This window comes from Anaerophaga thermohalophila DSM 12881, assembly GCF_000191885.1.
GTDB classification, from domain to species: domain Bacteria; phylum Bacteroidota; class Bacteroidia; order Bacteroidales; family Marinilabiliaceae; genus Anaerophaga; species Anaerophaga thermohalophila.
Genome location: NZ_AEWI01000003.1, coordinates 1 through 48,031, shown reverse-complemented (window position 1 = coordinate 48,031; position 48,031 = coordinate 1). Strand labels below are relative to the sequence as shown.

Here is a 48,031-nt window from a genome sequence, read left to right as displayed (position 1 = left end):
ATGAAACGAGCATGGCAAGGTTTGTCACAAAAGAACATGTATAATTAACCTCTAATCATCAAAGAAACCAAAAACAGTGAACAGATTCTTCGTCGTTACCTCCTCAGAATGACATTAGACAGTCTGTCATTCTGAGCGGAGCGAAGAATCTTATATTAATTAAAGCATAATAAATTGTATCATTCCAATAACTTAGACTAATTTTATACGGATAAAAATGTTAGGATTGTTAGGATTGTTAGCTAATGTAATAAAACTTATAATATTCTAACAACTAACACATTAACAATATTAACAACTTTAACAATTCTAACAACCGTAACAATTTATTAAATGTAAGATGAAACAAGCATGGCAACGTTTTCCACAACAGAACATGTATAAGTTCTTGCATGCGAGTTCCATCCGACCTTAATAAATAAATTTTATACGGATGAAATAAAGTTGAATATATATGCATAAAAGCGTTTGTTGATTATCGTGCTTTCTCACCGTGTCCCCATTTTATTATCTTTGTTTTAACATTCAATTTAATCTCAATGGTCAAGGCGATGCTCATAGCCGGTTTTGGTGGATTTATCGGTACCATCTTACGGTTTTTTATTTCACGATACATTCAGGTTTTCTTTGTTTCCACTTTTCCCTGGGGAACTTTACTGGTGAATATTGCAGGTAGTTTTCTGATCGGTGTATTTTTTGGTATTTCGGGAAAGGGTCAGTTTATGACGGCCGAATGGCGATTGTTTTTAACTGTTGGACTGTGTGGCGGATTTACTACTTTCTCGTCTTTCTCCAACGATGCTCTGTTGCTTTTAGAAAACAATGAATTTTTTCGATTTGCAACGTATACAGGATTAAGTTTTTTGTTTGGTCTTATCGCAGTATTTCTTGGGCGGATGCTTATTAAAATGATTTGATATGAAGGCAGTTACAAAATCATCCATGCTTCGGATTTATATTAGCTCAACGGATAAGGACGGGCATCAGCCATTGTTCGAGTCGATTGTTTTCAAAGCCCGTGAAGCAGGAATTTCAGGGGCTACAGCTATCAGAGGCGCTTTGGGGTTTGGCGCCAGTTCGGTCATTCATTCATACAAATTCTGGGAGGTTGCAGAAAAAGTGCCGATGGTGGTGGAAATCATTGACAGTGATGATAAAATAGACGCCTTTTATGAAAACATATCCCCCATGCTCGAAGATATGCGCTATGGTTGCCTTGTAATTCGGGAAAGAGTGGATATTTTGCTTAATAAAAAGGGAAAAAAGATAAATTAAAGCAATGAGTCCGGTCTAAGAAGCATCTTTATTGCCGAACTCGTTTTTGTTTTAAATTTTTATATCTTCATTAACAATAAGGTAACTCTGGTAAAAAATTTAAAACATCTGGATTTTGATAAAAAAATGCTTTTTATACTGCACTCAGTGATAGATTTGTTCCTGTTTGCAGATTGTCTTTAACCAGGACAATGTATAACTCAATATAACGAAGGTTAAGAAGATATTGCTTTTTTCCCCGGCTTTACAGACGGTTTACTACTAAAGGGTACCCGTCTGTAAAGCCGGAAAATGTTGTAGCAAATCAAGTGTCTGTTCAGGAAGTGTCATTTACAAGGCTTCCGAAGTCCGAAAATACGGAGTTTGTTTCTCGTATATGAGTAATTTTCGGATAAGCGTAACACAGTAAATGATACTTTACGGGCAGACACTAAATTACTAATAAAACCAACTAATAAAACGAAAACCATGAAACGAAATTTTGTTTTTTTACTGGCAATAGTGGTGTTGAACGCCTGTACAGCCAAGGAAAGCGCGAAACCTGTAATAGCCAAAAATCAGGAGATTGAGCAAAAAGTTGAAGCGCTGTTGAACCGGATGACTCTGGAAGAAAAAATCGGGCAAATGACCCAGTTGACCATTGATGTACTGGGCGAGCCAGAAACTATTTATCAGGGTGATTTTCAACTGAGCGAAGCCAGGATGGATACCGTGTTTGGTGTCTATAAAGTGGGTTCCATTCTTAACACACCCGGCACAATAGCTCAGACCAGAGAGAAGTGGCATGAGATTATCAGCAAAATTCAGGAGAAATCCATGGAGGAGATCGGGATTCCTTGCATTTACGGATTGGACCAGATACATGGTTCAACTTATATTCTGGATGGCACAATGTTTCCCCAACCTCTCAACATGGGCGCTACTTTTAACCGTTCTTTGGTTCGCAAAGGCGGTGAAATAACGGCTTATGAAACAAAAGCAGGGAGTGTGCCCTGGACTTTTTCTCCGACTTTAGACCTTGGGCGTGATCCCCGCTGGCCCCGGATGTGGGAAAACTATGGTGAAGATGCTTTTGTGAACGCCGTAATGGGACGCGAAGCCGTTTTAGGTCTCCAGGGTGATGACCCAAATAAAATAGGCAAAGAACAAATTGCCGTTTGCCTGAAACATTATATGGGGTATGGCGTGCCTTTTTCGGGAAAAGACCGCACACCTGCAATTATCAGTGAACAACAACTGCGTGAGAAGCATTTTGCCCCCTATTTGGAAGCCATAAGAACAGGGGCCTTGTCAGTGATGTGCAACTCCGGCTCTGTTAACGGTATGCCTGTTCATGCCAGTTACGAATTACTTACAGAATGGCTGAAGGAGGATTTGAACTGGGACGGAATGATTGTAACCGACTGGGCCGATATCAACAATCTCTACACGAGGGAAAAGGTTGCGGAAAACAAGAAAGAAGCTATTAAACTGGCCATCAATGCTGGTATTGATATGGCCATGGAACCCTACGACTGGGATTTCTGCATTCTTTTGAAAGAGCTGGTTGATGAGGGTGAAGTGAAAATGAGCCGCATCAATGATGCAGTACGCAGGGTGTTACGAATGAAATACCGCCTGGGCTTATTCGAGACGCCGGTTTACGATACCGAAGATTTTCCGTTGTTCGGAAGCGAAGAACATGCCCAGGTGGCCCTGGAGGCCGCTGAGGAATCCATGGTTCTGCTCAAAAATGAAAATGATATTTTGCCTTTAGCCGATGGAAAGAAAATTTTGGTCACCGGTCCCAATGCCAACTCAATGCGGACCCTTAATGGTGGCTGGTCGTACACCTGGCAGGGAAAAGGAGCAGATAAGTTTGCTGCTGAGCACAATACAATACTGGAAGCTTTTAATGAAAAGTTTGGCGACAATAATGTGGTTTACCAGCCAGGGGTTACCTATAACAATGCCGGTGAGTACTGGGAAGAAAACGAGCCTGAAATAGATAAAGCAGTGGCTGCAGCCTATGGTGTTGATGTTATTTTTGCCTGCATCGGAGAAAATTCCTATTGCGAAACACCCGGAAACCTATCCGATCTTACTTTGTCGGAAAACCAGTTGAATCTAGTAAAAGCACTCAGTAAAACCGGGAAACCGATTGTTCTGGTTCTGAATGGGGGCCGTCCACGTGTGATCAGTGAAATTGAACCCCTGGCCGATGCGGTGGTCGATATTATGTTGCCCGGGAATTATGGTAGCGATGCTCTGGCCAATCTCATCAGCGGCGAAACGAATTTCAGCGGTAAATTGCCTTTTTCTTATCCTAAGGCGGTTAACTCACTTGGCAGTTACGATTACAAACCAAGTGAACACACCGGAACCATGGAAGGAGTCTATAACTACAATGCACAGATGTCGTTTCAGTGGGCTTTTGGTTATGGGTTGAGTTATACCGGTTTTGAATATGAAAACTTTTCTGTGGATAAAACATCATTTACAGCTGAAGACGATCTGACATTTACCGTGGATGTTACCAATACCGGCGATCGTGCAGGAAAAGAAAGTGTACTGTTGTTCAGTAGTGATCTGGTTGCGTCGCTGACTCCGGATGTACGACGCCTGCGTGCCTTCAAAAAAATAGAATTACAACCGGGTGAAACCAAAACAGTGACTTTAACGCTAAAAGGTTCTGACCTTGCTTTTGTGGGGAAAGACGGTAAGTGGATATTGGAAGAAGGAGATTTCCGTATTCAGACCGGTGATCAGGTGTTGGATATTGCCTGCACGAAGACTAAAAAGTGGGAAACACCAAATATTTAATTCGGGAAGCCTTATATTGCAGCTTTTTGTTTGGACAAAATATCAAAGAGGGTGTCTAAACAGTAATTCTTTGGAAAAACTAAAAACAATACTTGCGACAGCAAGTATTGTTTTTCAATTATTTACACATAGTTGTACAAAGCACATCACGGAGATTCACAGAGAAAAAATGAACTGTTTATGCTGCACTCACAGGTTAAAAGATAATTACCTTGTCACTGTCGACCACCAGGTCTGTTAATTCGGCCATTGTACTGAGTTGGGTACCCTCGATAAGCTGATCCTCTTTAGTCATAGCCGGTTTGACTAATGCATAAAAAATTCTATATTTGCTGCGCAAAATGGTCCCGTAGTTTAACTGGATAGAACGTAGGATTCCGGTTCCTATAGTGGGGGTTCGAGTCCTCCCGGGATCACAGAACCATATTCATCTAAAAACATTAAGCTGTAAATCGATTGATTTACAGCTTTTTAATTTTTAGTCCCATTCATTTAAAACCATAAAAAAACACAACGTTGGTGAACAAATTTTTTTCGTAAATTTGTTCACCAGCATCGCCATTAAAAACTGGTTGACTGTTTGTTACAAAAATTCTCGTTTCATTTTTCCGGTGATTTTTGAGGATTTCGGAAGCCATTTCCGGTGAACAAATTCAAACATTAAACACAGTTGTCATGGCAAACACTCAAAACTTCACCGTCGGATTTATCATCCGCACAGGCCGCCTTAGTCAGGGGAGAGCGCCCATTTTTGCAAGGATATCTATCGATGGCAAGCGCACCGAATTCTCGGTAAAGCGTAGCATCCCTCCAGAATTGTGGAACAAGGAAGCTGGCAAAGTCAGACCCAAATCCAAAGAAGCCGCAGAAATCAATCCCTTCCTGGACAAGGTTAGAAAAAGGCTCCTGGAATGTTACTCCGAAGCATTGCTCTCGGGAAAAGTCATTTCCGGCCAGTACATCAAAAATCTATTCTTTGGCATTGAGCAGGAATCCGTCAAAACCACTGATGACCTGATTGAATACCACAATACCACATGTCGGGACAAGCTTGCCCCCAGAACCTTTGCTCATTACAAAACCACCCAGAAGTATTTCCGTGAGTTTTTGCAAAAAAAGATGAAAACACCGGCCATCCCTGTCCGATCCATCGATTATAAACTACTTGTCGATTTTGAAATTTTCCTGCGGAAAAAGCAGGGATTAAACGGGGACGGCAGCCTGGACACCAACACCACCATGAAGCACTTTTGCCGGATCCGCAAGATGCTTAATCTGGCCGAACGACTGGAATGGATTCAAACCAACCCGTTTAAGAACTACAAGATTGCTTATGACAAAAAAGACCGCGGCTTCCTTTCTGAAGATCAGCTCAAAACCTTGCGGGATCTGGATTTTTCAATTCCCCGCATTCAGCTGGTCAAGGACCTGTTTGTCTTTTCCTGCTACACCGGCATAGCCTATGTGGATTTGCAATATCTCACCCATGACAGCCTCATCAAAGGCATAGACGGGCAGGCATGGCTCTCTTTCCAATGGCATAAGACCAAAAATTCGGTCAAACTACCGGTTTTGCCCCAAGCCCTTGAAATCATTGAGTCTTACAAGAACCATCCAACCCTGGAAGGCAAACCCTGGCTTTTCCCACGCATTTCCAACCAAAAGTTAAATGCCTACCTGAAAGAAATTGCCGATCTCTGTGGCATCAAGGAGCGGCTCACCTTCCATATGGCCCGGCACACTTTTGCCACAACCGTCACTTTAAGTAACGGGGTACCTATCGAAACTGTCAGCAAGGTTCTTGGTCACAGCGATATCAAAACCACTCAGATCTACGCCAAAGTCATTGAAAACAAAGTGGCCGATGACATGTCCAATCTCAGAACCCGCCTGGATGATGGCGGGCAGAAAGAATCCAAAGCAGCCCGCTAAGAGAGATCACTTTATTTCACTTTATTTTTTTAGTGTCGTTTTAAGCCTTGTGATGGGCTGAAGCGGCACTTTTTTATTTTTCAAAAACAATCAACGATTTTGTTTTATAAATGAAGCTTATTATTTTTAAATACCTAACCTGGCATAGCCAGAACCAAACAGGTTGCAAATATCTCATGAATAATTGAAGGAAGTGCCCGGCAAGTGTTGTATTAAAAAGTTATGAATGGGCCAAAGCACAACGTCAACTGGGCAACTGGGTCGTGTGCGGAAACCATTCAACAATCGAAAAAGATGTCTTCGAAATTCTTTTAAAAGGTTCGCAGCCTTTAATTCTGGTTTTGGCCCGCAATATGAAAAGCCGCTGGGATGAAAATATTAAAGCCGCACTAACCCAGAACAGACTCTTAATTATAAGTCCTTTCCCGGAAAATGTAAAACGAATAACCCGGAAAACTGCTTATCACCGAAATCTTGAAATCATCAATATGAGTGATAGTCTGACTGTAGGACACGTAACTCCGGGAGGACAATTAGCGAAACTACTTGATGATAAAAATTTTAGTTGTCTATAAAATGCCTTAAAATTTTGTATGTATGCGTATACGTGTTCTAGCCCCTTGTTGAAGATATTTTTGTTATTTTAGAGCTCATAAAAGATAGTCTTGTTGGTGAAATGGTGAAGTGTCATTTTTTTGTCTTGACACCTCTAAGACACACATTATCAGAGTAATAAACAAGCTATCTTTTGTTTTTTTTACTGCAAAAAGCTCAATTTAGGTTATCAGCAAATAGCTGATGAACTGGGTTTGTCCGTAAGAACTGTAGAAAATCAAATTACCAAAGCTCTTAAAATTTTAAGAGAACAAATGAGGGATTATTACTAATTATCAACATTTTTAAGTCATAAACCGTGAAACTATTCTAAATTTTCAATGTCATGAAAAAATTAACGTTACTTTTTGCAAGTATTTTTCTTTTGGTGAGTGCCCAGGGCTATTCACAAATGCCGGAAAGCGAATTAACAGGATTGGCCAAAATCAAAAGCGGGGCCCAATCTAAAAGAATCAGTAGTTACGATCGCAGCGGAGGCAACGACGACCGTTATGCAAACATTCAGCCAGGAGAAGAACTGGTTATGGCCGACATTGACGGGGCCGGCATTATTAATCACATCTGGATAACCATTGCCCCGCCTCCCCATGACCTGAGCCGGAATAACATTATTCTTAAAATGTACTGGGACGGAGAAGAAGAACCGTCTGTACTGTCGCCTATTGGTCCGTTTTTCGGCCAGGGATGGGAAGAAGAATACGCCTGGAGCAGTCTGCCCTTAGCAGCTGGTCCTAGCGGTGGGAAAGCACTAACAAGTTATTTTGCAATGCCTTTTTCAGAGAATGCCAAAATTGTAATTGAAAACCAAAACGATCGCCCCATTGATGCTTTCTACTATTATGTCGATTATGTGGACTTGGAAGAATTACCTGAAGACATGGGCCGCTTCCACGCATGGTATAATAAAGAACTTACCGAAGCCCTTGAAGATGGTGAAAACGAATGGGGAGTATTAGGTCCGCAAGAAGAAAATCCCGATGGCAAAGAAAACTACCTAATCGCTGATATTAAAGGGAAAGGTCAGTTTGTAGGGGTGAATTATTTTGTTGATAACCCATCACCTATGTGGTATGGTGAAGGTGATGATATGATATTTATTGACGATGAGGTAACCCTCCATGGTACTGGTACTGAAGACTACTTCAACACTTCCTGGGCCCCAAAAATCCTCTTTTCCCATCCGTATTTCGGGTATGGAAGAGTGAATGATGAGAGTGGCTGGCTGGGCAGAACTCATGCATTTCGGTTTCATATCCAGGACCCCCTATATTTCAATGAGTCTCTAAAGTTTACCATCGAACATGGGCATAATAATTGTCTAACGCTAGATATCGCAACAGTTGCGTACTGGTATCAGGACGAGGCCGTCGGTGTACCTGAAATTCCCGGGAAAGAAGCCAGGAAGCCAATGCCCCACATCGGTGCAGTTGAAATTCACAAATGGCGCCACGAATGGAGAAAAAGCAAAGGTAGTGAACCCGATCTCTGGGGGAACGAATAGTTAACAAAAAGCCATCAAGCCCCGGCTTGAACAAACCGCTCAAGTCGGGGACTTGAACTGGGTTATAGGAAAGTCCCAAACCTGATAACAGATACCACTTTCAACAACCTTAAAAAGGCAATAATAAGTCCTAAATTGGATTCTCGTGGTATAAAAGGTTTCTGAAAATGGACTCAAAAATTTATTTAAACGCGTTAAAACAAACATGGAATTTTTATTTCATAAATCTGCCACAAAAATGGATGCATAAAAAAATTACGAACTCACCTGCCGTCAGGCAGATTCCATTAGACCAATAACTTATAAAATAATCACTACTGACCGATTAAAAAATCAGTAAAAAGGGACTACCGCCGCAAGGTTTCGCCCCAATGTTGTAAGTTTGTTTTGCGAAACAAAAAACTACTACATGGGCAAAGATACAACAAAGCATTTAATCGGTCAGCTGATCTTCAAACAGGTTATGAAAATGCTTCCGAGAGAACCGTTCGACCTTTTGGTAGGGCAATGCGGTAGAGACCGCTATTACAAGTACAAGTCATTTTTTGCGTGGGAACAGATAGTGTCATGTCAAGTTAAAACTGACGGATAAAGTCTTTTTAGTTTTATCCGAGAGTCTTTAGTTGTAAATTGACATTCCCGGGACCTATTCAAAATGTTTTTCTAAACCCCATTTTCTTACTAATTTCCATCCATTTTCAAAAATTCAGAAGGACTTGCTCCAAATTCTTCACGAAATCTTTTAGTGAAATAAGCTGGCGAAGTAAATCCTACGTCCAAAGCTATACTAGAGATATTTCCCTGTTTTTCCTTTAAAAGTTCCAACCCTTTAAAAAGTCTGAATTTATTAATATATTCTGAAGGAGTAAGACCCGTTAACCTTTTCATTTTGCGATAAAGGTGAATTCTGGACATGCCAATTTTTTGACTTAATTCTTCAACTGAAAACTCTGATGCAGAATAGTTTGATTCCAAAAAATAATTTAATTTGTTCAAAAAATCCTGGTCAATGTTGGAAATTATCTCGGAATTATCCTTCGCATTAATTTTCCAAAAATTCTTTTGGTATTGTTGCCTAAGATTTTCTCGGCTTTCAATCATTTTTCTGATTCGAACTTTAAGAAAATGGGGGTTAAAAGGTTTTTCAATATAAGCATCTGCGCCTGTTTCAATTCCTTCAATTTTTCGTTCTGTCCCGGCCTTGGCTGTAAGCATAATTATTGGAATATGACTTGTCTCAAGATTGTTTCTTAAAGTCTTGGTTAATTCAATACCATCAATTTCCGGCATCATTAGGTCCGTTAGTATCAAATCAAAATGGTTCTTTTCAATAAGTTCTAAAGCCTTCTTCCCGTCTGTTGCCTCTTTGATTTTATACTCTTTTGATAACAATCGTATAAGATAATTTTTTAATTGTTGATCATCTTCCACAACTAATATGGAGGGCTTTTTTTGAAGATTAGGCCATGGTGCGAAGTTATTTTTTTCTTTAGATGAAATTTCCATTTCTGGTTCTGGAATTTTTGGAAGGGTTGACTGATTTTGAATTGTACTTGCATATTCTTTTCCTTGTGGTATAACCACAGTAAAAGTGGTGCCGTTTCGTCCGTCACTTCCAATTTTAATATGACCTTTATGAAGTTCAATAAATCCTTTGGACAAGCTGAGACCTATTCCCGTTCCCATTGTTCTATGTTGTTTTTGCTGATAAAAGGGCCGAAATATTTGTTTTTGTTCTTCTGGCGGAATGCCCGGCCCTGTATCGGATATTTGGATTAAGGCATTGTTGCTTGAATCAATTCTGACCTTAAGAACTATTTTCCCATTCATCGGGGTGAATTTGAAGGCATTAGAAAGTACATTAAAAACAACCTTGTCTATTTTATCAACATCTATCCACATGAAATAATCTGATATTGGGCAATCATAAAGAAACTCTATTTCTTTCTGTCGAGCCAAAGGTGCAAAAGCATTATATATGTTTTTAATAAACCCACTGAGCCTTATTTTGGAAATATTTAGCTGCAGTTCGTTTGTGTCCATTTTTCTAAAATCCATTAGTTGATTAATAAGTCTTAATAATCTTTCAGTATTTTGTTTGACCAATGTTATGTTGTTTTCCAAAAATTCATGGCTAATCGGTCCTGAAGGATTTTTTATTTCTTCATGAATCTCATTAATTGGAGATTGTATTAATGTCAGGGGAGTTCTTATCTCATGGCTAATATTGGTGAAAAATCTGAGCTTTGCCTGAGTAGCTCTTTCTACTTCTTTATTCATTTTTTTAATCTGATTATTTTGAAGAGCTAACTTTTCTTTTTGTTGTTCAATCGCTTTGTTCTTCTGGTCCAATTCGCTGTTTCTGCGTCTGATCATAGAATAGTAGTAAGTCAGCCAAAGAGATAATAAAACCAAAGACAATAGGCTAATTAATGCAATATGTAGAAGTGATCTTTGATCGTTGAATTGTTGTTTTTGCTTTCGAATACGTTCCGTTTGCTTATTAAGAATTTCTTGATAAGCCATGACTTGGTCCAGCTGTAATCTTAAAACCGTTACATTAGAACTGTCAACAACTGAAGTTCCCAAAATATTGTGTTTTTTATAGGATTGTCCGGTTAAAATGGAGCGGGCTACTTCAATAGCCTTTTTACCTCCAGTTGGATAAATGAATGAAGCCTGAAGTACTCCTTTTTCTACAAGTTCCATTCCCAGGTTAGGTAAGGCATCAATGCCTATTATAAAAAGATCGTTAATGTTCATTTCTTCTGCAACTTTTCTGGCACTTCGTGCCATTACGTCATTGTGTCCAAAGACAATGTCAAACTCATGTTTTTTTAAAGCGGGTCTTGCTACTTTTTTTGCTACTTCCGGTAGCCATTTACCATCCACACTTTCAACGATCTCAAGGTTTGGGTAATTGGCGAGACCCTCGACAAATCCCTGGTGCCGTTCTTGGGCCGGACTTGAACCGTCCATCCCTCGAATCTCAAGAATTTTTCCTTCTCCATTTTTAATATTTGCAATATATTCAGCAACATCTTTCCCTATTTGATAATTATCAGCACCAACAAATGCACTGTATTCGTCTGATTGGATTTTCCGATCAATTATAATAGTGGGTATGCCACTTTTGTATGCTTCCGTTGCTATGGAAGTTATTGGTTGGGATTCATTGGGTGATATTATTAGTAGATCAACATCCTGATTAATTAATTCCTGAATTTGAAGTTCTTGTCTTCTAGTATTTTCCTCAGCATTCAAAATGGTAAGTTCAATTTCCGGATAAAGTGCCGCAGTCATAACCATTTCCTTATTCATAGTTTCCCGCCAGGCATCTGAAGCACATTGCGAAAAGCCTACATGAAAACTGTCTTTTTCTTCTTGTTTGCATTTAACTGAAACAAATTGCAATAAGAAAAGAAAAAGAAAAAATATGATGGGAAACTTTTTCATAAGTTAACAAAGTGATTATTCCAAATTAAAAAAATCAAAACAAATTTTATTCTTTTTTCAAAGATAAGTGATCGGAACTTAATCACCCCATTATGGAGCATAAGAAATGTTACAAATCATGTAACATCCATTGCTGTCGGGGTTTGAGAGTTTTGTTTGAAACTAAATTTATATCATTTGTAACATTAGACATCGAAGGTTGGACGTAAACATCTCTACATTTGACTAATGAAAATTTAACACGAAAAGTTTTGGCAGCTTCAATTTTAACAAAAAAAAATAGTTATGAGATTTTTATTAATGATGATTGGGATGCTGATGATTGTAGCATCTTGTACTTCTTCCAGAAAAGAAAATACAAACAATGATGAAACATCAGAATTTCAGGAAAAATGGCGCCCCCAAATTCATTTTACTCCTGAGCAAAACTGGATGAATGATCCTAATGGGATGGTATACTACAATGAAGAATATCATCTGTTTTATCAGCACAATCCTGATACTACCGTTTGGGGCCCAATGCATTGGGGACATGCAGTAAGTAAGGACCTTATACATTGGGAACATCTGCCAATTGCACTTTATCCTGATTCTTTAGGTACTATTTTTTCGGGAAGCGCGGTTGTAGATATGAATAATACAACAAATTTCTCCGAGGGCGATACTCCCCCTTTGGTGGCTGTTTATACCAATCATAGTCATAAAAAAGAAAGAGAGGGACGTAATGATTTTCAGTGCCAAAGCATTGCCTATAGTTTGAATAATGGGCGTGAATGGAAAAAATTTAAAAATAATCCGGTCTTACCCAACCCAGGTATTCGTGATTTTCGGGACCCAAAAGTAATTTGGTATGAACCTGAAGAGAAATGGATAATGGCTCTTGCTGTAAAAGACAGAGTTTCCTTTTATTCATCTCCAAACCTGAAGGACTGGAAGTATGAAAGCGATTTTGGAAAAGGTGTCGATCATGGTGGGGTTGTTGAATGTCCTGATCTTTTCCCATTAGAAACAGAGAATGGAGAAAAAAAAATGGGTCTTACTCGTGAGCGTGAATCCGGGAGGTCCCAATGGAGGATCTGGAACTAAATATTTTATAGGGGATTTTAATGGAAGCAAATTTAAATCAGACTGGCCGGCCGAAAAGGAAGTCTGGCTAGATCATGGCAAAGATAATTATGCAGGCGTTACTTGGTCCAATGAACCGAATAATGAAATAAGCAGAACTTATCTGGGATGGATGAGTAATTGGCAATATGCTAATGTTGTTCCAACTGAAGCTTGGCGAGGTACAATGACTCTTCCCAGGGGATTAACTCTGTGGACTAACGAAAATGGGAAGAAACGACTAAAAGCTTCCTTGGTCGAAAATTTGGATAAAATAGCCGGAGAATGGCAAAGCATTGGTAGTAATATTTCCGCTTCAGGTGGAAGCAAAAAATTGCCTTTTAACCTTGAGAATGTCTCTGCCTGTCAATTTACTCTAAAATTAGAAACTCCTGAAAATTCAGTATCAAATATTGAACTTTCTAACCCTGAAGGGAATAAAGTAATAATAACTCTTGATCGAAGTGAAAACAAAGTCACTTTTGATCGAAGAAAGTCTGGGAAAACAGATTTTAGTGAGAATTTTCCAGGTGTCTTTCCTGCTCCATGGGATTTTAAAAACACAACTACTCTGAACATAATTGTGGATCAATCTTCTATTGAGCTTTTCGTTGATGAAGGGCGCTTACAAATGACGCACTTGGTTTTCCCCAAAAGTATACTTGGCCAAATTAAAATAGCTGAAACCGATAATGCCTCGATACTTTCAGCCCGTGCAAGAGAATTAAAATCAATTTGGAAATAATTAAATAATGAGAGATGAAGGTTGAAAAAAGTTTATTGTGGGCGGTCATCGTGGCTGCCTTAGGTAGCGTAAATTTTGGAATTAATATGGCTGCTATTGCAGGGGCTGTATCATCAATTAAGGAACACTTCTTATTGAGCGAATTTCAGATAGGATTAGTTGTAAGTGGATTGGTGATAGGCTGTATGATTGGGGCCTTTTCTTCAGGATCAGTATCTGAGAAAATAGGGAGGAAAAAAGTTTTAATCGGTACAGGTGTTTTATTCGTCATATCCGGGGTAGGAAGTGCTCTTTCTCAATCTATGATTCAATTGGTAATTGCACGATTAATTGGCGGTATTGGCGTTGGGGCCGTATCAGTTATGGTTCCTACTTATATCAGTGAAATTGCTCTTCCTAAAGTAAGAGGAACCTTAGGTACCTTTAATCAATTGGGGGTTGTACTAGGAATTTTAGGAGCCTATGTTTTTGATTATTATATGCTTAATGACACTGAAGGCTGGAGGTGGATGCTTGCCAGTCAGGTCTTTATTGCGGTTCCGATGATAGTTCTTATGTTAATAAACTTTCCGGAAAGTCCAAGATGGCTAGTACTTAAGGGCTATAAAGAAGAAGCTTTTCGGGTTCTAAGCAAAGTTGCCGGAACAAATAATGCGCAATCGGAATATGATACTATTGTCGCTGGAATTGAAGCAGATCAGAAAAAATCTGGAAAAGGAGTAAAATTTTCTTCTCTATTTAAAGGGAAATTAAGGAAGGTTGTTTTTCTTGGTGTGATGTTGGCTGCTTTTCAGCAAATTACAGGGATAAATGCAATTATCTCCTATGCCCCGACAATCTTCAATCAAACAGGAGTGGGAAGTGATCTGGCCCTTCTGCAATCTATTATGGTTGGTGTAGTTAATGTTTTGTTTACTCTTGTGGCTGTCTGGCTAATAGACAAATTGGGAAGAAAAAAATTATTGCTCCTGGGTACAGGAGGAATGTCCCTTTCTCTTACATATTTGGTTGTGGCATTTGTTACAGGCAATGCGAATAGTCTTGGCGTATTGATTTCTATTTTGGGTTATATTGCCTTTTTTGCCGCTTCATTGGCCCCTGTTATGTGGGTGGTTACTTCAGAGATTTATCCCAATAAAATACGTGGTATAGCAATGTCCTTATCCACCGCTGTAAGTTGGGTATGCACTTTTGTTGTTGTCCAGTTTTTCCCATGGATGCTTAATGGATTAGGAGGAGCTGTTGCGTTTGGATTCTTTCTGTTTTTTACTGTATGGGCATTTCTATTTATTCTGGTAAAGATTCCCGAAACGAAAGGTAAATTACTGGAAGTCATCGAAGAAGAGCTTGGTTTATTAGCAAAATAATCAAGAAAAAATCATTGCTACCAAGGCCTGTTTATGTGTTAAAAGTATAATTCTATGCCATAGAAATACCTGCCAAAACGCCAGGTCCGTGGTAGTATTAAATTTTCAAATTATGGAAAAAAAAACAATTATAGGAATCGGCGAAATTTTATGGGATATTCTCCCTGAAGGAAAACAATTAGGAGGAGCGCCAGCCAATTTTGCCTGGCATTGTCAACAATTGGGTGCTAGGGGGGCCGTGATCAGTGCCGTTGGAAATGATTCTAACGGAAAGGAAATTATGGATTTCATTGAAAAAAAAGAAATCATCAACGGAATATCCATTACAGATAAACCTACTGGAACTGTAGAGGTGAAACTTGTGGATGGAATACCTGAGTATGTTATTCATGAAGATGTGGCCTGGGACTTTATTCAATTGAATGAAACAGGAAAAGAAGTGCTTAACCAGGCAGATGCAATTTGTTTCGGATCTCTGGCTCAACGTAATGAGGTCTCCCGTGATTCGATCATACGGGCTTTAGAAATGACACCAGATAGTTGTCTTAAGATTTTTGACATCAATCTTCGTCAAAATTATTACAGTCGGGATGTAATTTCAAGTTCATTGAAACATGCAGATGTTTTTAAAATCAATGAGGAAGAACTGGAAGAAGTTAAAAAACTTTTTGGGTTTAATGGATCCAAACATTCGGTTGCCAAATCGATGTTAGATTTCTTTGACCTTCAATTGCTTGCCATTACTGGAGGGGAACTGGGGAGCCTGCTTCTTTCTGAGAATGATACCTCAGAAATGAAAACGCCTAAAGTTGAAGTTGCAGATACGATCGGTGCTGGAGATTCTTTTACAGCTGCCCTGGCTATGGGAATATTAAATGAATACCCATTACAACAGATACATTCAAATGCCGTGGAAATATCTGCTTTTGTGTGTACCCGGAATGGAGCGATGCCTGTTTTGCCGGAGACGATTGTAAAAAGAATAAATAAATAATAATGTGTATCAAGACTTATTAGTTAATCAATTTAAATCAGTAAACCATGAAAAATCGAATGTTTAAAGGTTTAAAAAGGGTGATTTTCATAACGGCCTTTTTGTCTCTTGGTTTTTTTGAGACAATGGCTCAAAATATGGAAGTTACCGGACAAGTGACTGACCAGGAGAATGAACCATTACCTGGTGTTACTATTGTACAGAAAGGAGAAACCTCAAAAGGAACAATTACTAATGATGAGGGGAATTACTCCATTAATGTTCCGGAAGATGCCACGCTGGTTTTTAGTTTCATTGGAATGAAAACCAAGGAAGTCCAGGTCAATGGAAGATCAGTTGTAAATGTTTCTTTGACCAGTTCTACTGTAGATATGGATCAGGTAGTTGTAACGGGATACCAATCTCAGAGAAAGGCTGATCTGACCGGGGCCGTAAGTGTTGTAGACGTGGATGAAATAAAAAAAGTTCCTTCCACTAATGCAATGAAATCCCTCCAGGGAAAAGTGCCCGGGATGATGGTAACTACAGATGGTAGCCCTAAAGGAAATGCCACTATTCGGATACGTGGAATTGGAACGTTGAACAATAATGATCCTTTGTATATTATTGATGGTGTTCCAACCAAAGCGGGAATGCATGAACTCAATCCCAACAATATTGAAAGTATTCAGGTGCTAAAAGATGCTGCAGCCGCAAGTATATATGGGTCCAGAGCTTCTAATGGTGTAATTGTTATTACCACGAAAAAAGGAAAAGAAGGGGAAATGCAGGTAAATTTTGAGGCCTCATTAACTGCATCATGGTATAGCAATAAAATGGATGTTTTAAACACCGAACAATATGGAAAGGCCATGTGGCGCGCCTATGTAAACAGTGGTAGGGATCCCAATAGTAATAATATCGGATATAATTATGATTGGGGGTATAATGAATCTGGAGATGCTGAGCTTAACAAAATATTGTTGCCTAAATATATTGATGAGGCACGAACCATGCATGTCTCAGACACTGACTGGTTTGGTGAAATTACGAGAACAAGCTTAATGCAGTCTTATGATTTATCCCTTAGTAATGGCACTGAAAAAGGAAACTACTTCTTTTCCCTGGGTTATGTGGATAATGAAGGGATCATCAAACAGAGCAATTTTAGTCGTATATCCAGTCGCTTGAATTCAGAGTACAAACTATGGGACGGAGTTGTTACTATAGGAGAACATTTTACACTGAATAGAACTGAAGAATTAGAGGCTCCTGGGAATATTTTAAATGATGCCTTGCAGGCCCTTCCGATAATTCCGGTTTACACTGAAGATGGTGAATGGGGTGGCCCGGCCGGAGGAATGAACGACCGACATAATCCAGTACGTGTTTTGGAATATAACAAAGATAATGGATATCAATACTGGCGTACCTTTGGAGATGCATATATAAATATAAATCCATTTCCCGGATTAAATATCAAGAGTTCTTTTGGCATCGATTATGGTAATTTTTATCAAAGAAGATTAACCAGAAGCTATGAGTCTGGATACTTGGAAAATGATTTGACAGCTGCAAATCTGGCACAAGGGCATTGGATGAAATGGAATTGGAGTAACACAGGCACCTATAACATAACATTAGGCAATCATAAGGTTGATTTATTGGGTGGTATTGAGATGTTTAATGAAGATAATATTAATTTTTCAGCCTATAAAGAAGGATTTGAACTGGAAACAAAAGAGTACATGTGGCCTGATGTAGGAACCGGCCAATCGGTGGCAAGCGGGTCTTCGACAGGTTATAAATTACTTTCATATTTTGGGAAAATTAATTATGATTATGATGGACGTTATTTAGGATCCTTCACTTTAAGGCATGATGGCTCTTCCCGCTTTGGAGAAAACAATCAGTTTGGAACTTTTCCTGCTTTTTCCCTGGGATGGAGGTTAAGTGAAGAAGATTTTTTAATTGGCAATGATAATATTTCCAATTTGAAATTAAGATTTGGATGGGGACGGACAGGTAATCAGGAAATTAGTAATACAGCAGTTTATACAATTTACATTCCCGATTATGGTATGGCTGATCCTACCTGGTCTATTGTCCGTGGAACAGCCTATGATATAACAGGAGAAGGAGGTAATCCCCTTCCCTCTGGTTTTAAATTAGTCCAAAGAGGCAATGATGACTTAAAATGGGAAACCACCACTCAAACCAATCTTGGAGTGGATTTTGGGTTTTTCAATCAATCTGTTTATGGGGCAGCTGAGTATTATATGAAAGAAACGGAGGATATTCTTGTTCTGCCACCATACCTGGGTACAATTGGAGAAGGTGGTTATCGATGGGTAAATGGTGCATCCATGGAAAACAAAGGATTTGAGGCCACTTTGGGTTATAGAGGAGAAACTTCATCAGATGGTTTATCTTATGATATTAAAGCAAATGTGTCGGCTTACAAAAATAAGATCACATATTTACCCCCGGATGTTCAAAATGCATACGGAGGAGATGGAGAAGATGATAACATTTTGGGCCGACCAATAAATTCCATGTATGGTTATGTGGCTGATGGTTTGTTCAGGACGGAAGAAGAGGTTAATTCCCACGCTTTTCAAGATGGAAAAGGATTAGGAAGGATTCGTTACAAAGACCTGAATGAAGATGGCGTTATAGATGAAGAGGACAGAGCATGGATTGGCGTTCCACACCCCGATTTCACATATGGATTAAATATTAATCTGGGATATAGAGATTTTGATTTGAGCGTATTTGTTCAGGGTATTCAAAATATGGATGCCAATGTGCACACCAGAAAAGCAAATACTGATTTTTGGAGTGTAATGGAAACCGGTTCCAATAAAGGTACCCGTTTATTAAATGCCTGGAGTCCGTCAAATCCAGATTCTGACATTCCTGCTTTGCAAAGCACAGATGCCAACTGGGAAGGTAGATTTTCTACTTATTTTGTCGAAGATGTATCATATTTGAAAATTAAAAATGTTCAATTAGGTTATACACTTCCGGAAACTATAACCAATAAGATTCGGATGAGCAATTTAAGATTTTATGTCACTGGCCAAAATCTGTTAACCTTTGAAAGCAAAGATTTTACTGGTGAAGATCCTGAGACACCAGGTTTTGGATACCCCATTCCGACAACCTTTACTTTTGGGATTAATGCAAGTTTTTAATTCATGCCATTTGTAGCATCACTAAAAATTAAGACAATGAAAAAAACAATAATAGCTTTAAGTTTCTTACTTCTGATCATTGGCGTCAGTTGTGAAGATTTTTTGGACAAAAAACCTAATGCAATCCTTAGTCAGGAAGATGTAACGGGACCGGAACAAATAGATAAACTCGTTACCGCTGCATATTCAATGTTAGGTAATGATAATTTTTTAGCGCCATTGAGCTTATGGCCTTATGGCAATGTTCGTTCTGATGATGCATATAAAGGTGGAAGAGATTTAGCAGACATTCCAAATTTTCATTTTTTTGAAATCTCTGAGAATATTAATCCCAGTTTTGGAGAGCCTGATGCTATGTGGTACAATTTATATATTGGAATTTCCAGAGCCAATGCAGCACTCAGGGCGCTTAATTCTGTAGATGAAGAAGAGTTTGAAAAGAAAGCAATACGTCAGGGGGAGATGAGGTTTGTCCGGGGGCATTTTTACTTTCTGTTAAAAATTCTTTTTAAAAACATTCCCTATGTGGATGAAACCGTTCCTGAAGATGAATATGGAAATATCTCTAATGTTGAATTAAGTAATGAAGAACTATGGAATAAGATTGCTGAAGATTTTAAATTTGCCTATGAGAACCTTCCTGAAATGCAGGAAGACAAAGGACGAGCTGATAAATATGCGGCGGCTACATATTTAGCTAAAGTCCGCCTTTATCAGGCTTATGAACAGGGCGAAGATCATTCAGTTACAAATATTAATGCGGATTACCTGAAGGATGTACTTACTTATACAGAAGAAGTTATGAGCTCCCAATATCATCTGGAGGATGATTTTGGATTCAATTTTCTTCCAGGGGATTTTGAAAACGGACCTGAGGCTATTTTTTCAATTCAATTTTCACATGATGACGGGACGCAGTATGGACGTTTAAATTTTGGGGATGTTGTTACTGTTCCTCAAGGTCTGGGATGTTGCGATTTTCATAAACCAAGTCAGAATTTGGTTAATGCTTTTAAAACTGATGAAGGTTTACCAATGTTCCAATCGTATAATGAGAATAATTACAACGACGAAGTGAATACTACTGACCCCAGGCTGTATCATACAGTTGCGATGCCCGGCTATCCCTTTAAATATAACCCGGAATTGATTTATGAAGAATCCTGGAATCGTAATCCCGGTGTTTATGGTGTATATGCATCCTTGAAAGAGAATGTAGACCCAAGCTGTGATTGTTTTGTAAATATAGATCCCTTTTATGGCAACTCAAAAAACAGAATTGTACTTCGTTATGCTGATGTGTTATTAATGCGCGCTGAAGCCCTTATTGAGCTTAACCGGGAACAAGAGGCACTTCCTTTGATTAATCAGGTCCGGGAAAGGGCAAAAAACAGTACTAAGATGATTCCTTATGCCGAAAATACTCAGGTTACTTTGTATGAGCCCGGTGTCAATTGTAATTGGACAAATGAATTTGCCAGAAAGGCATTGCGTTGGGAACGCCGATTAGAATTTGCAATGGAAGGTAATCGATTTTTTGACCTGGTAAGATGGGGTGTTGCCGGTGAAGTTTTGAATGAATTTTATGATGAGGAAGCTGAAGAGGTTGCTTATTATAAAAATGCTCACTTTGATGAAAACAGAGAAGAATACATCCCAATTCCTGAACAACAAATCAACTTTAGTAAAGGAGTGTATGAGCAAAATCCTAATTATTAATCATTCTGTAATTCAGTGATTTTAAAATCAAATTATTATGATACGAAATATAATAACTTCAATAGTGATGCTGCTTTTGGCGGGGGGATTATTTACATCTTGCCAGGAAGATTGGACAGCCAGCAACCTTGACCTTGATGGGGATACCCAGATTAAAAGCTTTGTTGTAAATGGAGTAGAAGGCGACATTGATCATGAAGAAACCACTATAAAAGTCTTTCTTCCTAAAGATACAGAAGTGGATGCATTGTCTCCTCAGGTAGAAATACCGGAAAGTGCTACGATAACTCCCTCTGCAGGAGAAACAATTGATTTTAGTTCTTCTGATCAAAGTCCTGTGGTTTACAGAGTTGTAAATGGCAATGTGTTTAGTGAATATGAGGTTACAATTCAGGCTATTAATGCCAAGATCACTTCGTTTAAAGTGGGAGAACGACAGGGTGTCATTGATCATGAAGCACGCACTATAAATTTAACAGTACCTTTCGGTACAGACCTTACGCAATTGCAACCTGACATTGAATACACTGATGGGGCTGTTATTTCACCAGCAGAAGATGAAACGTTGGATTTTTCTTCTACTGTAATTTATACTTTAACTTACATGGATGAAACTTTTGAGTATTCGGTATCCATTGAAGAGGGTGAAGAGGTTGTACCTGATATGGTAGTATATAATGGTGAGGATGTCGTGCCTTCTTGGTGGACAGTTGGTTCCGCCGGCGATATAAGCAGCAAGTTTGAAAATCCTCAGGTAGATGGAATTAATTCTACATCTTATTGTGCTTCGATTTGGAGAAATCCTCAGGATGACCCTTGGACAGGGGGTGGATTAGGAGGCCTTGATATTGATCCTTCCAAATATGTACGCTTCAAACTTATGGTATTGAAAGAAGTTGCAGGAAATGTACAAATAGAAATACAGGGAGAAGGGGCCGGAAATCAATACTTAAAAGCAAATTTTACAGCTGAGAATGTTGGAAAATGGCAACAGTTGGAGTTTACTTTGCCTGAAGGTCATGGGCTCACAAAAATAACCACTATTCTTGTTGCTCCACATATAGATGACACAAAGAATGACCCTGACTTTTTTGGACATCGAATGTACTGGGATCAGTTTATTGCTCTCCCTGCAAGTGAATAAGAAATATTAGGATTAAATAAACGAGCGAACGGGACCATTGGTTCCTGTTCGCTCTTAATTAGTTTTGAAATGAGGTATATTTCGATTTTTTTGTTATTGGGAATGTTTGGTTTAGCTGCTTCCTGTAACGATGAGAATAATTCGGATAAGATTAAAGAAGAACCGAATGTTGATTTGTCAACTCAGCGACGTTATCCACAGGAGGTTGGGGGATATGATTATTTTTTCAGACCTCAGCATACATGGGTCGGTGATCCTATGCCTTTTTATGAAAGTGGAACCTATTATGTGTTTTACCTCCAGGATGAACGCCCAGCTTCAGATCAGTTTCATCCATGGCATCTGGTTGAGACAACTGATGCATCTTCTTATGATTATAAAGGAGAGGCTATCCCATGCGGCGAAACCTATGAGCAGGATATAGCAATTGGAACGGGAAGCGTTATAAAAAAGAATGGTGTTTACTATGCTTTCTATACCGGACATAAATGGAATCATGCACCCGATCAACCCAAAGAAGCTGTAATGGTGGCAACTTCCACCGATCTTTATAACTGGAAGAAGAATGATGACTTTATTCTTTATGCTGATCCGGGGTATGATCAGAATGAATTCAGGGATCCATATTTATTGTATGATGAAAGCAATGGTGAATACATTATGCTCGTTAGCACTCGTCTAAATAATAAAGCTACATTGGCAAAATATGTTTCAACTGATCTTATTAACTGGGAGCTGGACTTGCCATTTTATTCAGATGATTCTGTCTTTATGATAGAATGTGTGGATATTTTTGAAATGAATGGGAAATGGTACTTTATCTATTCTAATATTAATGACCGTAAGGTTCATTATTTAACTTCTGACAGTTTTAATGGCCAATGGAAAAAGCCTCAGAATGATTTGTTGGATGGCTCTGCATACTATGCAGCTAAATCAGCAAGTGATGGGCAGGAGAGACTTTTGTTTGGATGGTGTCCTACCCGGATAAATGATGATGATTCGAATGACTATAATTGGGGTGGGTCGCTGGTCGTTCATAGTTTAAATGCAGACGAAACAGGAGCACTTGAAACCTCCATGCCACCTGCCTTGAATAAAGAGTTTAACCAGGATGCTACATGGGGAGTGATTCAGAAAACTGAAGGTTCTTTTGAAATTGAAAACGGCTTTGAATTAAATTCAAATGAGGAACGACAAACTGTTTGGCTGAGTCGCATGCTGAATCCCCATAAAATAGAGACCAACGTGACATTTGATGAAGATGCGAAAAACTTTGGATTTGTTTTTGGCGCGACTACTGGACTTGAATCTGTTTATGCTTTGCATATTGATGTTAATGAGGAGCTTTTGAAGTTGGCTTATTTATCAGATTGGAATAGTGATAATACCACCTACGAGGTAATCAATACGCTTCCGGTGGAAGTATCTTCCAAAAATGAATTAAAGATTAAGATTCTTATCGAAGGCTCTGTTTGTGTTACTTATATTGATGGAGAAAAAGCTTTTACCAACCGTATATATAAAATGGCTCAAAACCCCTGGATGTTGTTTTCAGACACCGGAAATGTAGTTTTTGATAATTTTACGGTAACAGTGTCCGAATAGAAATCTGGCTTTTTAAATACTTGTTTCACTGGCTATTATAGTGATGTGTAATTGTGGGGAAGGCGGAAATATTCATGAAATAAATTTTTCATTTCCTTTTGCTTTCATTTTCAACTTCGCATGCTTGTTTTTCAATAATTTGAATTATCCTTAACCGAAGCTAATGTGTAGAATAAGTTAACCCAACTTGTTATATGAAAATTTTAAAGCACTGTTAAATAGAACATTAGGACTATGCTATTTTTTATTTCGGGTACTACGGATTTTTTATCCATTGATTTACAGTTGTTTCAAAGTCCGAACACAAATATAGTAAAAAGTTTATTTAGAAATATTACAAATAAATCAAATTCGTGTCTACAATGAGGTTTCATTTTTTTTAGGACTTAATAAACAGATATTTATATTATTTATAAATCTCCTAAATATTTGCGAGTCTTGATTATCAGGTGTTTAATTATGGGGCTATATCTAAATATTCGTGCATTTTGCTCAACTTGGGTTAAAGCATTTATTTATTAATGATTAAAAATTAGTGTCATGAAAAAAAATTACTTATTATTTTGTTTCTTTTTTTATTTTGTTTCTTTATCAGCTAATGCACAAAAAACTGTGGTTTATAATGGAGAGGATGTGGCACCTGATTGGTGGCCTGTAGGTTTTGCAGTTGAAGTTGGAAACCATTGGGATAATCCTTTAAAGGATGCTGTAAATCCAACAGATAAAGTTGCCACTATATGGAGAAATCAGGGAGATGATGCATGGACTGGGGGCGGATTAGGTGGATTAAATTTGCCTGCTGAAAATGTTAAGAGGTTTACATTGATGGTTTTAAAAGAAACAAAAGGAAATGTGCAGCTTGAAATTCAGGATGGTAACGGTAATAAGGAGTTCTTGCAAGTACTATATCCTAATAACTCTGTCGGATCATGGGTTAAATTAGAGTTTATTATTCCGGAACCAACAACTCTTACTGGTGATATAACAACAATCCTTGTTGCTCCTCATATTGATGATACAAAAGAGGATACTGATTTTACTGGGCATAGAATGTATTGGGATGAATTGGTAGCACATTCATTTTTGACTACGGGGATTAATGATAATTTTGCAAGTAAACGACTTATATATTCCAAAATATTTTCAATAACTGGAACTCTTATTATTTCCAAAATCGAAGTTATAAATAATGTTTACCATTTTTTAAATCCAGGTGTTTATGTTGAGATTAAGTACTATTCTGATGGTTCCAGAGAAAGTAAAAAAATTGTGGTAAATAACGAATATTGAAATCTTTTAGCAAGAAGAATAGAGTGGTTTGTTCATCTTGTTGATTAATAATCAATTTATTATAATGCAATAAATAAAAATTCTTTAATTGACTTTATAGCCACGAACTCATGAATGTATTTATCAAAGAAATAGCTTTTTTATTAATCCTTTTCTTTTTAGCTTACGGTTGTGAACAAAAAGAATATGACTATGGAGGGGATAAAGATTCCACTAATTTGACGGAAAGCTTTCGACCCCAGATACATTTCACCCCGTCAAAAAACTGGATGAATGATCCCAACGGAATGGTATATCAGGATGGAGAGTACCATTTATTTTATCAATATAATCCTTTGGGAATTGATTGGGGGAATATGAGCTGGGGCCATGCCGTGAGCAAAGATCTGATACATTGGGAGAATCTTCCTGTTGCTTTATATCCAGATGATTTAGGGAGTATTTTTTCGGGTAGTGCGGTTATTGATAAAAACAACACAGCCGGATTTGGAGAAAATGCAATGGTTGCGATATACACATCCGCGGGAGAAGAGCAAACTCAGTCTATTGCATATATATAGTACGGATGGAGGACGTAGCTTTAAAAAATATGCTCATAATCCGGTACTTTTAAATCCTGGCATAAATGATTTTCGTGATCCCAAAGTTTTTTGGCATGAGGAATCCCAAAAGTGGGTGATGTCATTAGCAACACATAATTCCATAACGTTTTATGGATCTGAGAATTTAAAAGACTGGGACAAATTAAGTGTTTTTCAGTACTATGAGGGCTCGCCGTATGGTGTATGGGAATGTCCGGATTTAATTTCTTTGGAGCATAATGGAGAAAAGAAATGGGTATTGATAGTAAGTACAAATGGAGCGCCTAACGGCGGAACCGGCACACAATATTTTGTTGGGGACTTTGATGGTGAAACTTTCGTTCCAGATGATGCACCTTATCCACTTTGGTTAGACTATGGAAAAGATAATTATGCAGGAGTGACCTGGAACAATACACCAAACGGGAGAAAAATATTTATAGGGTGGATGAGTAATTGGCAATACGCTGGGCAAACACCGACTGAGAATTTTAGAGGAGCGAACACATTACCAAGGGAGCTAACATTAAAACCTCATGAAGATGGCCATTTGTTATTAACATCAAAAGTGGTGGAAGAATTAAGGGGTATTGCAGGTGAATCTAATGAGCTGTTGTCTGGTAAAGTTAGCGAAAATACGACTGATGTTTCGATTGAATCAGAAAACGCTTATGAACTAAATATTGAAATAAACAATTTAACAGGTAATAAAGCTCTTTTGAAGTTAAAAAATGAGCAGGGGGAGGAAGTCGAAATTACCTATGACAAAGAGAATAAAAGTTTAACTTTTGATAGAACAAATGCCGGAGAAAGTTCTTTTTCTGCTAATTTTCGAGCCCGGTATATTCATCTCAGGAAGGGCTTACACTTAAAATTATTGTTGATCAAAGTTCTGTCGAAATATTTATAAACGGTGGAAAAACCGTACAAACCAATCTTGTATTTCCTCAAGAAATTTATTCCCAATTAGAATTAAAAGGGATGAATGGCGCTTTTGATGCCCAAGTGAGTTATAGAGCGTTAAGTTCGATATGGGAATAACTCGAACCTTCAGGCGGTTCCGCTTTCGGGCTTTCCTCCAGCCGGCAAAAATCCCCGCCCCTTTTACCCTCCGTAGCTTCAGCAAAAAAGAGTCTCTATAAAAACATCTAATCATATTTGCAAAAACTTTCTCCTATCCATGCGGGGCTTGCACGGTCTTTTTGCCGGCTTCCCCGCGGCCATACCCTTCGTGGATTTCGGGCTATCACATTTTTTGCCCCACCCTGCTTGCAGCACATTGCCATCAGGTTTGGCGGATTCCGTTCTGCCATTTCAGGTCCGACGGACTCCAATCCGCCGTTAACAGGTACTGTCCTGAGAAGTCCCATCCGCCAAACCTTCTGTCAAAAAGCCGCCTGACCCTGCAAGCAAAAAAATGCGCCAGCCCGAAAACCACCCGCTCACTACTAAAACATAATGGTCCCTATAGGAGCAGCTTCGCCCTACGTAGCTTCAGGAAAATTTGGCCAGGCCAGAACCAAATCAAAAACCAAAAACATCCCCATTAACTACCCTTCCCACAAAACGCATCAGTTATTCAACTCTTCAGCTCGTCAGTTCAGATCTCATCAGCTAACCTCCCCAGCTGTCCTATAAGGCCACTATGTTTAGTAGACGCGGCCCAAAAACCCTTCAAAGCCCGAAAGCGGAACCGCCTGAAGGCCTCTTTACCCCGCCGCCCGTTAAGGTGCGGAAAAGGGAAGCTACCTTCCTTTTATATTTCCCGACAAGCTTGCGGCCATGGTGTCGCCCTGCCGGATCCATGCCGTCTCTCTGCCTCCGCTATCGCTACGACGTCGTTCCGGCATGGCCCGTCCGGCCATCACCAAAGCCTCAGCTTCCCGCAGCAGCGGCGTTTCTTCGGTTCCCTTCACAAGCTCACCCACAAAAACCTTTATCCTGATGAGGTCCTTATCAACCAAAACACCATTGCCTTTACCATTCCACCCTTCTTTGTTCCGTTCACCTCATCCATGCCCCTTCTTTTTCAACCGCAAAACTCATTAAACCATCCGCTTCCCTTTCCGCGTCATTATAACCCCTGGAGAACCATTCGTTCATATTGTACCACTCGTTTATCCCAAGCAAAATCCACAAGCCCCGCCGCCCTATAAGCGGTGCTCAAAGGTCAACTCATATCCCTTCATATTCCCCCATGTACCTGCGGCCTTTGGCCCGGTCTAACGGCTCATGCCTACGTGTCAACTTCGTTATCTCTACGTTGCCACTCCGGCATTCCCCGTTATCCCGGACCAACAGCCTCAGCACCCCACAGCAGCGGCGTTCATAAAACTCTCACAACAAAAACATCTCAATTCTTATCCCAAAACCCCTTGAATTTCTTCACGCCCCTGCTTTTCCCCTTCCCACAAAAACCTCAAGAAACCCGTTGCCCTTCTCGCGTCATTCCCACCCCGGGAAGGAACATTCGTTCATAGACGAACCTATTGTTATCTCAAAACCTTCCCTTCATATTGCCAGATTTGGCTGTCTCAAATAAGAACCATCCCATGTCCCAAACTCGAAAAAATAAAAAAAGGATCGCAAATATAGTGTGGCACCCGCAAGCCTAACCCGCCCGGAAATGTCAAGGTCAAGCCCTTCGGGTTTTTCAAAAAAATCTCCACCCTGGCGGGTCGTATTTTTTTGAAAAAACCTTGACATCCCGGCCAATGCCACACAGGGAAAAGGCTTTCTTTTTTATTTTTTTCTTTTGTTGATTTAAATTATGCCATGGCAAGCTTTGGGCCGGTATCCGGCTATTCCCGGCGGCTCTTATAGCTCAAGGCCGGTTTTTTAACCTGATTATCCAGGATCTACTAAATGCCATATCCCAAGCACCCAATTTAAATTCAAATTGCGCCAAGCTAAGCCCGTGAAAAGGGGATTAGCATAGTTCTTTGAAACTTTTCATCAGAAACCAGTAGGTAACCAAACCTACCCGGGAAAGCCTAACCAGCACCCGGAACCGAGTGTTGCGTAGTTAGCAGAAATGCTTGCACGAAGCGTACACAGGGAATGCAAAAGCCGTGTGACAGAGCCTCGAAAATAAAGCTAATGTCGGGGTTTTCACATTTTTGTTTGTGGGAACAGAAGCGCAGTCACCGTCATGGTAAGGAGACTGTGCCCGACCGGGGTCGTCGAGCATGGCAAATGCATATAAGGTTTCTACGGGAACTTGGGAGAGCCTCCCATCTCCATGCGAAAGGCGGTCAATAAGGGCAGACCGCACCCGAAATGTCCTGGCTTGTCAGGTACGTATTGCCATCTGATAAGGCGCAAAGAAACAGGCAATACCGTAAATGGTATCCAACACCGAGGGAAACCGAAGGTTAGGAGACGGGTGAAGGCAGTCTTAGCATCCCCATAGTACCGATAGAAATCTGGCGAATCAGTCCCATGAGAGCCAGAGAGTAGGGAAGGGAAAACTTATCCAAAGACTGGATAAGGGATGCCTCAATATTGGGTTTGTAGTTTAGAAACATTAAATGTACCAGCGACATGGAAGAAATGTCAACCGTGGAACTGCAAATAGCAGAGCGGGCAAGGAAATTCAAGGAAGAACCATTGACCAACCTGAGTCAGTTCATTACCCAGGATATGTTATACAAAGAGTTTATGAAACTCAACAAGTATAGTTCAGCGGGTACCGATGAACAGGACTGGTTTGATTATTCGCAGGTAATAGAACAACGCTTACCGGATCTATTATCCGAGTACAAATCGGGACGCTACAAAGCGCCACCGGTACGGAGAGTTTACATCCAGAAAGGGAAGACCGATAAGCGACCGTTAGGCATACCCACGATAGAAGATAAGGTTCTTCAATCAGCAGTACGACGGGTACTGGAACCAATCTACGAGGGAATATTTAAAGATTTCTCGTATGGATTCAGGCCGAACCGTTCGTGCCACAAGGCCATAGAATACATGTTTCAGCAAGTTAGCTTCGGGGGAATGCGCTACATAATAGATGCAGACATCCAGAACTATTTCGGGAGCATCAACCATGGCCAGTTGAGGAGTTTTCTTGACCAAAGGGTGAAAGATGGAAAGGTACGCAAAATGCAGGATAAATGGCTCAAAGCAGGAATCCTTGAGGATGGAACCTTAAGTTACCCGGAAGAAGGGACACCGCAAGGCGGAATTGTATCCCCTCTGTTGAGTAACATTTACCTACATTATGTGTTGGATGAATGGTTTTCAGAAGTTATCCAACCCAGATTGAAGGGCAGAAGCTTTATAGTTCGTTATGCCGATGATTTTGTTCTCGGGTTCGAGAAAGCAGACGATGCAAACCGAGTAATGGAAGTACTTTTCAAACGGTTTGATAAATATTTTCTGCGATTGCATCCGGAAAAGACCCGGATGATAAATCTGAACAAACCGGAGAGAGGAAACAGGAGTTTCGATTTTCTGGGATTTACCCACTATATGGGAAAAAGCAGAAAAGGGAAACCTGTACTCAAACGCAAAACGAGCAAAAAGAAGTACACAGAAGCTCTAAATAAAATGGGAGAATGGTTGTAACGAAACAGGCACAATAAAACCGGGGTTATTATCCGGGCTTTGAATGCCAAACTTCGTGGATACTATAATTATTATGGAATAACTTTCAATTCCCGAAGACCGGCAGGCTATTATCATCAGGTTAAACGCTTGTTGCATAAATGGCTGAATAGACGTGGAGGAAAACCAATCTGGAATTGGGAGCGGTTCACCCAACTGGTGAACCACTGGTGCCCATTGTTAAAACCCAGGAGTTATCATTCTTATCTTTCAGTGAAACCAAATTCTTGCAAGCAAGCGGCATAGCCGAGCGGAGAGGAACCGTATGCGGGAAATCCGCTCGTACGGATATGTGGGGGAGCGGCGAAGTAATGAGCCGCTCTACCCGGACAAAGGAAAACCCCTATAAAAACCATTAAAATCCCATAAACTCAATTAGCCCGGATTATCCAAATCAGCAACTCACCAACTAAAAAAAGCCCCCCGGAGATTCCCGGAGAGCTTTCCTCTCAAACATCAAACACCCCACCCGTTGGTGGTATTTTCATCATCATGGTCCGGTGGTGGGCGGTCACGCCTCCGGCCGTTAAATATTCGCCTGAGCATCATGGAGACCAGGAAGCTTACCAGGGCACCAATGGCTGAGAGTATCACGGTGACAACCACATCCGCCACTGTGATGTTCGTAAAAACACCCGTCAGCGTACCGCCTACAAAGCCAACCTGTTGGCTGCGATCTATGTGCCCCGGATTCATCATTATTTAACGGTGATTACCAGAAGCGCATTTCTGGCCCCGTTGTTGAGTTTGTAGAGTTCTCCATTCACATCCTGCCAGAACAAAAGCCCCAGCATCACCACGCTGATGCCGCCTTCAATGGTGTCAACGGTGCCCGTGGTCAAGGTTTCTTCAGCATGATCGGGTTGATCCACCTCAAAAGGTTCCCCTTCGGCCATGGACACGGATGATTCCAATCCGTTGAAGTCAAAGAAACCAGCCACACTTACAAACTGGGCATGGGTGGCTCCATCAGGCTTCCGGATGTTTTGGGGATTGAACGGCAAAATGGTCACATCGGCTACGCCTTCAGTCAGACTGACATCAAAATCCTCAAAGAAAAGGTTCTTCAAGTTGGATGCTTCATTGAACTCAAAACCTGAAAGCAAGGATACATCCCCGGCCATCACATTGCGTTCACCCCGGGCCGATTCTTCATCGCTTTTCACGATCTTTGAAAAAATGGAAGTCAAACGGCCACTCATGCGCCTGTCGGCCGTCAGATAAAGCTGTTCCCGGAAAGCATCCCGAAGCAGTTTCCCGGCTTTAATGGCCCGGATAAACTCCTGTCCGTTTTCCCTGGTGCGGGCAAAATGCGGATCTGTTTTGATGCGATCGCCATCCACACCGCCTTTGGTGCGGGCCAGGTATTCGCCCCCACTCTTGTAGAAAGTCAGGTCACCGACCCGGCCTTTCAACTTTAAAAAACTCTCTTGTCTTGCCATAAAAATTTAGGTTTAGTGAATAATTACAACACCAAACCTAAAGTGTAAATTTTTTTATTTCAAATGATTGCGGGAATTCTGTCCCAAGATGAGATATCTGGGAGAACTTGTCACTATTTTTTCTATTTTTAAAGTAACAATTTTGCAGGTAAGCTGTATATCAACAGTATAGCAAAAGTATAGATGGGGTATTAAAATTGCATTTTGTTAACCAGAAACCACCCAAAAATTTTTAGGAAAATGAAGACCAAACGCATTTGCATATATGCCAAAGACATTCAGCGCATCACCGGCAAAAGCGAGAAAACCGGCTACCGGATACTGGACAACATCCGCCGGCGCCTGGGGAAGGAACCTCACCAATTCGTGACCATCAAAGAATTTGCTGAGTTTGCCGGCTTTGAACCGGAAGAAGTGAAGGAGTTTATTTCAGATTGATGTGGAAGTTTTTTCCAGGGATCGATGCTAACTTAGTGCCAGCTTGGTGCCAATTGCTCTCCCTATTTCTTCAAACCCATCATTTTCGACACCCTAAGGCTCTACATCATTGTTCAAATACAACAAATAAGGCCAGAACCATCAAAAGATATTTAAAAGGAAAGAAAAATGCATATAAACATACACCATCAAACTATTTTCATATAAAATGTTGCTCTTTTCAGTCTTTTGATGCAGAAAAATGGCTACATGTATTGCAGCTGGTCAATCAAATGTATCAATCAGCATTAAATGTCAACAAAATTCATTATAGCTAGGTCAAAATCATTCTCGTTTTTTATACAAAATGGGCCATTTTGCCCCGTTTTGATACAATAACACAGAATCATTTCCCGGAAATCACTCTTCAAACGTATCAAACAGAAATAAATTAGACCATTTTTCATGTGGAATGCCTTGAACCTATTATCAAAACAGCATTCGTTTTTCCTTTTCACCCCCTTTTTTTATAAATTTTGTGCCTCAATGATGCGTTTTGAAACACAAACAAAGCAAACGCTTATCCTTATATGGTTCAAATCGCAACAAATCAACACAAAACCAATTGAAAAAGTCCCCTGTTCTTTTTATATTTGTAAAAGACTCAAGGGAGTCAAATCCACTCAAAATACACCAAAATGAATGAGAACAAATTGGTGAACAAATGATGGGAGCAATTTTCAATCAATTGATTTACAGCGAATAATTTGGATATATTAGAGTCCTCCCGGGATCACAACGCAAAACCGCAATTCTTCTAAAAGAATTGTGGTTTTTGTTTTTTATTGTATTTACAACAACATTCGTCATGCTTTTGCGTATAAAATCATGTATGAGTGCAGTATAAAAAGCATATTTTTGTCAAAATCAAGGCGTTTTAAATTTTTGTACCGGAGTTAACTTGTTGTTAATGAGGAAGCAAAAATTTAAAACAACAACGAGTTTGGCAACAAAGATGTTTTTTAGACTGGGCTCATGTATAAATCATTGTTTATTTTAAATAGATTGTCTATGAAAATCAAAAACCTTTTGCTCGGGTTACTGGCCCTTGCACTTATGACAGGCTGTAATGATGATGACAACAACTCTGAAGAGTTCAGTGATCTGACAGTTGAACAGCACAAAGCCAATATTGAACAAATCGGCATCGATGTGCTGCATCAATTGGACGATTTGCGTGACATGAATGCCATTCATGTTGCCGTGGATTTCATGGAATTGGCTGATACTACTTATGAATCGACTGCAATGACTGTGATGGGCCCTCTTGCAGCCCTTCAGGATGGAGTAGATGCCGTGTTTACACTAAAAACCACAGTCTCCCTGGCCGATCTTTACCCTGATGATGTTGGTATTTATACTTACAATCCCGAAACCAACAAATGGGACAAGGAAGAATCGACTGATGAGATCACTTATCATTTCCCGACCAAAGATAGTGAAACCAACAATGCTACAATTTCTGTTACAAAATTCGATAGTTTTGTAGTGACAAATCCCGATATTATTCAGGAGGTAGAATATTTGCCAAAATCTGTCACCGTCAGTTTGGTTGTTGATAATAAGGAATTAATGAAGTTCACTTTTAATGCCACGTATGATGATGATGACATTCCACAGTCGGTTACCGAAAACTACTATATTGGTGATTATAAGATAACTACCTCTTTAGAAAAGAGTACTTCAAAAATTTCATTTGATCAGTCGTTTACTTATGACGGGGACAACATCATTTCATCTCATTTCGATAGTGATGGAACCTTCAATTATGACACTTATTACGAAGACTTCAATAGTGAAGAAGAGTTTCCCGGGAGTCAAACACTTGTTGATGCTTCCAATGTATGGGTAGTTGTTGGCAACCTGAAACTGCAAGGTGTGGCCAACTGGGAAGGACTCAGGAATGCCGAAGGACAATTTGAAGATGTTGAAACCGAGAAGGCCTTTTACGAGGAAATGGCGAACGTTATGAATGACAACGTTAAAATGTATGTGAAGTACAATGACAAGAACGAAATTATCGCGGCCAGCGAGTTCTATGCTCTTGAGCGTTCCGATGAATATGGTTCATATTGGGATTTTAGCATGAGAATGAAATTTTCCGATGGTTCATATATGGATGAATCTTTCTTCACTGAAGAGAATTTTCCCCGATTTTTTCAGGAAGCAGAGAAGTTTATTTCCGATATAGAGACCAATTACGGATTGACCCTGCAATAAAATAGGACACCTTTTTACCTGATTCAGGAATGGACTTATTTTTGAATGGATCAGGTTAAGATAGATAATTGGAGGCCAGGATAAATCGTGGTCTCCAATTTTTATTTATGGTTAAAGCTTCCGGATCGATGATATTTCGTACCCTGTTGTTTTTCTTTTTTGCTATTGGAATGGCAGGTCATGCTTTTGCGCAGAGTCATTGCATTAGCGGTCGGGTGATCGATTCGGAAACGAAAGAACCGGTGTCGGATATTCACCTTTGGGCAAGCCGGTCGGAACAGGGTACAATTACCGACCGTTCCGGCAGATTCCGGATTTGCGGTGAAGGTGATGATGTGCTGGTATTAAGCCATACTGCTTATCAATCAATAAGAATTCCCTTTAACTATAAGCGCGAAGATACCCTGACAATTATAGTTGAAAAAAAAGAAATTCTGACCGAGGAGGTCAAAATCACAGGGCAAAGAGATGTTTTGATCGATAAATCGGTTCCGGCGACTGGTCAGATTGCCCGGGGTGATATTCTGAGACTCCCCTCGGTTTTAGGCGAGGCCGATGTGGTGAGTGCCCTTCGTCAATTACCCGGGATACAATCGGTAGGAGAAGGGATAGGCGGAGTTTATGTGAGAGGAGGAAGTCCGGGCCAGAACCATGTACTTCTCGACGGGATGGAATTAATGAATCCTGTTCATTTAATGGGTGCTTATTCGGTGTTTAATCCACTAACAACAGAGGATGTATCCATATATAAAGGGCACTCACCGGTTTCGGTGCGAAGCGGACTCTCTTCTTCAATAATCGTTTCGTCCGGTGATCCGCTTTCCGGATTTGAAGGGGGGAGTGGCTCTTTGGGTAACATAGCTTCCAACCTTACTTTTTCAGGCCGGGGTAAAAATGAAAAGTTAGGCATCACAGCAGGTCTGAGGCGCAGCTATCTTGAATTGTATCGTGGAATTTCCGGATTTTTCCTCAGTGAAGAAGAAAACTATTTTAAGCGGAGTTTTTACTCATTTTATGACTTCAATGGTAAAATTGTTTTTCAGCCGCAGTCCGGTTCCCGTTTTACTTTAAGCTGGTACGTTGGGAAGGATGATTTTAAAATTGATGATGATGATCTGGAGTATGATGCCGGCACCAACTATGGGAACAATGCGGCAGCCTTGCAGTGGGTTAAAAGAACCGGAAGCAACAGTTCCTTAAAGGTTTCAGCAGGATATACATCGGCTTGGTCCGATTTCATGGGTGAGATCATCCAAAACGATCTCGATTTCAAAAGCAGGCATCAAAAATTGTCGTTTAGTGCCGGTATCACGAATGAATTTGAGAAGCACTTGCTCCGATACGGTGCCGGAGGGGCATGGTATAAAACCACACCTTGGGATATGCATCTGGTAGAGTTGGAGGATACAACCAACTATAATGATGTTTTTCGCAACAGTGAGGTTACATTATATTTGGAAGACACCTACAGGTTGACCCATGATATAAGTCTTTATGCAGGTATCAGAGGGTTTTATTATGCTTCATTGGGACCATATCAGTACGACGACGATGAAGGTGTTTTTATTTCCAGCAATAAAGGTGAAATTGCCGATGACAAATGGTATTGGAGTTACTCTGCGGCCTTGTCGTATGAAACCCTGGACAATGACAGATTTAAGATTGCATGGTCGCGTCCTGTTCAAATGCGGCATCTGGCAACTTTGAGTTCGATGCCTCTTCCCAACGACTTGTGGATGATGGCTTCTCCGCGTTTGGAACCTCAAACAGGACATCAGTGGTCGGTCGAGTATGAGAGAAAGACACCTGTTTTTTCTTTTTCATCCGGAGCTTTTGTGCGGTTGATGCAAAATCAGTTGATTTTTAATGTCAACATCGACGGAGATGAAATGAATTTTGAAGACCATTTCTTTCACGGTAAGGGAAGAGCCTGTGGAATTGAGATTTCTATAGGAAAGAATATTGGTGATCTCCGGGGAGATATCAATTATACATTGTCAAAATCTGAAAGGTCTTTTCCTGATATATTTGACGGAGTGTGGTTTAATGATAAGTTTGACCGCACACACGACCTGTCGATCAAGAGTTCTTACAAACTTTCACAGGAGTGGTCATTTTTTGCCAACTGGACTTATGCCACCGGAATATCAATGACGTTACCATCCGGAAGGATGTGGTTGATGGGCAGTATTATGAATGATTACGACGGGTACAATAATTTTCGGTTACCTCCTTATCATCGTCTTGACTTGTCCGCTTCCTTACGTTTAAAAAGCAGTACCTTTAAAGAGTCGACGCTTGATTTTTCGGTCATCAATGTCTATAACCGAGCCAATCCTTATTTTGTTTTTTACAAGGTCATTCGTGGCGACAGCAATTATGATATAGATATCCGTGCGGCACAGGTTTCGCTTTTTCCCGTGATGCCTTCGGTAAGCTGGAAATTTAAGTTTTGAAACAGTAATTTGCCAACTATGAAGTTATTACTCTTCTTAATTATGATTGCACTGGGTCTCTCTTCATGTCAAAAGGAAGTAGAACTTGATCAGCCGTCCTACCGGCGGAAAATTGTTGTGGACGGTTACATTGAAACGGGTCGGCAGGCTCATGTTTTTCTGACGCTGAGTTCTCCTTACCTGACGCATTACGATTCCGCATCAATCAGGGAAACATTTCTGAATTATGCAAAGGTAACTTTGACATCATCGACAGGGGAGGAGGAGGTTCTTACATTGTTTCGTGAAGACCGCTTTTTCCCGCCATTTGTATACAAAAGCATTGCGATAAAGGGTCAGGAAGGTGAAACCTATCATTTGAGAGCAGAGGTAAAAGGACGAATTGTGACCGCTACTACAACCATACCTCAGGCTGTGGCAGTTGTTGATACCAGGATGACACAGATTTCCGATACAACAGGATTCGTTGAATTTGCAACCAATCCACCGAATGAGGGGAGTTATTATTTGTTTACAAGGGTGAAAAGTCGTTTCGCCGATAGCGATTTCCATCCATCTTTTAACCCTCTTTCAAGGGTAAAATTCACTCAAAACCCTCCTGTATGGCAAAGAATACTGAGGTCCTCCGAACTTGGTCATTACTTCAGCGATCCCAAATCATCCTTTTATGATCCTTATGACTGGTTTGAGTACGATCGTCGCGATACGGTAGAAATTATTGTCGGGACGGTTGACTCAGTTTCCTACCGGGTAATCGAAAGCCTCTTCATTGACCGTGTCAATCAGGAAAATCCGTTTGCATTTAACGGCAACCGGATTGAGACCAACATTGAAGGAGGTATTGGTCGATGGACAGGGATTGGGATTACCGGTATCGAAACCATAATTACCGAAGATTAAAACAAAAACCAGCAAGTTACATGACAGTAATTTGTTAAAATTTTTCAATGCGCTGCAAATCAATTGTTTGTAATAAAAAGATTTTGTTTGCTAAAATGCAGACTATCAATATTGTGTGTATGATCTTACATCTTATATCTAAAAATCTGATAATCTATTAAGGCAATCTTTGTCATGCTCGTTTCATCTGTCTAATATGTTCCTTGTTGCTGTGTAATTCTTTTATTTTTATTTATTTTTGTCCCATTTAATTAAAGAAAAGAATTTCTTCAGTTATGGCCAAATACGGCAAAGATTCAGGGAAAAATAACAATAAACGCGATGATGCTTTAAAACGAAAGCATAAGGCAACTATATTGTTGAACGATAAAGAGCTGGAAGCATTTGAAGTGTATTGTAAAAGATACAAGGTAAAAAACAAGGCACGTTTTATACGTGAATCGGTTATGCGTGTTGTTATGGATCAGTTTATGGAAGATTATCCTACACTTTTTGAAAAAAGTGATCTTGACAGACTCAAGGTTGAGAACAGGGACGATAAGGACAATGAAGAGTACTGAAACCCCGAACTCAAAACTCTTTCCTCAATTGTTCACTCCAGACAGCAATTCTTCCGTCGGTCAGATCCGGCTCATTGTCTTCATCAAGGGGAAGTCCGATAAACATTCCATCCCTGAAAGCCTTTGATTCACTAAAGTCGTAGTCGTCGCCCGGCCACTGCCCGATAAAATTTGCTCCTGTGGGTGCTAAAAGTTCATAAAGTTTTCCCATGCCGTCGCAAAAAGTATCTGGATAAGTTTGCTGGTCGCCCAGACCAAACAATGCTATGGTTTTACGCGACAAATCAAGCGTCAGGAAAGCTTCAACAAAGGTTTCGAAATCGTCCTGCAGCTGACCGACTCCCCAGGTGGAGGTTCCTAAAATATAAAACTCATATTCATTCAGTGTTTTCAGGTCAGCACTTTCTGCCGGAATCAGATCGGCTTCAGGAAATGCGGCATGCACCTTCTCTGCAACAAATCTGGTATTACCTACTGATGATCCGTATATAATGGCTGTTTTTGGCATATTGTTCATGTGTCTCTGGTTACTTTTTCTCTAAAATGCCAATTATGCTGGTTTTTTCCCAAATCTTTTGGCTAATCTAAAAACGTTAACCTGTTCCAAAAGTTCAATCTTTCATCCGGATCAACATCAGCCCGTCTCTTATAGGGATGATAACCTGTTCGGTGCGGGGATCGTTTTTAACCATTTCGTTAAAGTCAATTATTCCCCGTGTGTAGTCGTCATTTTTCAAATCGGCATCCACCACTTTACCATTCCATAGAATATTATCGGCCAGGATATAACTTCCCGGGTTCATTTTTTTCATTACCGCCTGATAGTAGGCGGGGTATTCTCTTTTGTCGCCATCGATGAACACGAGATCAAATGTCACATTCAGATTGTTTATTTTGTCGAGTGCATCACCGATATGGAGAACAATTTTATTTTCGAGGGCTGCTTTTCGGATGTAATGCCTGATGAAAGATTCGAGTTCATCGTCACGTTCTATGGTGTGAAGTACAGCATCTTTCTCAATTCCACGGGCGATGCAGATGGCCGAATAACCGGTGAAAGTACCTATCTCCAAAACCGTTTTTGGCCTTATCATCCTACAAAGCATCGTTAATAGTTGGCCCTGAACGGGGCCGGAGATCATCCTTGGCCGCAATATCTTTAAATGTGTTTGTCTTCGGAGCTCGAGGAGCAGATTATCCTCGGGGGTGGAGTATGCTTCAATGTAATTGTCCAGTTCAGGTTTTTGGTTACCCGTTATGTTGTTATGATTGCTCATAGATGAGGTATGAGAGTTGGTTGTCGTCAAAAATTTCGTTGGCTATTTCCATCAGGTCTGTTGCCGTGAGATTGTCAATTTTTTTATAGATATCGGCCAGCGAGTCTACCTTATTGTAGAGAAGGAAACTTTTGCTTATGTTGAGCATCAGGTTTTCCTTGTTGTCGTTGGCAATAGTGATTTGTCCTTTCAGTTGTCGACGGGCCTTGTGCAGTTGCATCTGCCCGAGCTTTTTGTCACGAAGGCGGGCCAGTTCGCGTCGGACAATGCGTATGCTTCGGTCAATATTTTGCCGGTCGGTACCAAAATAGATACAAAAAACACCTGTCCCGTAATAGGGGGAATAGATCGACTCAATGTTATAGGCAATGCCGTTTTTCTCGCGAAGTGCCATATTGAGTCTGCTGTTCATCCCTGGTCCGCCCAGAAGGTTGTTGAGTAGAGACAGCCCCAGTCGTTTGGGATTTTCAAGGTCGTAAGCGATATTCCCGATGGTTATGTGACTTTGAAATGTATCCAGTTCTTTGCGTAAGACCGATGGCTTATACGGAGGGGTAGGGGGACGTAATGACTCGCGGAAACCGGGCGGTTCCTTTCCAAAATATTTATTGGCGGCTTTTAGGAATTTCCCGGGCGCTATATCTCCTACCATGCATAACACCATTTGGTCGGTATGATAATTATTGCGAATAAATCTGAAGATGTCTTCCCGCGTAAAATTTTTTATCGATTCTGCCGTTCCCAGGATATTGTGCCCCATAGGACCGTGGTTGAATATAAGTTCTTCGAAATCATCGATAATCAGTTCGGCCGGATTATCCTTGTATGAATTAATTTCATCGATAATAACCTCTTTCTCTTTTCGTATCTCTTTTTCAGGGAAGACCGAATGAAAACTGATGTCGTGGAGCAGCTCCAGGGCTCTTTCAAAATCCTGAATCAGGAAGGAGGCATAGATGGCAGTTTCTTCTTTTGAGGTATAAGCGTTGAGTTCCCCGCCTACATCATCAATCCGACTCAGAATGTGCCAGGTTTTGCGCTTTTCTGTGCCTTTGAAGATAACATGCTCGATGAAGTGTGCCATGCCGTGTTCGTTTTCATCCTCGTCGCGTGAGCCTGTATTGATAATGAGTCCGCAATGACCGACGGGGGATGGAACACGATGATGCACAATCCGGATGCCATTTGGAAGTGTATGTGTAAATAAATCCATGGGCTGTATTGGAAAAATTTGAGCGCAAAAATAACTAAACATCAGGGAATATCATGTTGGAATCAGAAAAAAGGAAGGATTAAAAATGACGGCAATGGTTTTGTTAAAACAAATCTTTCAGTATATTTGCAACTGCTTTTGAAATGGTGCCATAGCTCAGTCGGTAGAGCAACGGACTGAAAATCCGTGTGTCCCTGGTTCGATTCCAGGTGGTACCACCCCACAAACAATAAAAAAGCCGGCGAAAGTGCCGGCTTTTTTATTTTATCTGTTATGTATTCGCCATGCCAGATACAAGCGTGTGATGCCAAACCACAGGGCATATCCTCCCATGATGAGGGTTGCCAGAACAGCTCCTTCGAACGGATTGAAGAGCAGAAGTAACCCGATGGCCAGTGAAAGAATAGCGTGGATAAGTGATAGCCTTGGAGCAGGGCCGGCTTCTTTCATTTGCAGATAAGCAGCGAGTTGTATGGCTCCTAAAAAGGTGATGAAAAGCCCGATAAATACGACCATCAAACTGGCTGTTCCCCCGGGATAGGCAACAATCAGAAGTCCGATTAATGTATAAAAGATACCCTGAACGAGAATGAAATTTTTTACTTCGTTTTTCCCTCTTACTGCGGAAATGATTAATACAATTCCCGCTATCAGGGCCAGGATGCCAAGATAGGTGGCAATGGTCATTAAAGCTTTAGCGGGGTCAATAAATATCAGGAGTGCAATCAATAGGGCAAGCACCCCTTTTATGATTTCGGTAGTAGTGTTTCTGTATAAGAATTCTTTCATGATTAATACACTTTCAATATTTTGTTAAATTTTTCTACCAACTTTCAATCAGCTGTTTGAATTTGAAAATAATAATGAGTCTGGCAACAAAGATGCTTTTCAGATCGGGCTTATCTAAAAATAAATTTAACAGTTTGTATGACCTTTATTTGTTGTCAAATTTAAAAATTTATCTGAAAGATTCCACATCCGGCATCCACTCTTCGACATTCACAAATGAGTTTATCAACACAGATGCTTTTTAGACCGGGTTCATAAATCATTCTTTGTAGTCATCAACATCGAAGAGGTGGTGTAATAGAAAGTGAACGGTGATTGCAGAATATAATCCCTGGTAAACCCGGGGAACAACCTTTTACCACTTAGCCTCCGGGATGTTTTTCATAATTGCATTCTTATCGACTTCTTCTCCGAGGTCAATATCGCTTTTTGGCAGATCAGGAGCTACAATTACGCCTGTATATTTCCCCTCCAGAAATATTGGAGCCCCTTTCTCGTTGTCGTTAAGTGTAATATTCTTCAGATATAATTCATAAACATCTTTACCAATTAGTGCCCTTTCTTCAGACTTGAGCCTGATATTTTCTAAGGTGATATTTTTAACTCTTGCTAAACGGATGCCTTTTTCAGAGTTGGTTACAATTATATTGTCCATACGAATGTTTTCTATCCATTTTTCAGGCAGTCCGTTCAGAACAATGGCATCAGGAACACCGTCTATCCGGATGTTCCGGATATCAATATTCCGGACCATAGGGGAAGGGCCAATGCCTGCTCCGGCGTATGCAGTGTTAATATTAATGGCTTCGTAGGTGATGTCTTTCATGCTAATGTCCCGGACGAAAATATTTTCTATCACATTACCACGCCCTCTGGCGGTTTTGAAACGGATGCCCCGGTCGCATTTTTCAAAAACGGCATCATGGACGTAAACATTGCGTATGCCGCCGGAAGTTTCGCTGCCAAAAACAACGCCCCCGCTTCCGGTGCGTACTTTATAGGCATAGTAGTTCCGGATGACTACATTCTCTGTAGGGATATTGATTGCCAGACCATCTTCGTTAAACCCCGATTTCAGGACAATTGCATCGTCGCCTGTGTGCAGTTGATTATATTCCAGAAGAACATCATGAGAAGAATCGACAACAACACCATCACCGTTTTGCGAGTCCAGACTGTTGACGGTAATATCTCTTACAATAGCATTTTGTGAATAAACCAGGTGAATATTCCACATGGGACTCTCATTCAGGGTGATCCCTTCTACCAGAATATTTTTTGATTTCCAGAATACTACGAAGTTGGGACGCATGCCTTCTTTTCCTGCCCCTTTCCCGAAGTTTTTCCGGCGTGACAGAGGCACTTTAGCGGCATTTGCCCGTGGCTGTACGGTTCCCCATTCCAGCCAGTGCTGTCCCTGGCCTTCGAGAGTTCCTTTACCGGTGATGGACACATTGGTTACGTTGGCGGCATATATCAGCGGTGAATAATTATATACTTCAACCCCCTCGTAGCGCTGGGGAACAACGGGCAGATAATCCGTTTTATCTTCACTGAAAAACAGGGAGGCATTTTTTTCCAGATGGAGGTTTATGTTACTTTTAAGATGAACAGGGCCGGTTAACCATTGGCCGGCAGGTACCAGTACCGTACCGCCGCCACTTTCAGAGGCCGCATCAATGGCTTTGTGAATGGCATCGGTGCACTTATTCGTTTTGTCAGCATCCATTTCTTTGGCTCCGAAATCCCTGATGTCGAAGGTCTTATTGGGAATATCCGGACGATTAAACGGCGGCATTTTAAAGGGTGCTTCAACGGGCGCAATTTCGTATGGAACCTCTGAGTATGGTTTTGTTTGTGCTTGCCCCGAAATAGTGAACGAGGATACAGTTATTATCAGAAAATATGCTGCTTTTCTTAAGGAGTTTTGAAAATCAATTTCTTTCGTGCTCATGCTCATAGTATGTATATCCTTTTGGGAATAAAAGTAATGACTTTTTCGGAATAGTCTTTTCTGTCTTCCCGGGGTATTTAATTTTTTAACTTCCTTAACATCAACTGCTTTTTTTTCAATGCCGAATTGGGTACTTTTGCCGGTTATTGTAAACTGAAAGACATATTGTTTGTTACTCTTCTATGACGAAAAATAATAATTAAACAAAAATAACCATGGACAAAAAAACCATACTGATCATCCTCGACGGTTGGGGATACGGCAAAAAAGACAAAACAGATGCTATTCACACAGCAGGCCCTTCTTATTTTGAGAGCCTGCTGAAAAAATATCCCAATTCTCAGCTTCAGGCTTCCGGCGAACATGTTGGTCTACCCGAAGGACAAATGGGGAATTCGGAAGTGGGACACCTTAATATAGGTGCCGGACGCATTGTTTATCAGGATTTGGTAAAAATTAATCTTGCCATTAAAGACAACAGCATTTCCGAAAATCCGGAACTTGTAAAAGCTTATCAATATGCTAAGGAGAACGACAAACAGGTTCACTTTATGGGGCTCGTTTCCAAAGGAGGTGTGCACAGCAGTCAGGAACATTTATACAAACTTGTTGACGTGGCCAAAGATTTTGGTCTTCAGAAAGTGTTTGTTCATGCTTTTATGGATGGTCGCGATACCGACCCCAAAAGCGGGAAAGGGTATCTGGGCGAATTGATGGAACACCTTAAAACATCTGTTGGTCAGGTGGCATCGGTTGTAGGACGTTACTACGCTATGGACCGTGACAAACGATGGGAACGCATCAAAGAAGCTTATGACCTGATGGTTCACGGTAAAGGAAAACAGGCAAAGGACCTTCAGGCAGCAATCCAGGAATCGTATGACAATGATGTCACCGATGAGTTCATTAAACCAATTGTTCATGTAGATGACAATGGAAATCCGGTCGGGACGCTTAAAGAGGGTGATGTAGTTGTGTTTTTTAATTTCCGTAATGACCGTGCCCGGGAGATTACACAGGTACTTACTCAGCAGGATATGCCTGAGTACGATATGAAGACCATTCCGTTGTATTATTGCACGCTCACACCTTATGATGTGACATTTAAGAATATGCACGTGTTATTCGATAAAGAGAATGTGAAAAATACCATGGGAGAGGTCGTTTCTCAAAACGGTCTGAAGCAGTTACGCATTGCCGAGACAGAAAAATATGCTCACGTTACATTCTTCTTCTCAGGAGGACGCGAAGAGGTATTCGAGGGGGAAGACCGCATCCTGATAAATTCACCAAAGGTGCCTACTTATGATCTCCAGCCTGAAATGAGTGCTTATGAGGTGAAGGATGCAGTAGTGGGCGAACTCAACAAAAACAAGTACGACTTTATTTGCCTCAACTTTGCCAATGGCGATATGGTAGGACATACCGGTGTTTACGATGCCATTAAGAAAGCGGTAAAGGCAGTGGACAGTTGCCTGAAAGATGTGGTTGAAGCAGCGAAAAGGAACGGTTACGAAGCCATTATTATTGCCGACCACGGGAATGCTGACAATGCGGTAAATCCTGACGGGACTCCCAATACTGCTCACTCTCTTAATCCCGTCCCTTTTATTTGGGTGTCGGAAGACCGTAAAGGTAAAGCGGAAAATGGAATTCTGGCCGATGTGACACCGTCACTTCTGAAACTTATGGGAATAGAACAACCCAAAGAAATGACAGGTCACAGCCTGATTGCTTTTGATTAAGAGATTTGATTTAAAGTATAATTGTGCCGGGTCTAAAAGCATCTTTGTTACCAACAAACTCATTGTTGTTTAAAACGCCTTGATGTTGACAAAAATATACTTTTTATGGCGCACTCTCATTTAGTGTCAGTTCAGAAAGTGCCACCTGTTTCGCAAGCCCCCCCCGATGATATCGGGGGAGGCATTGCAACCGGCACTTTCTGAACTGACACGTTATTTATAGTAAGAAACTTTCCAGAATTTATAGACGGGCACGATTTATTTGGAGAAACTCACTATGCAACCTGTAGAATGCTGCCCGAAATTCGTCCCTGCTCACCGGCAGCAAAAAACTTTTGACTGGAATGTCACATTTGATTGACATTAGTGTTGAATGCTATTCAGGCTATCGTGCAGATGCATATCCTGTAAAATTTTATCTGCACGATATGCCATTTAATATTACTGAAATTATTGACCACTGGTATCAAAAGGAATCATCACCGGATTATCCGGAGGCAGTCTACTTTAAAGTTGTTACCAACGACCAACATCACTACATTTTGAAACATGCTTTAGAGCACGACAAGTGGTTCTTACTTGTAAAGGGAGAGGCCATTAACCTTGAAATTTAAACATCGCCTGCAGGTCGTATGTCAAAAAAACGCCTGATGATTTGGAAAGAAAAATTGGTAATGCTAAATTTACTGATGCATAAAATAATCATCCAAATTGAAGGCTAAACCAACCATAACATTAGTCCCGGATCACCACAGAAACGACGAAGTGATTTTTTTTAAATTTTCGTATGATCCGGAATTGATTCGGAATGTGCGTCAGTTATCGGAGATCCGCTGGAGCGCAACCCGGAAATGTTGGTATCAGCCGGGAAGTAAATTCGATCTGCAAAAAACCCGTAGTCTCCTGGAACCGGTTGCTTTTCTTGATTACAAATCTCTGTTATCCGAAAACAACACATCCCCTTCGAAATCAAATCTGAGTCATTTAAAATATTCTCATCGGGCATCTACCCCGCTGCCCGAAGGCTATTTGGAAAAATTGAAGCAAAAAAGATATAGTGAAAACACCATTCGTACTTATACAGGTTATATTAAAGATTTTATTCATGCCTTCAAAAATAAACCCATAGAAAAAATTTCAAAAGATGATATCAACAATTATTTGCTTGAACTGATAGAAAAACATAAAATATCGGGGACAGAACAAAATCAGAGAATAAATGCCATCAAATTTTACTATGAAAAAGTTTTGGGAAGGGAAAAAAATGTCTATTACATTGACCGTCCAAGGTCGGAAAAATCCTTACCAAAGGTATTGAGTAAACAAGAAGTTATCGCTATAATAAAGCAATGTAAAAACATTAAACACAAGTGCATATTATCTATGATTTATTCGGCCGGATTGCGCAGAAGTGAATTGATTAATCTGAAACCTTCTGATATACTTTCCGAAAGAAATCAAATCATCATACGACAGGCAAAAGGGAAGAAAGACCGTTACACCCTTCTTTCACCACATCTGTTAAAAGACTTAAGAACTTATTATAAAATCTACCGTCCAAAAGAATGGCTTTTCGAAGGACTGGCCCCCGGAACCCAATATAGTGCTTCCAGTATTCGGAAAATTCTGTTGACCGCTGCAAAAAAAGCGGGAATAAAAAGAAGAATTACGCCCCACATGCTCCGTCATTCTTTTGCAACACACTTGTTGGAGCAAGGAACCGACTTAAGATATATTCAGGCATTATTAGGTCATGCATCAACTAAGACAACCGAGATATACACTCACGTATCAACACAGGAACTAAGTAAAATCATAAACCCACTTGACGAACTTTGGGATTCAATCTAACATAAAAAGGTGCATAATACATGCTATATTGGCATGTATTGTGTACTTTTAAAACTGATACAAGAAATATATATGCACTTACGGTGTGTTTATAAAGGCGTTGTGTGGCATTAAAACAACAAAGGATTGTGCCTAGATATTGATTTTGATGGCAAAAACTCCTTAAAGAAAACACTGAATGCCAAGGAAAGAAAAACTAAATTACCGTTTTTTCAGATTATAATCACAAACTTAAAGTAATAAAATCTGTTCTAAAGATTTTCAAAAACAGACAATACAGAAAAGACATCATAATGGAGAAAACATTAAATACAAAAATCATTCTGTCAACACTATTGCCAATCATTTTAATGATTTTCATATTCCCGTCAATTGGAGTTCCATACAATTTTTTATTTGAGAATAATAATTCTGTTCTATCATATTCATTAGCATCTTTATTAGCATCATTATTAATTGGGTCGTTTATACCTCTTATTGAAAGGAATAAAAAATTAGAATTCCATATTTTTTTAATTTCAATTATTTCGTGTGGAATTTTGTATTGCTTAGGCATTTTTTCGAACAATGAAGTTTTTTATAGTTTTTTTAATCCATTTATTGTTATTGGAGTAGGTACATGCTTAATGAAAGGATATTATAAAGAATCAATAATTGCTTTTATATTAGGTTTCGGATATTACTCATTTAATTTCTCATTAATAACAGCTCCATTTTTATTAATACCCGCTTTTCTCATTGCATGGCTAATTTTATGTGGATATAGATTTAGAAAGGTTTCAACCATTGGGTTTGCATTAAGTACTTTTCTTTTTCATATGAATATTGGGCTTTATGTACTCCTATTTGAAATTAATGATTATTTTGCATTTGTTCATTCTGAAAATTTAATAGTTGCAAGCTTTTTTATATTACTTGAAGTACTTTTATGGTATTATATACTTAATAGATTGATAAATTCTTTTTTCATGGGCAACAAACTAAATAAAGGATATAATTATTATACTTTATATATACCAGTATTGTATATAATCCCTCTAATTTATTTTTTAATAAGTGTAAAGAAAGAAAAGAAAAAGAATTAAACGCCACACAACAAAGCTATGATACGCCAGCCGTGGCATCCACAGCATATTGAGGGTTTCGTATTCCCCTCTCCCATGCGTTCAAGCTGATAAATCCATAGCTGGTCTGAAACCACGCCCAGGCGCATATAGCCGGGACGTT

At 40.0% G+C, this 48,031-nt stretch carries 39 protein-coding genes, 2 tRNA genes and 1 pseudogene; 32 read left to right on the top strand and 10 right to left on the bottom strand.

Translation table 11 applies throughout. From position 1 onward, the window contains the following. Nucleotides 1-539: 539 nt before the first annotated feature. From crcB to ATH1_RS22700, 8 genes are all read left to right on the top strand, one after another. Nucleotides 540-917 (top strand): fluoride efflux transporter CrcB, encoded by a 378-nt coding sequence (gene crcB / locus ATH1_RS0101780; RefSeq protein WP_029163908.1) that lies wholly within the window; start codon nucleotides 540-542, stop codon nucleotides 915-917. Between the two features lies 1 nt (nucleotide 918). Beyond that, entirely contained in the window at nucleotides 919-1,275 is a 357-nt protein-coding gene (locus ATH1_RS0101775; RefSeq protein ID WP_010416736.1) for a DUF190 domain-containing protein, read from the top strand. 468 nt (nucleotides 1,276-1,743) lie between these two features. Then, the gene (locus ATH1_RS0101770; RefSeq protein WP_010416734.1) at nucleotides 1,744-4,077 is read left to right on the top strand and encodes a glycoside hydrolase family 3 N-terminal domain-containing protein; all 2,334 of its coding nucleotides are present in this window, start codon (nucleotides 1,744-1,746) and stop codon (nucleotides 4,075-4,077) included. A gap of 343 nt (nucleotides 4,078-4,420) precedes the next feature. Further along, a tRNA-Arg gene (locus ATH1_RS0101760) sits at nucleotides 4,421-4,493 on the top strand. A 259-nt stretch (nucleotides 4,494-4,752) separates the two neighbouring features. Beyond that, on the top strand, nucleotides 4,753-6,009 hold the full coding sequence (locus ATH1_RS0101750; protein WP_010416726.1) for a site-specific integrase: 1,257 nt from the start codon (nucleotides 4,753-4,755) through the stop codon (nucleotides 6,007-6,009). Between the two features lie 743 nt (nucleotides 6,010-6,752). Beyond that, nucleotides 6,753-6,896: a sigma factor-like helix-turn-helix DNA-binding protein gene (locus ATH1_RS22705; RefSeq protein ID WP_081467413.1), complete on the top strand. Its 144-nt coding sequence runs from the start codon at nucleotides 6,753-6,755 to the stop codon at nucleotides 6,894-6,896. Between the two features lie 53 nt (nucleotides 6,897-6,949). Continuing rightward, nucleotides 6,950-8,125: a glycoside hydrolase family 172 protein gene (locus ATH1_RS0101740; protein ID WP_010416720.1), complete on the top strand. Its 1,176-nt coding sequence runs from the start codon at nucleotides 6,950-6,952 to the stop codon at nucleotides 8,123-8,125. A gap of 409 nt (nucleotides 8,126-8,534) precedes the next feature. Then, nucleotides 8,535-8,717, top strand: coding sequence for a DUF4372 domain-containing protein (locus ATH1_RS22700; RefSeq protein WP_010416717.1), 183 nt, complete (start codon nucleotides 8,535-8,537; stop codon nucleotides 8,715-8,717). A gap of 89 nt (nucleotides 8,718-8,806) precedes the next feature. On the opposite strand, the gene ATH1_RS0101730 is transcribed toward ATH1_RS22700, so the two are convergent. Continuing rightward, nucleotides 8,807-11,581, bottom strand: coding sequence for a hybrid sensor histidine kinase/response regulator transcription factor (locus tag ATH1_RS0101730; RefSeq protein ID WP_010416713.1), 2,775 nt, complete (start codon nucleotides 11,579-11,581; stop codon nucleotides 8,807-8,809). A gap of 285 nt (nucleotides 11,582-11,866) precedes the next feature. On the opposite strand from ATH1_RS0101730, the gene ATH1_RS21910 reads away from it, so the two are divergent. The 12 genes from ATH1_RS21910 (at nucleotide 11,867) to ATH1_RS22870 (ending at nucleotide 26,350) form a co-directional block, all read left to right on the top strand. Next, a complete protein-coding gene (locus ATH1_RS21910; RefSeq protein WP_211208054.1) occupies nucleotides 11,867-12,667 on the top strand; it encodes a glycoside hydrolase family 32 protein in 801 nt (266 codons plus the stop codon). Beyond that, nucleotides 12,597-13,430 (top strand): glycoside hydrolase family 32 protein, encoded by an 834-nt coding sequence (locus tag ATH1_RS21905; protein ID WP_211208053.1) that lies wholly within the window; start codon nucleotides 12,597-12,599, stop codon nucleotides 13,428-13,430. Before ATH1_RS21910 ends, ATH1_RS21905 begins: the two co-directional genes overlap by 71 nt. Nucleotides 13,431-13,444: 14 nt before the next feature. Beyond that, complete coding sequence (locus tag ATH1_RS0101720; RefSeq protein WP_010416710.1) at nucleotides 13,445-14,797, top strand: sugar porter family MFS transporter; 1,353 nt, start codon at nucleotides 13,445-13,447, stop codon at nucleotides 14,795-14,797. Nucleotides 14,798-14,909: 112 nt separating this feature from the next. Next, entirely contained in the window at nucleotides 14,910-15,791 is an 882-nt protein-coding gene (locus tag ATH1_RS0101715) for a carbohydrate kinase family protein (protein WP_010416707.1), read from the top strand. A 47-nt stretch (nucleotides 15,792-15,838) separates the two neighbouring features. After that, nucleotides 15,839-18,967, top strand: coding sequence for a SusC/RagA family TonB-linked outer membrane protein (locus ATH1_RS0101710; RefSeq protein WP_029163906.1), 3,129 nt, complete (start codon nucleotides 15,839-15,841; stop codon nucleotides 18,965-18,967). 36 nt (nucleotides 18,968-19,003) lie between these two features. Further along, the gene (locus tag ATH1_RS0101705; RefSeq protein WP_010416701.1) at nucleotides 19,004-20,686 is read left to right on the top strand and encodes a RagB/SusD family nutrient uptake outer membrane protein; all 1,683 of its coding nucleotides are present in this window, start codon (nucleotides 19,004-19,006) and stop codon (nucleotides 20,684-20,686) included. Between the two features lie 37 nt (nucleotides 20,687-20,723). After that, nucleotides 20,724-21,830, top strand: a complete 1,107-nt coding sequence (locus ATH1_RS20010; protein ID WP_139035197.1) for a DUF5018 domain-containing protein — start codon at nucleotides 20,724-20,726, stop codon at nucleotides 21,828-21,830. 69 nt (nucleotides 21,831-21,899) lie between these two features. Continuing rightward, nucleotides 21,900-23,438, top strand: a complete 1,539-nt coding sequence (locus ATH1_RS0101695) for a glycoside hydrolase family 32 protein (RefSeq protein WP_010416694.1) — start codon at nucleotides 21,900-21,902, stop codon at nucleotides 23,436-23,438. Nucleotides 23,439-23,978: 540 nt separating this feature from the next. Beyond that, nucleotides 23,979-24,728: a hypothetical protein gene (locus ATH1_RS0101690; protein WP_010416692.1), complete on the top strand. Its 750-nt coding sequence runs from the start codon at nucleotides 23,979-23,981 to the stop codon at nucleotides 24,726-24,728. Nucleotides 24,729-24,838: 110 nt separating this feature from the next. Further along, entirely contained in the window at nucleotides 24,839-25,288 is a 450-nt protein-coding gene (locus ATH1_RS21900; RefSeq protein ID WP_010416691.1) for a glycoside hydrolase family protein, read from the top strand. Continuing rightward, a complete protein-coding gene (locus ATH1_RS20000) occupies nucleotides 25,224-26,219 on the top strand; it encodes a glycoside hydrolase family 32 protein (protein ID WP_081467411.1) in 996 nt (331 codons plus the stop codon). The genes ATH1_RS21900 and ATH1_RS20000 overlap by 65 nt, the downstream gene beginning before the upstream one ends. Beyond that, on the top strand, nucleotides 26,183-26,350 hold the full coding sequence (locus ATH1_RS22870; protein ID WP_081467412.1) for a GH32 C-terminal domain-containing protein: 168 nt from the start codon (nucleotides 26,183-26,185) through the stop codon (nucleotides 26,348-26,350). Before ATH1_RS20000 ends, ATH1_RS22870 begins: the two co-directional genes overlap by 37 nt. A gap of 107 nt (nucleotides 26,351-26,457) precedes the next feature. On the opposite strand, the gene ATH1_RS0101680 is transcribed toward ATH1_RS22870, so the two are convergent. Continuing rightward, nucleotides 26,458-26,679: a hypothetical protein gene (locus ATH1_RS0101680; RefSeq protein WP_010416684.1), complete on the bottom strand. Its 222-nt coding sequence runs from the start codon at nucleotides 26,677-26,679 to the stop codon at nucleotides 26,458-26,460. A 375-nt stretch (nucleotides 26,680-27,054) separates the two neighbouring features. Then, nucleotides 27,055-27,273 (bottom strand): hypothetical protein, encoded by a 219-nt coding sequence (locus ATH1_RS0101675; RefSeq protein ID WP_010416682.1) that lies wholly within the window; start codon nucleotides 27,271-27,273, stop codon nucleotides 27,055-27,057. A gap of 1,579 nt (nucleotides 27,274-28,852) precedes the next feature. On the opposite strand from ATH1_RS0101675, the gene ltrA reads away from it, so the two are divergent. Further along, a complete protein-coding gene (gene ltrA / locus ATH1_RS18760) occupies nucleotides 28,853-29,881 on the top strand; it encodes a group II intron reverse transcriptase/maturase (RefSeq protein WP_010416674.1) in 1,029 nt (342 codons plus the stop codon). 18 nt (nucleotides 29,882-29,899) lie between these two features. Continuing rightward, nucleotides 29,900-30,166, top strand: a pseudogene (locus tag ATH1_RS22695) (group II intron maturase-specific domain-containing protein); the annotation flags it as partial. Between the two features lie 210 nt (nucleotides 30,167-30,376). Here the strand turns inward: ATH1_RS22695 and ATH1_RS0101655 are convergent. Both ATH1_RS0101655 and ATH1_RS0101650 read right to left on the bottom strand, forming a co-directional pair. Continuing rightward, the gene (locus ATH1_RS0101655; protein ID WP_010416671.1) at nucleotides 30,377-30,619 is read right to left on the bottom strand and encodes a hypothetical protein; all 243 of its coding nucleotides are present in this window, start codon (nucleotides 30,617-30,619) and stop codon (nucleotides 30,377-30,379) included. Continuing rightward, nucleotides 30,619-31,362, bottom strand: a complete 744-nt coding sequence (locus tag ATH1_RS0101650) for a hypothetical protein (RefSeq protein ID WP_010416669.1) — start codon at nucleotides 31,360-31,362, stop codon at nucleotides 30,619-30,621. Before ATH1_RS0101650 ends, ATH1_RS0101655 begins: the two co-directional genes overlap by 1 nt. A 240-nt stretch (nucleotides 31,363-31,602) precedes the next feature. Between ATH1_RS0101650 and ATH1_RS0101645 the strand changes: the two genes are divergently transcribed. From ATH1_RS0101645 to ATH1_RS0101620, 5 genes are all read left to right on the top strand, one after another. Continuing rightward, nucleotides 31,603-31,800: a hypothetical protein gene (locus ATH1_RS0101645; protein ID WP_010416667.1), complete on the top strand. Its 198-nt coding sequence runs from the start codon at nucleotides 31,603-31,605 to the stop codon at nucleotides 31,798-31,800. 1,050 nt (nucleotides 31,801-32,850) lie between these two features. After that, entirely contained in the window at nucleotides 32,851-34,059 is a 1,209-nt protein-coding gene (locus tag ATH1_RS0101635) for a hypothetical protein (protein WP_010416665.1), read from the top strand. A 107-nt stretch (nucleotides 34,060-34,166) separates the two neighbouring features. Beyond that, nucleotides 34,167-36,515, top strand: coding sequence for a TonB-dependent receptor (locus ATH1_RS0101630; RefSeq protein ID WP_010416663.1), 2,349 nt, complete (start codon nucleotides 34,167-34,169; stop codon nucleotides 36,513-36,515). 18 nt (nucleotides 36,516-36,533) lie between these two features. Continuing rightward, on the top strand, nucleotides 36,534-37,415 hold the full coding sequence (locus ATH1_RS0101625; RefSeq protein ID WP_245531682.1) for a DUF4249 family protein: 882 nt from the start codon (nucleotides 36,534-36,536) through the stop codon (nucleotides 37,413-37,415). 275 nt (nucleotides 37,416-37,690) lie between these two features. Further along, nucleotides 37,691-37,975, top strand: a complete 285-nt coding sequence (locus tag ATH1_RS0101620; RefSeq protein ID WP_010416659.1) for a hypothetical protein — start codon at nucleotides 37,691-37,693, stop codon at nucleotides 37,973-37,975. A 10-nt stretch (nucleotides 37,976-37,985) separates the two neighbouring features. On the opposite strand, the gene ATH1_RS0101615 is transcribed toward ATH1_RS0101620, so the two are convergent. The 3 genes from ATH1_RS0101615 to ATH1_RS0101605 all read right to left on the bottom strand — a co-directional run bounded on the left by ATH1_RS0101615 (nucleotide 37,986) and on the right by ATH1_RS0101605 (nucleotide 40,465). After that, nucleotides 37,986-38,492 carry a flavodoxin gene (locus ATH1_RS0101615; RefSeq protein WP_010416658.1) on the bottom strand — a complete coding sequence of 169 codons (507 nt, stop codon included), beginning with the start codon at nucleotides 38,490-38,492 and terminating at the stop codon, nucleotides 37,986-37,988. Between the two features lie 94 nt (nucleotides 38,493-38,586). Beyond that, complete coding sequence (locus ATH1_RS0101610; protein WP_010416657.1) at nucleotides 38,587-39,252, bottom strand: O-methyltransferase; 666 nt, start codon at nucleotides 39,250-39,252, stop codon at nucleotides 38,587-38,589. Continuing rightward, nucleotides 39,239-40,465, bottom strand: a complete 1,227-nt coding sequence (locus ATH1_RS0101605) for a M16 family metallopeptidase (protein ID WP_010416656.1) — start codon at nucleotides 40,463-40,465, stop codon at nucleotides 39,239-39,241. The genes ATH1_RS0101610 and ATH1_RS0101605 overlap by 14 nt, the downstream gene beginning before the upstream one ends. A 145-nt stretch (nucleotides 40,466-40,610) precedes the next feature. On the opposite strand from ATH1_RS0101605, the gene ATH1_RS0101600 reads away from it, so the two are divergent. Beyond that, nucleotides 40,611-40,683 (top strand) — tRNA-Phe (locus ATH1_RS0101600). Between the two features lie 46 nt (nucleotides 40,684-40,729). On the opposite strand, the gene ATH1_RS0101595 is transcribed toward ATH1_RS0101600, so the two are convergent. Both ATH1_RS0101595 and ATH1_RS0101585 read right to left on the bottom strand, forming a co-directional pair. Continuing rightward, entirely contained in the window at nucleotides 40,730-41,254 is a 525-nt protein-coding gene (locus ATH1_RS0101595) for an HdeD family acid-resistance protein (protein ID WP_010416655.1), read from the bottom strand. Between the two features lie 355 nt (nucleotides 41,255-41,609). Continuing rightward, nucleotides 41,610-43,208, bottom strand: a complete 1,599-nt coding sequence (locus ATH1_RS0101585) for a glycoside hydrolase family 28 protein (RefSeq protein ID WP_010416653.1) — start codon at nucleotides 43,206-43,208, stop codon at nucleotides 41,610-41,612. Nucleotides 43,209-43,423: 215 nt separating this feature from the next. Here ATH1_RS0101585 and gpmI point away from each other — a divergent pair, with 215 nt between their 5' ends. From gpmI to ATH1_RS20995, 4 genes are all read left to right on the top strand, one after another. Continuing rightward, nucleotides 43,424-44,953: a 2,3-bisphosphoglycerate-independent phosphoglycerate mutase gene (gpmI, locus tag ATH1_RS0101580; protein ID WP_010416652.1), complete on the top strand. Its 1,530-nt coding sequence runs from the start codon at nucleotides 43,424-43,426 to the stop codon at nucleotides 44,951-44,953. 344 nt (nucleotides 44,954-45,297) lie between these two features. Further along, nucleotides 45,298-45,567: a hypothetical protein gene (locus ATH1_RS0101575; protein ID WP_010416651.1), complete on the top strand. Its 270-nt coding sequence runs from the start codon at nucleotides 45,298-45,300 to the stop codon at nucleotides 45,565-45,567. Between the two features lie 97 nt (nucleotides 45,568-45,664). Continuing rightward, the gene (gene xerA, locus ATH1_RS0101565) at nucleotides 45,665-46,804 is read left to right on the top strand and encodes a site-specific tyrosine recombinase/integron integrase (RefSeq protein ID WP_010416650.1); all 1,140 of its coding nucleotides are present in this window, start codon (nucleotides 45,665-45,667) and stop codon (nucleotides 46,802-46,804) included. A gap of 293 nt (nucleotides 46,805-47,097) precedes the next feature. Further along, nucleotides 47,098-47,889 carry a hypothetical protein gene (locus ATH1_RS20995; protein ID WP_139035195.1) on the top strand — a complete coding sequence of 264 codons (792 nt, stop codon included), beginning with the start codon at nucleotides 47,098-47,100 and terminating at the stop codon, nucleotides 47,887-47,889. Nucleotides 47,890-48,031: the final 142 nt, after the last annotated feature.

Excerpts from the sequence above, each read along its gene's own strand:
- ATH1_RS22700 (WP_010416717.1), top strand. The coding sequence starts at position 8,535 with ATGGGCAAAGATACAACAAAGCATTTAATCGGTCAGCTGATCTTCAAA.
- ATH1_RS21910 (WP_211208054.1), top strand. The coding sequence starts at position 11,867 with ATGAGATTTTTATTAATGATGATTGGGATGCTGATGATTGTAGCATCT.
- ATH1_RS20010 (WP_139035197.1), top strand. The coding sequence starts at position 20,724 with ATGATACGAAATATAATAACTTCAATAGTGATGCTGCTTTTGGCGGGG.
- ATH1_RS0101695 (WP_010416694.1), top strand. The coding sequence starts at position 21,900 with ATGAGGTATATTTCGATTTTTTTGTTATTGGGAATGTTTGGTTTAGCT.
- ATH1_RS0101630 (WP_010416663.1), top strand. The coding sequence starts at position 34,167 with ATGGTTAAAGCTTCCGGATCGATGATATTTCGTACCCTGTTGTTTTTC.
- ATH1_RS0101690 (WP_010416692.1), top strand. The coding sequence starts at position 23,979 with ATGAAAAAAAATTACTTATTATTTTGTTTCTTTTTTTATTTTGTTTCT.
- ATH1_RS0101615 (WP_010416658.1), bottom strand. The coding sequence starts at position 38,492 with ATGAACAATATGCCAAAAACAGCCATTATATACGGATCATCAGTAGGT.
- ATH1_RS0101610 (WP_010416657.1), bottom strand. The coding sequence starts at position 39,252 with ATGAGCAATCATAACAACATAACGGGTAACCAAAAACCTGAACTGGAC.
- ATH1_RS0101650 (WP_010416669.1), bottom strand. The coding sequence starts at position 31,362 with ATGGCAAGACAAGAGAGTTTTTTAAAGTTGAAAGGCCGGGTCGGTGAC.
- ATH1_RS0101680 (WP_010416684.1), bottom strand. The coding sequence starts at position 26,679 with ATGGGACTTCTCAGGACAGTACCTGTTAACGGCGGATTGGAGTCCGTC.
- ltrA (WP_010416674.1), top strand. The coding sequence starts at position 28,853 with ATGGAAGAAATGTCAACCGTGGAACTGCAAATAGCAGAGCGGGCAAGG.
- crcB (WP_029163908.1), top strand. The coding sequence starts at position 540 with ATGGTCAAGGCGATGCTCATAGCCGGTTTTGGTGGATTTATCGGTACC.
- ATH1_RS0101575 (WP_010416651.1), top strand. The coding sequence starts at position 45,298 with ATGTCACATTTGATTGACATTAGTGTTGAATGCTATTCAGGCTATCGT.
- ATH1_RS20995 (WP_139035195.1), top strand. The coding sequence starts at position 47,098 with ATGGAGAAAACATTAAATACAAAAATCATTCTGTCAACACTATTGCCA.
- ATH1_RS0101635 (WP_010416665.1), top strand. The coding sequence starts at position 32,851 with ATGAAAATCAAAAACCTTTTGCTCGGGTTACTGGCCCTTGCACTTATG.
- ATH1_RS0101770 (WP_010416734.1), top strand. The coding sequence starts at position 1,744 with ATGAAACGAAATTTTGTTTTTTTACTGGCAATAGTGGTGTTGAACGCC.
- gpmI (WP_010416652.1), top strand. The coding sequence starts at position 43,424 with ATGGACAAAAAAACCATACTGATCATCCTCGACGGTTGGGGATACGGC.
- ATH1_RS21900 (WP_010416691.1), top strand. The coding sequence starts at position 24,839 with ATGAATGTATTTATCAAAGAAATAGCTTTTTTATTAATCCTTTTCTTT.
- ATH1_RS0101730 (WP_010416713.1), bottom strand. The coding sequence starts at position 11,581 with ATGAAAAAGTTTCCCATCATATTTTTTCTTTTTCTTTTCTTATTGCAA.
- ATH1_RS0101710 (WP_029163906.1), top strand. The coding sequence starts at position 15,839 with ATGAAAAATCGAATGTTTAAAGGTTTAAAAAGGGTGATTTTCATAACG.
- ATH1_RS0101715 (WP_010416707.1), top strand. The coding sequence starts at position 14,910 with ATGGAAAAAAAAACAATTATAGGAATCGGCGAAATTTTATGGGATATT.
- ATH1_RS0101585 (WP_010416653.1), bottom strand. The coding sequence starts at position 43,208 with ATGAGCACGAAAGAAATTGATTTTCAAAACTCCTTAAGAAAAGCAGCA.
- ATH1_RS0101620 (WP_010416659.1), top strand. The coding sequence starts at position 37,691 with ATGGCCAAATACGGCAAAGATTCAGGGAAAAATAACAATAAACGCGAT.
- ATH1_RS0101705 (WP_010416701.1), top strand. The coding sequence starts at position 19,004 with ATGAAAAAAACAATAATAGCTTTAAGTTTCTTACTTCTGATCATTGGC.
- ATH1_RS21905 (WP_211208053.1), top strand. The coding sequence starts at position 12,597 with ATGGAGAAAAAAAAATGGGTCTTACTCGTGAGCGTGAATCCGGGAGGT.
- ATH1_RS0101625 (WP_245531682.1), top strand. The coding sequence starts at position 36,534 with ATGAAGTTATTACTCTTCTTAATTATGATTGCACTGGGTCTCTCTTCA.
- ATH1_RS0101720 (WP_010416710.1), top strand. The coding sequence starts at position 13,445 with ATGAAGGTTGAAAAAAGTTTATTGTGGGCGGTCATCGTGGCTGCCTTA.
- ATH1_RS0101605 (WP_010416656.1), bottom strand. The coding sequence starts at position 40,465 with ATGGATTTATTTACACATACACTTCCAAATGGCATCCGGATTGTGCAT.
- ATH1_RS0101740 (WP_010416720.1), top strand. The coding sequence starts at position 6,950 with ATGAAAAAATTAACGTTACTTTTTGCAAGTATTTTTCTTTTGGTGAGT.
- ATH1_RS0101645 (WP_010416667.1), top strand. The coding sequence starts at position 31,603 with ATGAAGACCAAACGCATTTGCATATATGCCAAAGACATTCAGCGCATC.
- ATH1_RS0101775 (WP_010416736.1), top strand. The coding sequence starts at position 919 with ATGAAGGCAGTTACAAAATCATCCATGCTTCGGATTTATATTAGCTCA.
- ATH1_RS0101595 (WP_010416655.1), bottom strand. The coding sequence starts at position 41,254 with ATGAAAGAATTCTTATACAGAAACACTACTACCGAAATCATAAAAGGG.
- ATH1_RS0101750 (WP_010416726.1), top strand. The coding sequence starts at position 4,753 with ATGGCAAACACTCAAAACTTCACCGTCGGATTTATCATCCGCACAGGC.
- ATH1_RS0101655 (WP_010416671.1), bottom strand. The coding sequence starts at position 30,619 with ATGATGAATCCGGGGCACATAGATCGCAGCCAACAGGTTGGCTTTGTA.
- ATH1_RS20000 (WP_081467411.1), top strand. The coding sequence starts at position 25,224 with ATGCAATGGTTGCGATATACACATCCGCGGGAGAAGAGCAAACTCAGT.